The organism is Geothrix fermentans DSM 14018 (genome assembly GCF_000428885.1).
GTDB classification, from domain to species: domain Bacteria; phylum Acidobacteriota; class Holophagae; order Holophagales; family Holophagaceae; genus Geothrix; species Geothrix fermentans.
The window spans coordinates 148,444-202,133 of the sequence record NZ_KE386810.1; the positions used below are offsets into that span (position 1 = coordinate 148,444).

58 protein-coding genes (1 of these 58 running past the window's edge) are annotated in these 53,690 nt (G+C 69.9%); 29 read left to right on the forward strand and 29 right to left on the reverse strand.

What is annotated here, in order from left to right; genetic code table 11:
• Nucleotides 1-181 precede the first annotated feature (181 nt).
• On the forward strand, nt 182-358 hold the full coding sequence (locus G398_RS20860) for a hypothetical protein (protein ID WP_157492392.1): 177 nt from the start codon (nt 182-184) through the stop codon (nt 356-358).
• 13 nt (nt 359-371) lie between these two features.
• Here the strand turns inward: G398_RS20860 and G398_RS0111170 are convergent, their stop codons facing one another.
• From G398_RS0111170 to G398_RS0111205, 8 genes are all read right to left on the reverse strand, one after another.
• Nucleotides 372-770, reverse strand: coding sequence for a YchJ family protein (locus G398_RS0111170; RefSeq protein WP_043484862.1), 399 nt, complete (start codon nt 768-770; stop codon nt 372-374).
• Nucleotides 771-875: 105 nt separating this feature from the next.
• A complete protein-coding gene (gene hutU, locus G398_RS0111175; protein ID WP_026853648.1) occupies nt 876-2,540 on the reverse strand; it encodes a urocanate hydratase in 1,665 nt (554 codons plus the stop codon).
• 52 nt (nt 2,541-2,592) lie between these two features.
• Nucleotides 2,593-3,453, reverse strand: a complete 861-nt coding sequence (locus tag G398_RS0111180; protein WP_026853649.1) for an MBL fold metallo-hydrolase — start codon at nt 3,451-3,453, stop codon at nt 2,593-2,595.
• Nucleotides 3,454-3,475: 22 nt separating this feature from the next.
• Nucleotides 3,476-4,465 carry an aldo/keto reductase gene (locus G398_RS0111185; RefSeq protein WP_026853650.1) on the reverse strand — a complete coding sequence of 330 codons (990 nt, stop codon included), beginning with the start codon at nt 4,463-4,465 and terminating at the stop codon, nt 3,476-3,478.
• Between the two features lie 26 nt (nt 4,466-4,491).
• Nucleotides 4,492-5,130, reverse strand: a complete 639-nt coding sequence (locus G398_RS0111190; protein ID WP_026853651.1) for an NAD(P)-dependent oxidoreductase — start codon at nt 5,128-5,130, stop codon at nt 4,492-4,494.
• Between the two features lie 103 nt (nt 5,131-5,233).
• On the reverse strand, nt 5,234-5,884 hold the full coding sequence (locus G398_RS0111195; protein ID WP_026853652.1) for an NAD(P)H-dependent oxidoreductase: 651 nt from the start codon (nt 5,882-5,884) through the stop codon (nt 5,234-5,236).
• 30 nt (nt 5,885-5,914) lie between these two features.
• The gene (gene trxA / locus G398_RS0111200) at nt 5,915-6,235 is read right to left on the reverse strand and encodes a thioredoxin (RefSeq protein ID WP_026853653.1); all 321 of its coding nucleotides are present in this window, start codon (nt 6,233-6,235) and stop codon (nt 5,915-5,917) included.
• 83 nt (nt 6,236-6,318) lie between these two features.
• On the reverse strand, nt 6,319-6,870 hold the full coding sequence (locus tag G398_RS0111205; RefSeq protein WP_026853654.1) for a flavodoxin family protein: 552 nt from the start codon (nt 6,868-6,870) through the stop codon (nt 6,319-6,321).
• A 104-nt stretch (nt 6,871-6,974) separates the two neighbouring features.
• Here G398_RS0111205 and G398_RS17960 point away from each other — a divergent pair, with 104 nt between their 5' ends.
• Nucleotides 6,975-7,373 (forward strand): winged helix-turn-helix transcriptional regulator, encoded by a 399-nt coding sequence (locus G398_RS17960; RefSeq protein ID WP_043484865.1) that lies wholly within the window; start codon nt 6,975-6,977, stop codon nt 7,371-7,373.
• A gap of 145 nt (nt 7,374-7,518) precedes the next feature.
• Here the strand turns inward: G398_RS17960 and G398_RS0111215 are convergent, their stop codons facing one another.
• The 6 genes from G398_RS0111215 to G398_RS0111240 all read right to left on the reverse strand — a co-directional run bounded on the left by G398_RS0111215 (nt 7,519) and on the right by G398_RS0111240 (nt 14,354).
• Nucleotides 7,519-8,061 (reverse strand): nucleotidyltransferase family protein, encoded by a 543-nt coding sequence (locus tag G398_RS0111215; protein WP_026853655.1) that lies wholly within the window; start codon nt 8,059-8,061, stop codon nt 7,519-7,521.
• Nucleotides 8,058-9,038, reverse strand: a complete 981-nt coding sequence (locus G398_RS0111220) for an XdhC family protein (protein ID WP_026853656.1) — start codon at nt 9,036-9,038, stop codon at nt 8,058-8,060. Before G398_RS0111220 ends, G398_RS0111215 begins: the two co-directional genes overlap by 4 nt.
• Before the next feature lie 20 nt (nt 9,039-9,058).
• Nucleotides 9,059-11,212, reverse strand: coding sequence for a xanthine dehydrogenase family protein molybdopterin-binding subunit (locus G398_RS0111225; RefSeq protein ID WP_026853657.1), 2,154 nt, complete (start codon nt 11,210-11,212; stop codon nt 9,059-9,061).
• A complete protein-coding gene (locus tag G398_RS0111230; protein WP_026853658.1) occupies nt 11,209-11,682 on the reverse strand; it encodes a (2Fe-2S)-binding protein in 474 nt (157 codons plus the stop codon). The genes G398_RS0111225 and G398_RS0111230 overlap by 4 nt, the downstream gene beginning before the upstream one ends.
• A gap of 69 nt (nt 11,683-11,751) precedes the next feature.
• Complete coding sequence (locus G398_RS22005) at nt 11,752-13,896, reverse strand: xanthine dehydrogenase family protein molybdopterin-binding subunit (RefSeq protein WP_043484868.1); 2,145 nt, start codon at nt 13,894-13,896, stop codon at nt 11,752-11,754.
• Nucleotides 13,893-14,354, reverse strand: a complete 462-nt coding sequence (locus tag G398_RS0111240) for a (2Fe-2S)-binding protein (RefSeq protein WP_026853659.1) — start codon at nt 14,352-14,354, stop codon at nt 13,893-13,895. The genes G398_RS22005 and G398_RS0111240 overlap by 4 nt, the downstream gene beginning before the upstream one ends.
• A 134-nt stretch (nt 14,355-14,488) precedes the next feature.
• Between G398_RS0111240 and G398_RS0111245 the strand changes: the two genes are divergently transcribed.
• Nucleotides 14,489-15,067 (forward strand): peptidylprolyl isomerase, encoded by a 579-nt coding sequence (locus tag G398_RS0111245; protein ID WP_026853660.1) that lies wholly within the window; start codon nt 14,489-14,491, stop codon nt 15,065-15,067.
• Here the strand turns inward: G398_RS0111245 and G398_RS0111250 are convergent.
• Nucleotides 15,042-15,752: a protein kinase family protein gene (locus G398_RS0111250; protein ID WP_026853661.1), complete on the reverse strand. Its 711-nt coding sequence runs from the start codon at nt 15,750-15,752 to the stop codon at nt 15,042-15,044. The two genes, G398_RS0111245 and G398_RS0111250, sit on opposite strands and share 26 nt — an antisense overlap.
• Nucleotides 15,753-16,145: 393 nt before the next feature.
• On the opposite strand from G398_RS0111250, the gene G398_RS0111255 reads away from it, so the two are divergent.
• The gene (locus G398_RS0111255; protein WP_169720657.1) at nt 16,146-17,177 is read left to right on the forward strand and encodes a DUF2344 domain-containing protein; all 1,032 of its coding nucleotides are present in this window, start codon (nt 16,146-16,148) and stop codon (nt 17,175-17,177) included.
• Here G398_RS0111255 and ftsW read toward each other — a convergent pair.
• From ftsW to bshC, 7 genes are read right to left on the reverse strand one after another with little or no spacing between them, the layout of a single operon-like run.
• A complete protein-coding gene (gene ftsW / locus G398_RS0111260) occupies nt 17,169-18,287 on the reverse strand; it encodes a putative lipid II flippase FtsW (protein ID WP_026853663.1) in 1,119 nt (372 codons plus the stop codon). The two genes, G398_RS0111255 and ftsW, sit on opposite strands and share 9 nt — an antisense overlap.
• Nucleotides 18,288-18,296: 9 nt before the next feature.
• Complete coding sequence (locus tag G398_RS0111265) at nt 18,297-19,616, reverse strand: phosphohexomutase domain-containing protein (protein WP_026853664.1); 1,320 nt, start codon at nt 19,614-19,616, stop codon at nt 18,297-18,299.
• 45 nt (nt 19,617-19,661) lie between these two features.
• Complete coding sequence (folP, locus tag G398_RS17970) at nt 19,662-20,480, reverse strand: dihydropteroate synthase (protein ID WP_052571856.1); 819 nt, start codon at nt 20,478-20,480, stop codon at nt 19,662-19,664.
• Nucleotides 20,477-22,393 carry an ATP-dependent zinc metalloprotease FtsH gene (ftsH, locus tag G398_RS0111275; RefSeq protein WP_245576303.1) on the reverse strand — a complete coding sequence of 639 codons (1,917 nt, stop codon included), beginning with the start codon at nt 22,391-22,393 and terminating at the stop codon, nt 20,477-20,479. Before ftsH ends, folP begins: the two co-directional genes overlap by 4 nt.
• A 16-nt stretch (nt 22,394-22,409) precedes the next feature.
• Nucleotides 22,410-23,429 (reverse strand): tRNA lysidine(34) synthetase TilS, encoded by a 1,020-nt coding sequence (tilS, locus tag G398_RS19780; RefSeq protein ID WP_052571857.1) that lies wholly within the window; start codon nt 23,427-23,429, stop codon nt 22,410-22,412.
• Entirely contained in the window at nt 23,426-24,145 is a 720-nt protein-coding gene (gene bshB1, locus G398_RS17980) for a bacillithiol biosynthesis deacetylase BshB1 (protein ID WP_043484872.1), read from the reverse strand. Before bshB1 ends, tilS begins: the two co-directional genes overlap by 4 nt.
• Nucleotides 24,142-25,314, reverse strand: coding sequence for a bacillithiol biosynthesis protein BshC (gene bshC, locus G398_RS0111290; protein ID WP_026853666.1), 1,173 nt, complete (start codon nt 25,312-25,314; stop codon nt 24,142-24,144). Before bshC ends, bshB1 begins: the two co-directional genes overlap by 4 nt.
• 77 nt (nt 25,315-25,391) lie before the next feature.
• Between bshC and G398_RS0111295 the strand changes: the two genes are divergently transcribed.
• Nucleotides 25,392-25,865: a hypothetical protein gene (locus tag G398_RS0111295; RefSeq protein WP_026853667.1), complete on the forward strand. Its 474-nt coding sequence runs from the start codon at nt 25,392-25,394 to the stop codon at nt 25,863-25,865.
• Between the two features lie 18 nt (nt 25,866-25,883).
• Nucleotides 25,884-27,191 (forward strand): MgtC/SapB family protein, encoded by a 1,308-nt coding sequence (locus G398_RS0111300; protein WP_026853668.1) that lies wholly within the window; start codon nt 25,884-25,886, stop codon nt 27,189-27,191.
• A gap of 3 nt (nt 27,192-27,194) precedes the next feature.
• Here G398_RS0111300 and G398_RS0111305 read toward each other — a convergent pair whose 3' ends face one another.
• On the reverse strand, nt 27,195-27,383 hold the full coding sequence (locus tag G398_RS0111305; RefSeq protein ID WP_026853669.1) for a hypothetical protein: 189 nt from the start codon (nt 27,381-27,383) through the stop codon (nt 27,195-27,197).
• Nucleotides 27,384-27,529: 146 nt separating this feature from the next.
• Here G398_RS0111305 and G398_RS17985 point away from each other — a divergent pair, with 146 nt between their 5' ends.
• The 8 genes from G398_RS17985 to G398_RS19785 are packed head-to-tail and all read left to right on the forward strand — an operon-like array spanning nt 27,530 to nt 34,502.
• Nucleotides 27,530-28,861: an aldehyde dehydrogenase family protein gene (locus tag G398_RS17985; RefSeq protein WP_052571858.1), complete on the forward strand. Its 1,332-nt coding sequence runs from the start codon at nt 27,530-27,532 to the stop codon at nt 28,859-28,861.
• Between the two features lie 21 nt (nt 28,862-28,882).
• Nucleotides 28,883-29,239: a hypothetical protein gene (locus G398_RS0111315; protein WP_026853670.1), complete on the forward strand. Its 357-nt coding sequence runs from the start codon at nt 28,883-28,885 to the stop codon at nt 29,237-29,239.
• On the forward strand, nt 29,236-30,240 hold the full coding sequence (gene pta / locus G398_RS0111320; protein ID WP_157492395.1) for a phosphate acetyltransferase: 1,005 nt from the start codon (nt 29,236-29,238) through the stop codon (nt 30,238-30,240). The genes G398_RS0111315 and pta overlap by 4 nt, the downstream gene beginning before the upstream one ends.
• Nucleotides 30,237-30,818 carry a phosphoribosylglycinamide formyltransferase gene (gene purN / locus G398_RS0111325; RefSeq protein ID WP_026853672.1) on the forward strand — a complete coding sequence of 194 codons (582 nt, stop codon included), beginning with the start codon at nt 30,237-30,239 and terminating at the stop codon, nt 30,816-30,818. Before pta ends, purN begins: the two co-directional genes overlap by 4 nt.
• A complete protein-coding gene (locus G398_RS17990) occupies nt 30,815-32,209 on the forward strand; it encodes an NAD(P)H-hydrate dehydratase (RefSeq protein WP_052571859.1) in 1,395 nt (464 codons plus the stop codon). The genes purN and G398_RS17990 overlap by 4 nt, the downstream gene beginning before the upstream one ends.
• Entirely contained in the window at nt 32,202-32,636 is a 435-nt protein-coding gene (tsaE, locus tag G398_RS0111335) for a tRNA (adenosine(37)-N6)-threonylcarbamoyltransferase complex ATPase subunit type 1 TsaE (protein WP_026853673.1), read from the forward strand. Before G398_RS17990 ends, tsaE begins: the two co-directional genes overlap by 8 nt.
• A 6-nt stretch (nt 32,637-32,642) precedes the next feature.
• Nucleotides 32,643-33,941, forward strand: a complete 1,299-nt coding sequence (locus G398_RS17995; RefSeq protein WP_052571860.1) for a DNA recombination protein RmuC — start codon at nt 32,643-32,645, stop codon at nt 33,939-33,941.
• 54 nt (nt 33,942-33,995) lie between these two features.
• Complete coding sequence (locus tag G398_RS19785) at nt 33,996-34,502, forward strand: HNH endonuclease (protein WP_052571861.1); 507 nt, start codon at nt 33,996-33,998, stop codon at nt 34,500-34,502.
• Here G398_RS19785 and G398_RS22010 read toward each other — a convergent pair whose 3' ends face one another.
• Entirely contained in the window at nt 34,503-35,783 is a 1,281-nt protein-coding gene (locus G398_RS22010) for a chorismate-binding protein (protein ID WP_052571862.1), read from the reverse strand.
• Between the two features lie 156 nt (nt 35,784-35,939).
• Between G398_RS22010 and G398_RS0111355 the strand changes: the two genes are divergently transcribed.
• From G398_RS0111355 to G398_RS0111365, 3 genes are all read left to right on the forward strand, one after another.
• Complete coding sequence (locus G398_RS0111355) at nt 35,940-37,412, forward strand: leucyl aminopeptidase (protein WP_026853674.1); 1,473 nt, start codon at nt 35,940-35,942, stop codon at nt 37,410-37,412.
• Between the two features lie 146 nt (nt 37,413-37,558).
• Complete coding sequence (locus G398_RS0111360; protein WP_026853675.1) at nt 37,559-37,855, forward strand: HU family DNA-binding protein; 297 nt, start codon at nt 37,559-37,561, stop codon at nt 37,853-37,855.
• A gap of 31 nt (nt 37,856-37,886) precedes the next feature.
• Nucleotides 37,887-38,624, forward strand: a complete 738-nt coding sequence (locus tag G398_RS0111365; RefSeq protein WP_026853676.1) for a CsgG/HfaB family protein — start codon at nt 37,887-37,889, stop codon at nt 38,622-38,624.
• A 52-nt stretch (nt 38,625-38,676) separates the two neighbouring features.
• Here the strand turns inward: G398_RS0111365 and G398_RS0111370 are convergent, their stop codons facing one another.
• From G398_RS0111370 to G398_RS0111380, 3 genes are read right to left on the reverse strand one after another with little or no spacing between them, the layout of a single operon-like run.
• Nucleotides 38,677-39,627: an alpha/beta hydrolase gene (locus tag G398_RS0111370; protein WP_026853677.1), complete on the reverse strand. Its 951-nt coding sequence runs from the start codon at nt 39,625-39,627 to the stop codon at nt 38,677-38,679.
• A complete protein-coding gene (locus G398_RS18010) occupies nt 39,624-39,917 on the reverse strand; it encodes a 2Fe-2S iron-sulfur cluster-binding protein (RefSeq protein WP_052571864.1) in 294 nt (97 codons plus the stop codon). The genes G398_RS0111370 and G398_RS18010 overlap by 4 nt, the downstream gene beginning before the upstream one ends.
• 2 nt (nt 39,918-39,919) lie before the next feature.
• Entirely contained in the window at nt 39,920-40,345 is a 426-nt protein-coding gene (locus tag G398_RS0111380) for a hypothetical protein (RefSeq protein WP_026853678.1), read from the reverse strand.
• A gap of 129 nt (nt 40,346-40,474) precedes the next feature.
• On the opposite strand from G398_RS0111380, the gene G398_RS0111385 reads away from it, so the two are divergent.
• From G398_RS0111385 to G398_RS0111410, 6 genes are all read left to right on the forward strand, one after another.
• Nucleotides 40,475-40,942, forward strand: coding sequence for a peptidylprolyl isomerase (locus G398_RS0111385; RefSeq protein WP_026853679.1), 468 nt, complete (start codon nt 40,475-40,477; stop codon nt 40,940-40,942).
• Nucleotides 40,943-41,010: 68 nt separating this feature from the next.
• A complete protein-coding gene (locus tag G398_RS0111390) occupies nt 41,011-41,574 on the forward strand; it encodes a DNA-3-methyladenine glycosylase I (protein WP_026853680.1) in 564 nt (187 codons plus the stop codon).
• Between the two features lie 59 nt (nt 41,575-41,633).
• Nucleotides 41,634-43,535 carry a methionine--tRNA ligase gene (gene metG / locus G398_RS18015; protein ID WP_043484876.1) on the forward strand — a complete coding sequence of 634 codons (1,902 nt, stop codon included), beginning with the start codon at nt 41,634-41,636 and terminating at the stop codon, nt 43,533-43,535.
• Complete coding sequence (locus G398_RS0111400; protein ID WP_026853681.1) at nt 43,532-43,873, forward strand: hypothetical protein; 342 nt, start codon at nt 43,532-43,534, stop codon at nt 43,871-43,873. The genes metG and G398_RS0111400 overlap by 4 nt, the downstream gene beginning before the upstream one ends.
• A gap of 14 nt (nt 43,874-43,887) precedes the next feature.
• A complete protein-coding gene (locus tag G398_RS18020; protein ID WP_052571865.1) occupies nt 43,888-44,229 on the forward strand; it encodes an arsenate reductase family protein in 342 nt (113 codons plus the stop codon).
• A gap of 10 nt (nt 44,230-44,239) precedes the next feature.
• Entirely contained in the window at nt 44,240-45,016 is a 777-nt protein-coding gene (locus G398_RS0111410) for an exodeoxyribonuclease III (protein ID WP_026853682.1), read from the forward strand.
• Between the two features lie 64 nt (nt 45,017-45,080).
• Here the strand turns inward: G398_RS0111410 and G398_RS0111415 are convergent, their stop codons facing one another.
• Nucleotides 45,081-46,100 carry a carboxypeptidase-like regulatory domain-containing protein gene (locus G398_RS0111415; protein ID WP_026853683.1) on the reverse strand — a complete coding sequence of 340 codons (1,020 nt, stop codon included), beginning with the start codon at nt 46,098-46,100 and terminating at the stop codon, nt 45,081-45,083.
• A 185-nt stretch (nt 46,101-46,285) separates the two neighbouring features.
• Between G398_RS0111415 and G398_RS0111420 the strand changes: the two genes are divergently transcribed.
• The 4 genes from G398_RS0111420 to G398_RS0111435 are packed head-to-tail and all read left to right on the forward strand — an operon-like array spanning nt 46,286 to nt 50,203.
• A complete protein-coding gene (locus G398_RS0111420; RefSeq protein WP_026853684.1) occupies nt 46,286-46,576 on the forward strand; it encodes a DUF1844 domain-containing protein in 291 nt (96 codons plus the stop codon).
• Between the two features lie 35 nt (nt 46,577-46,611).
• Nucleotides 46,612-48,450: a tetratricopeptide repeat protein gene (locus G398_RS0111425; protein ID WP_157492396.1), complete on the forward strand. Its 1,839-nt coding sequence runs from the start codon at nt 46,612-46,614 to the stop codon at nt 48,448-48,450.
• A gap of 1 nt (nt 48,451) precedes the next feature.
• Entirely contained in the window at nt 48,452-49,606 is a 1,155-nt protein-coding gene (locus G398_RS0111430; protein ID WP_026853686.1) for a DUF4388 domain-containing protein, read from the forward strand.
• Nucleotides 49,607-49,615: 9 nt separating this feature from the next.
• On the forward strand, nt 49,616-50,203 hold the full coding sequence (locus tag G398_RS0111435) for a thymidine kinase (protein ID WP_026853687.1): 588 nt from the start codon (nt 49,616-49,618) through the stop codon (nt 50,201-50,203).
• An 11-nt stretch (nt 50,204-50,214) separates the two neighbouring features.
• Here G398_RS0111435 and G398_RS0111440 read toward each other — a convergent pair whose 3' ends face one another.
• Nucleotides 50,215-51,357 carry an aspartyl protease family protein gene (locus G398_RS0111440; protein ID WP_026853688.1) on the reverse strand — a complete coding sequence of 381 codons (1,143 nt, stop codon included), beginning with the start codon at nt 51,355-51,357 and terminating at the stop codon, nt 50,215-50,217.
• Nucleotides 51,358-51,569: 212 nt separating this feature from the next.
• On the opposite strand from G398_RS0111440, the gene G398_RS0111445 reads away from it, so the two are divergent.
• Nucleotides 51,570-52,760 carry an acyl-CoA dehydrogenase family protein gene (locus G398_RS0111445; RefSeq protein WP_043484878.1) on the forward strand — a complete coding sequence of 397 codons (1,191 nt, stop codon included), beginning with the start codon at nt 51,570-51,572 and terminating at the stop codon, nt 52,758-52,760.
• Nucleotides 52,761-52,822: 62 nt separating this feature from the next.
• Nucleotides 52,823-53,690 carry the 5' portion of a patatin-like phospholipase family protein gene (locus tag G398_RS0111450; RefSeq protein WP_026853690.1) on the forward strand. It continues 116 nt past the right edge of the window, so only the first 868 of its 984 coding nucleotides appear in the window; it begins with the start codon at nt 52,823-52,825; the stop codon falls past the right edge of the window.

The following is a 53,690-nucleotide window of genomic DNA, read 5'->3' on the forward strand; positions in this document are numbered from 1 at the left end:
TCCGAGCCCGAAACGGGACCGGCGACTGGCGAAGCCAGGCGCAGTTCGAATCCCGCGGGCATGGGACGGCGCCCATCTTTGACGTCGGAAGCCGGACCGGCGTCCGGCGGAGCCTCGAACTGAAAAAACCAACCATTCGATCCAGGATGCCCTATATTGCTCCCAAGGAGCGGATCCCGAGATGGACCGACGGATCAGCCAGAGCCCAGGATGGTACGACCGTGAAGCCGGGACCGAGCGCCGGGCCCTGCGGGGGCGGGGGGATCGCCGGCGGCACCACCGGGCCATCCGCCTGTTCTTCATCCCCCTGGACATGCTGGTGCACAAGCTGCGCACCCGCACCCTGGTCGTGTTCTGAGGGGCGGGGCCCGCTAGGACTTCACCACGCCGTCGACGTACACCCAGCGGCCGTCCTCCCGGGTGAAGGTGCTGGTCTCGATGTGGAGGGTGCGGCGGCCATTGGCCTGGAGGCTGGCGTGGAAGGTGACGACGCCGGTGTCGTCGTCCTTGCCGCCCTTCTCCCTGCTGACGATCTTGAGGCCCACGCAGCTGACGGACTGGCAGTACTGCCGCAGCTCGTCGCGGTTCTCCTCGGCCCGCTTGGCCTCGGGCCGGGTGCTGATGAGGTAGTCCACCTTGCCGAGGGCGTAGGCCGAGAACCGGGAGCGCATCAGCGCCTCCGCCGTCTCCGGCAGGGCCGTGCCCGTATGGAAGGGGCCGCAGCAGCGGTCATAGGGCTTCTTGGAAGTGCAGGGGCAGGGGCGGGACATGGTTTTCCTCAGGGGGTTGCCACGGATGGACACAGATGAACGCGGATGGGGTGTCGTGGGGCTTTATCTGAGTTCATCGGTGTTCATCTGTGGCAGAACAGGTTTTCAGGCCTTCATCGGGATATGCAGGCCGATGGTCTCGGCATGCTCGCGGGCGGACTCGTAGCCGGCGTCGGCGTGGCGGAAGACGCCCATGGCGGGGTCGTTCCAGAGGACGCGGCTGATGCAGCGGTCCGCGCGCTCGGTGCCGTCGGCCACGATGACCACGCCGCTGTGCTGGCTGTAGCCCATGCCCACACCGCCGCCATGGTGAAAGCTCACCCAGGAGGCGCCGCCGCTGGCGGCCGTGAGGGCGTTGAGCAGCGGCCAGTCGGATACGGCATCAGAGCCGTCCTTCATGCCTTCCGTCTCGCGGTTGGGGCTGGCCACGGAGCCGCTGTCCAGGTGGTCGCGGCCGATGACGATGGGGGCCTTCACCTTGCCGGTCTTCACCAGCTCATTGAACTTCAGGCCGGCCAGGTGGCGCTCGCCAGCGCCGATCCAGCAGATGCGGGCGGGCAGGCCCTGGAAGGCGATCCTCTCCTGGGCGGCCTTGAGCCAGCGGATCATGCCCTCGTTCTGGGGGAACAGCTCCATCATGGCGGCGTCGGTCACCGCGATGTCCTCGGGATCGCCCGACAGCGCCGCCCAGCGGAAGGGGCCGATGCCCTTGCAGAAGAGGGGCCGGATGAAGGCGGGCACAAAGCCGGGGAAGGCGAAGGCGTTCTCGCAGCCGGCGCGCTGGGCCTGGGCGCGGATGTTGTTGCCGTAGTCGAAGGTGACCGAACCGCGGCGCTGGAACTCGATCATGGCCTCCACGTGGGTGCGCATGGAGCCGAGGGCCCGCTGCACGTAGGCCTCGGGCTGGTCCTTCCGCATCGCCGCGGCCTGCTCCAGCGAGAGTCCCGAGGGAATGTAGCCGTTGTACTCGTCGTGGGCGCTGGTCTGGTCGGTGACGAGGTCCGGCTGGAAGCCGCGCTTGAGGATCTCCGGCAGGACCTCCGCGGCGTTGCCCAGCAGGCCGATGCTGCGGGCCTCGTGGGCGTCCACGTACTGCTGCACCAGGGCCAGGGCCGTGTCGAGGTTGTCCGTCCACTCGTCCAGGTAGCGGGTGTCCAGGCGCTTCTGGATGCGGGTCTGGTCCACCTCCACGCACAGGGCCACGCCGCCGTTCATGGTGACGGCCAGGGGCTGGGCGCCGCCCATGCCGCCGAGGCCGGCGGTGAGGGTCCAGGTGCCGGCCAGAGTGCCGTTGAAGTGCTGGCGGGCGGCCTCGGCGAAGGTCTCGTAGGTACCCTGCACGATGCCCTGGCTCCCGATGTAGATCCAGCTCCCGGCCGTCATCTGGCCGTACATCATCAGGCCTTTCTGGTCGAGTTCGCGGAAGTGCTCCCAGGTGGCCCATTTGGGCACCAGGTTGGAGTTGGCGATGAGCACGCGGGGCGCGTCAGGGTGGGTTCTCACCACGCCCACGGGCTTGCCGCTCTGCACCAGCAGCGTCTCGTCGTCCCCGAGGTGCTTCAGTTCCTTCACGAGGGCGTGGAAGCAGTCCCAGTTGCGGGCCGCCTTGCCCAGGCCGCCGTAGACGACGAGGTCCTCGGGCCGCTCGGCCACCTCGGGGTCCAGGTTGTTCATGAGCATGCGCAGGGCCGCCTCCTGCACCCAGCCCTTGCAGTGCAGGTGGGAGCCGCGGGGCGCGGAGAGGACGGGGGCTTCGGATGCGGTGGACATGGGGGGCTCCGACGGAACCCCGTAGTTTCCCACGCCTCCCGACGGACGGCGATCAAGAACGCTTGAGGATGGCCAGGGCCCGTTCCAGCTCCGCCTTCATGGCCGCCGGACTCTCCGCGCGGTGCAGGCTCCCGTGGCCCGGCAGCACCCAGGTGAAATCGAAGGCCAGGAGCTTTTCCAGACTGTCAAGCTGTCGGGCCCAGCTGTGCCAGTTGTAGGTGCGGGAGGCCGAGAGCCGCCCCTGGACCGGGTTCCACCACAGGTGGTCGCCGGTGAAGAGGAACTCCCGGTACAGCAGGCAGACGCTTCCGGCCGTGTGGCCGGGGGTGGGGATGAGCAGGAGGTCCTCGGCCAGGGGAATGGGCTCGTCCCCCTCCACCAAGCGTTCCAGGCCCGTGAAGCCGTCGGCGGCGTGCATGACGCGCTCGCAGCCGAACCGTGCGTGGTAGGCCTCGTGGTCCGCCACGTCGTCCTGGTGGCTGAGGACCAGCGTCGAAACCCCGCCCAGGGTCTCCAGGTTCTTCATGAGGGGCTCCGCGGCCCGGGGGGAGTCCATCAGCACGTTGCCTCCGGGCCGCCGGATCAAGTAGCTCCAGGCGCCGAAGCTCTTGTCGCTGGTGTAGCCGCAGAAAAAGACATCGTCGGTCAGTGGGTGGGGGAAGGCCCCGGCGGCCGCGTGCAGGTCCGTCTTGTCATCGGTGCCGATGGAGCCCACGGGACAGGCCACCAGGGCCATGGAGGCCTGCAGGCGCGCCGGGCCTGCGGCGGGCTGGGCATGCACCTTCGCGTGGTCGCCGCCGTCCATGAAGGTCTCCGGCGCGAACTGGTAGCAGGTGCCGCAGTCGATGCAGGTGCGGTCCACGAAGAAGGGGCCGGGGACGTTGTCGGGCTGGGCGTCGGCGCGTCGGGCCATGGATCCCTCCGCACCTTGGATGCTAGCGGCCCACCAGACGCATCATGGATTCGGGGTACCGGGCACCGGCGGCGGCACCCGGCGGGAAGAGGCCGCTGAGCTCCACCAGCTCCCCGGGGCAGAGCACGTGGTCCAGGGCCCCGAGGTTCTCGTCCAGGCGGTCCCGCCGCTTGGTGCCTGGGATGGGCACGACGTCGCCCCCCTGGCCCAGCACCCAGGCCAGGGCCAGCTGGGAGGCCGTGCAGCCCCGGGCGGCAGCCATGTCCTCGAGCCGCGTGACCAGATCCAGGTTCTTCTGGAAGTTCTCCCCCTGGAAGCGGGGCGAGTTCCGCCGGTAATCGTCGGGTTCGAAGTCCTCGAAGCGCCGGAGCTGGCCCGTGAGGAAGCCGCGGCCCAGGGGGCTGTAGGGCACCAGGCCCACGCCCAGCTCCCGGCAGGCCTGGAGCAGGCCGCCCTCGGGATCGCGGGTCCAGAGCGAGTACTCCGACTGCACGGCGCTGATGGGATGCACCGCGTGGGCCCGGCGCAGGGTGGCCGGGCTCACTTCGGAGAGGCCCAGGAAGCGGATCTTCCCGGCCTTCACGAGGTCGGCCATGGCGCCCACGGTGTCCTCCACGGGCACCTCGGGATCCTGGCGATGCTGGTAGTAGAGGTCGATGACCTCCACGCCCAGGCGCTTCAGGCTGGCGTCGCAGCAGGCGCGGACGTAGTCCGGGCGGCCGCAGACGCCGCGGGCGGCGGGATTGGCCGGATCGCGCACGATGCCGAACTTGGTGGCGAGGACCACCTTGTCACGCACCGGGGCGAGGGCCTTCCCCACCAGCACTTCGTTGGTGTGCGGGCCGTACACGTCAGCCGTGTCGAAGAAGGTCACGCCGCGGTCCACGGCGTGGCGGAGGGTGGCCGTGGATTCGGCGTCATCCCGGTGGCCGTAGAAGTCCGACATGCCCATGCAGCCGAGGCCGAGGGCGGATACGGAAAGTCCCTGGGTGCCGAGGGTACGGGTCAGCATGGTCGCCTCCGGCCCCCAGTATGGCGCTAGTAGGCGACGGTGAAGCGGGCCCGGCGGTGCTTCGGCGTCTCCAGCTCGTCGATCATGGCGACGGCGAAGTCCTCCACGGAGATGGCGCTCTTGCCATTGGCGTCGGACAGCAGCCGATCGCCGCCGAGGCGGAACGTCCCCGTGCGCTCGCCGGGCGAGATGAAGGCGGCCGGGCTGAGCATGGTCCAGTCCAGGGCGGGATCCTTCCGGAGCAGGGCCAGGGCCTCCCGGGCCCCTTCGGCGGTGCCCTTCCACTGGTCCGGGAACTCCGGCGTGTCCAGGAGCTGCACGCCCGGAGCGACCTCGAGACTGCCGGCCCCGCCCACGACCAGGATGCGTGGGACGCCGGCGGACTTGGTGGCGGCGATGATGGAGCGGATGCCCTTCATGTAGTAGCCGTAGACATCCTCCTGGGCGTGGCCGCTGAAGGCGCTGAGGACGGCCTCCTGGCCGGCCAGCTCCGCGGAGAGCTTCGAGGTGTCCATCACGTCGGCCTTCACGGCGGACATCTGGGGGTGGGGGGCCAGGCGCTCGGGGCGGCCCACCAGGGCCTTGACCTGGTGCCCTCTCGACAGGGCCTCCTTCAGGAGGCCTGAACCGATGAAGCCCGACGCGCCGATGATCGCGATGTGCATGTTGCCTCCTTGGTGTGGATGGGAATCACCCCGCCGGTCCAGGCCACGGGCCGCCCCGGGCCCCCATGTATGGGACCGGAGCGCCGCAGGGGCAATGCCTGTCTCAGCGGTGCTCGACCACGTCCTTGGCTTCGAACCGCACCTTGGGGACGGCGGCGTACTTGTCCCCCTCTGCGCGATAGCCCAGGGGGCAGGCGCTGATGGTGGTGTAGCCCGTGCCCTTGAGCCCCAGGATGTCGTCGTACTTGGCGGGCTCGATGCCCTCGAAGGGGCAGGCGTCCACACCGAGCAGGGCCGCGGAGGTCATGAGGTTGCCCAGGGCGATGTAGGTCTGGCGGGCGGCCCAGTCCTGGATGATCGCGTGGCGGGGGCCCTTCACCAGATCGCCCACCATGTAGCCCTTGTAGCCGGCCAGGCTTTCGACGGAGACGCCCTGCACCTCGGCCATGCGGGCCACGAAGCGGTCCACGTCGGCCTCGGTGATGTCCACCTTGGCGGTGAGCACCACCAGGTGGCTGCAGTCCACCACCTGGGACTGGTTCCAGGAGGCCGGGCGCAGCTTCGCCTTGAGGGCGGAGTCGGTGACCACGATGAACTTCCAGGGCTGGAGACCGTAGCTGGACGGGGTGAGGACGAGGGCCTTCTCGATGACGGCCCAGTCCGCGGCGGAGATTTTCTTCGCCGGGTCGAACTTCTTCGTGGCGTAGCGCCAGGTGAGCTGTTCGAGCAGGCTGTCGCCGGAGATGATGCTCATGGGTGCCTCAGATTCAGGATGGGGATGGCGTTAAAGGGACTTCTGGATGCGGGTCCGGATCTGGTCGATGGGCAGGGAGCCCACGATGCGGTCCAGGGCCTGTCCGTCCTTGAAGATGACCAGGGTCGGCATGCTCAGCACGTCGTACTGCTCGGAAAGCGGGGTGTAGTCGTCCACGTTCACCTTGGCGAAGGCGACCTTCCCCTGGAGTTCCTCGGCCAGGGTTTCCGTGATGGGGGCCAGCTCCCGGCAGGGGGCGCACCAGGGAGCCCAGAAATCCACCACGGTGATGCCATGGGCCACCGCCTCGGCGAAGGTCTGGTCGGTCAGGTGCTTGATGCGGTCGGACATGCGCGGGCTCCTGCGGAATCCTCCCAGATTAGCGGATCCGGGAGGATTTCCGGTCATGACAATCGCATGAGAACCCAGCGAACTTAGGCCCCCTTTGCCCAGCGGGTGGCGGCGGAGGCGACGCGCTGGCCCAGCAGCTCGGCGCTCTTGCGATCCGCCGCATTGGGCTCCAGCTCAGGGGCCACCTGGCCGGCCTGGGCCATGATGCCCGTGAAGCTGCCGAGGCGGTTGATGCCTTCCTCGTTGTAGGGCATCTCGCTGTTGCCGATCCAGACCATGCCGTGCTGCATGGCGAAGATCATCAGAGACTGGAGGGTGTTCAGCTTGTCGCCGCTGGGGCTGCCGCTGATGGTGAAGCCGGCCGCCAGCTTGTCCTTCCACTTCCGCTCGATCCAGGGCTTGGAGCTGGCGTCCATGAAGGTCTTGAAGGGGCCGCTGACGTTGCCCATGTAGGTGGGGCTGCCGAAGATGATGGCGTCCGAGGCCTCGAGATCGGCCCAGTGGGCTTCGATCTCCTCCACGGGGATGAGCAGCGTCTTGGCGCCGGGGATGGTGTCCGCGCCGGCTTTCACGCTCTCCGCCAGCACCTTGGTGTGGCCATAGCCGCTGTGGAACACGATGGCGATCTGGGTCATGTGGGCTCCTTTTCGGGCGCTTGCATTCGATTGGCCCGTGACCCAAACTTAGGAAGCCTACGATCGAAAGGAAAGTAGGCACTATTTTGGAAGGTAGGCACCCAATGGTTCGCAAAGCCTGCACCCTCGAACACAACGTCCTCAGCGCCCACTGCCCGACCCGGCAGGCGCTGGACCTGATCGCCGACAAGTGGACCACCCTGCTCATCTACCTGCTCTCGCGGGGCAAGCAGCGCTACGGCGACCTGCACCGGCAGGTGGGCGGCATCAGCCAGAAGATGCTGACCCAGACCCTCCGCAAGCTGGAGCGCGATGGTCTCGTGTCCCGGCACGTCTACCCCGAAGTTCCGCCCCGCACGGAGTACGAGCTGACGAAGCTGGGCCACACGCTCATCGGGCCTATGGGCGCCCTCTGTGAGTGGGCGGGCACGCACCTGTCCGAGCTGGAGCAGGCCCGGAAGCGCTACGACCACCTCCAGAAGAAGCCTCCCCTCAGCGCCTGATGCTGTCCGGGGGGGAGGCTCCGACTCTGCGAGCCGCGCAGCGGAAGCAGGAGCCTCGCGGGAGCGAGGCGCTAGGTGGAGGCCTGCTCGCTTTGCTCGCGATGTCCCCCCGGGCCCCCGCGCTTCGGCCGGGCGGAGCCCGTCCTCAGCGCCTGAGATCCTCGGGCGTGTCCAGGTCAGCGGCGCCCTCCGGGAAGGGCAGGGTGGCCGCGGATTCCCGCAGCAGGAGGGCCTTGGCGCCGCGATCGCCCCGCAGGGCCAAGAGCTCCGGAAACAGGCGGCGGGGCAGCACGGCCGGGATGCCCACGGTTCCGGCATAGGCGCAGGCTGCGGGCCGCGACGGGTCGGTGGCGGCCAGGGCCAGGAGGCGGCGCAGGAGCACCTCGTCCACGGCGAGCTGATCCACCGTGAGGAGCAGGACGGATTGGGCCGCCGGCAGCGCTGCGATGCCAACCCGGATCGAGCTGGCCATGCCCTCCTCGGCTCCGGGGTTGGGCACGGTCCCGACGGCCAGGCCCTCCAGCCCCGGGTCCCAGGCCCCGGTCACGGCCAACACGGGCCTGCAGCCGGCCCCCAGCGCCGCCCGTGCCGCGCGGTGCAGGAGCGTCTCGCCAGCGATGGTCAACAGGGCCTTGGGGCCGCCCATGCGGCGCCCCGCCCCGGCGGCCAGGACCAGCGCAGCCGTCATGGGGGCGATACCGGGGTGCGGGTCGCCCGCAGGGATCCGCCGGCCCGGCCGTGGAGGCGGGCCTGGATCTCCGCCAGCACCGCCAGGGCGATGGTCTCGGGGTCCTCGGCCCCCAGGTCCAGGCCCACGGGGCTGTGCAGGCGCTCCCCGCAGTGGATGCCCTCCGCGGCCAGCTCGCCCACCAGCTTCGCGCTCCGGGCCCGGCTGCCCATGAGGCCGAGATAGCCCGCTTCGGTGGCCGCCAGCAGGCGCAGGGCCTCCAGGTCCTTCATGTAGTTGTGGGTCATGAGTACCACGGCGCTGCGCGGATCCAGCCTCAGCTCGGGGATCCGCTGGGCGGGGTGGCCCGCGAGCACTTGGTCCGCTTCCGGAAACCGCCCGGGCCGGGCGAAGGCGGGACGGTGATCCAGCAGGCCCACGGTCCAGCCCAGCTCCTTGGCCATGCGCACCAGGGGCCGGCTGTCGTCGCTGGCGCCCAGGATCCAGAGCGCGATCGGCGGGGCGAAGGTTTCGATGAAGCCGGATGCGTGCGTGTCGGGCTTGGGCGGAATGCTGCGCATTCCGAGTTGTCCAGGATCCAATGCGAGGTGGAGGGTCAGAAGCGTTCTCGAAGCCTGGGCCTGTTCCACCCAACTCAACCAATCCGGCAGCACGGCGGGATCCAGGCGCTCCACCAGGATGTCCAGCACGCCCTCGCAGCCGCTGCCGCTGCCCCAGACCAGGTCCGCATCGCCGCGGAGGTCGTAGCGGAGCAGGCGGGGCCGGCCCTCGGCCAGCACCTCGCGGGCCCGGGCCATGACCTCGCCCTCCAGGCAGCCTCCGCTGAGGGAGCCGCGCAGCACCTGTTCCCCGTCGGTCAGCAGGCGGGAGCCTGGCCGCCGGTAGCTGGAGCCCTCCACATGTAGCAGGGTGGCCAGGGCCAGCGGCGAACTGCTGGCCCGGACGAGCGCCAGGATGTCCTGGAGTTCTTTGTGCATGAGTGGATTATGCCGTGCGATCAAGCCTTGCGGAGCGCCGGAGGGAGCAGAGGCAGGCTGCGCAGGCGCTTGCCGGTGGCATTGAAATAGGCATTGGCCACGGCGGGCGCCAGGGGCGGCAGGCCCGGCTCGCCCACGCCGCCGGGGGGCAGGTTGCTGGGCACGATGTGGACCTCCACCTTCGGCATGGAGGGGAGCAGGAGGATGGGGTGCTCCGAGAAGCTGGATGCGGTCACGCGGCCGTCCTTGAGCGTGATCTCGTCGTAGAGTGCCGCGCTGAGGCCGAAGGCGATGCCGCCTTCCATCTGGGCCTTCACATTCCGTGGGTTCAGCGCCATGCCGCAGTCCACGGCGCAGACCACGCGGTGGACGCGGATGCCGCCGCCCGCCTTGGCTTCCACTTCGGCCACCTGGGCCACGTAGGTGCCGCAGTCCAGGTAGGCGTGGGCCGCGATGCCCCGGCCCCAACCCTTGGGCAGCTTGCGCTTGCGCCATCCGGCCTTGTCCGCGGCCAGCTCGAGCACGGCCCGGTAGCGCGCCGGATCGAACTCGTGCTGGCCCAGCTTCAGCGGGGCCTTCGGAAGGTGCCGGAGGCGGAAGTCCAGGGGATCTTTGCCCGCGGCGTGGGCCAGTTCGTCCAGGAAGCACTCGGTGACGAAGGGGTTGAAGCTGGCGGGCACTGCGCGCCAGAACCAGACGGGCACGGGCGTGTCGCTCTGGCCCCACTCCACCCGGAGGTTCGGGATGGCGTAGGGCAGGTCCGCGGCCCCCGCCAGCTCCGTGGCCTCAGGAGGCCAGGGGAAGTGGTTCGAGGCGGCGATGGAGGGCCCGGCGTAGCGGTGCAGCCAGGCCACAGGCTGCCCCTTGGCATCCAGGCCCGCCTCGAGCTCGTGGAGGGTGGCGGGCCGGTAGCCGTCGTGCTGGAAGTCGTCAGGTCGGGTCCACTGCGCCTTCACAGGCGCGCCGGCGGCCTTGGAGCATTCCACCGCATCGAGGATGAAGTCCGCCATGGCGCGGCGGCCGAAGCCCCCGCCTGCCAGGGTGACCTGGATCTCGATCTGGCCGGCCTTCAGGCCCGTGGCCTTCTCGACGAAGGGCAGGGCCATGCCCGCGGCCTGGGTGGGGGCCCAGATCATGCAGCGATCGGGTTTCACATCCGCCACGGCCACCATCGGTTCCATGGTGGCGTGGGCCAGGAAGGGCGCGTCGTAGGTGGCCTTGATCCGCTTGGCGGCCTTGGGCAGGGCCTGGGCGGCATCGCCCTCCTGGCGCACCACCTTCCCCGGCGCCTTCAGGCGCTCCTCGTACTGCTTCCGGATGGCGGCGCTGTCCAGCCTGGCGGCGGGCCCCTCGTCCCACTGCACCTTGAGGGCCTCCCGGCCCGCGAAGGCCGCCCAGGTGTCCTCGCCGAAGACGGCCACGCCGCTGGAGATGGCCTGCACCTTCTTCACGCCCGGCACCTTGAGGGCCGCTGTGGCGTCGAAGGACCTCACCTTGCCGCCGAACACCGGGCAGCGCTCGATGCTGGCCACGAGCATGCCGGGCAGGTGGATGTCCGTGGCGAACTGGGCCCTGCCGGAGACGATGTCGGGGCCGTCCAGCCTCGCCACGTCCCGGCCGAGGATGCGGAAGTCCTTGGCCGCCTTCAGGGGCGGCTCCGCCGGGACCGGAAGCTTCGCCGCCCGGTCGGTGAGCTCGCCGTAGTCCAGGCTCCGCTTGGTGAGCGGGTGCTGGACGCGACCCGAGCGCGCGAGGCACTCGGCCTTCGGCGCGCCCCAGGTGTCCGCGGCGGCCTGGAGAAGCATCTCCCGGGCCTGGGCGCCCACCTTGCGGAGCGCGAGCGTGGTGCTGCGGGTGGTCTGGCTTCCGCCGGTGACGCCGAGGTCGCCGAAGCGCGGCGCCGTGGAGGCCTGGAGGACCTTCACGCGGGACCAGTCCGCCTCCAGCTCCTCCGCGATGGCCATGGCCATGCTGGTGCGCACGCCCTGGCCGATCTCCGTGCGGGTGGCCCAGACGGTGACGGTGCCGTCCCTGTCAATCCGCAGCATGCCGCTGGGCTCGAAAGCCTCCGCGGGAGCCGGAGCCTGGGCGGCCCCCTTCAGCCGCACCGGCAGGGCGAAGGACAAGGTCAGGGCGCCCGTGGTCTTGAGGAAGTCGCGTCGGGTGGTGCTCATGGCTTCACCCCCTTTCCCTGGCCCGCGGCAAGGTGGATGGCCTCGCGGATCCGCAGGTAGGTGCCGCAGCGGCACACGTTCTCGCCCATGGCCTGGTCGATCTCCCGGTCCGTGGGCTTGGGGTGCCTGGCCAGCAGGGCCGCGGCGGTCATGATCTGGCCCGTCTGGCAGTAGCCGCACTGGGCGACGTCCGCCTCGATCCAGGCCTTCTGCAGGGGATGGGCCCCGTGGGGGTCCAGGCCCTCGATGGTGGTGACGCGCTGGGTGCCGACGTCGGCCACGGGGGTGATGCAGGACCGCGTGGGCTCGCTTCCCAGATGCACGGTGCAGGCGCCGCAGAGGCCCTGGCCGCACCCGAACTTGGTGCCGGTGAGCTTGAGGCGGTCGCGGAGCACCCACAGCAGGGGCATGTCCGCGGGCGCTTCAACCGTATGGGACTGGCCGTTGACCGAGAGGGTGTACTCCGCCATGGGCACCTCCATCTGGAATGGCGGTCCCCATGCTACGCCTTTTCAAAGGCGAGGGTGTGTTGTGAAAAATTAGATCAATCCGCCTTCGATGGGTACTTTGCGGATCCGCTTCCCCGTGGCGGCGAAGACCGCGTTCAGCACGGCGGGGATGGCCACGGGCACGGGCGGCTCGCCCATGCCGGAAGGAGCCTCGGCACTGGGGATGATGTGGGTCTCGATGAGGGGCATGTCGCCCAGGCGCAGCACGGGGAAGTCGTGGTAGCCGGTCTGGACGGTGCGGCCCTTCTCCCAGGTGATCTGCGAGAACAGCGCGGAGAGGCCGAAAGCGATGCCTCCCTCCACCTGGGCCTCGAGCCCTGCCGGGTTCACGACGAGGCCGCAGTCCACGGCGCAGGTGACCTTGTGGACCTTGAGCCGGCCCTTCACCACGGAGACCTCGGCCACCTCGGCGGCATAGGTGCGGCCGTCGTAGGCGTGGCAGGCCAGGCCCAGGCCGCGGCCCGCGGGCAGCTTGCGGCCCCAGCCGGCCTTGGCGGCGGCCACCTCCAGCACCTTCTTCAGGCGCCGGATGTCCGCCTCGTCGCGGCCGAACTTCACCTTCCCGCGGTCGCCCAGCAGGTCCAGGCGGAAGCGGAGCGGGTCCTTCCCCAGGGCGTGGGCGACTTCGTCGAAGAAACACTCCCGCGCGAAGACGTTGGGCACGATCTGGATGCCGCGCCACCAGCCCAGGGGCGTGGGGGCCTCCACCTCCGCGAAGTCCACGGCGATGGCCGGGATGGCGTAGGGGATGTCGTAGGCGCCGTTGGTTTCCGTGGATGCCTGCGAGGGGGCCTTCTGCCCGCCGGTCCAGGAGCGCCGCACCGCCGGGCCGGCGATGCGGTGGGTCCAGGCCGTCAGGGCGCCCGCGCCGTCGATTCCCGCCCGCAGCCGGTGGAGCGTGGCGGGGTGGTGCAGGTCGTGGCGGATGTCGTCCTCCCGGTCCCAGACCACCTGCACCGCGCCGCCGGCGGCCTTGGCCACCTGGGCGGCCTCGGTGCTGAAGTCCGTGCCGAGCCGGCGTCCGAAGCCGCCGCCGATGAGGGGGACGTTCACCTTCAGCTGCTCGGCCTTCAGGCCGACCGCCGCGGCGGCGCGGTCCTGGGCCCGGTTCGCCGACTGGCTGCCCACCCACATCTCGGTGCCGTCGGCGCCCACCTGGGCGGTGGCGTTCATGGGCTCCACCGTGACGTGGGCCTGGTAGGGGAAGCTGTACTCCGCCTCCAGGACCTTGGCGGCGGCCGCCAGGGCCTTGGCGGGATCGCCTTCCCGGCGAGCGTCGTCGGCGGGGCCCGCGAGGGCCGTCCGGCTCCGGGCCTCCAGGGCCGCGGAGCTGAAGTCCCGGGCGGCGCCCTCGTCCCAGGTGGCGGTGGCCGCCAGGGCGTCGCGCCCCTTGAAGGCGGCCCAGGTGCTGTCGGCCACGACGGCGATCCCCGTGGGCACCTTCAGCACGGCCTTCACGCCGCGCACGGACGTGGCCTTGGCCTCGTCCCAGCTCTTCGGCTGGCCGCCGGGAACGGGGCAGCGCAGCACGGCGGCGAAGCGCTGGCCGGGGCGGCGCACGTCGAGGCCGAAGACGGCCTTGCCGGTGACGATGGCCGGGCCGTCGAAGCGGGGCGTCCGCTTGCCCAGCAGGCGGTACTCGCCGGGCTTCTTCAGCGGGGGATCCTTGGGCACGGGCAGCTTCGCGGCGGCCTCCGCCAGAGCCCCGTAGCCCAGCTTCTTCCCGTCAGGGCCCAGCACGAAGCCCTTCTCCGTGCGGCACTGGGCGATGGACACCCCCCACTGGGCGGCCGCGGCCCCCTTGAGCATCTCCCGGGCGGCGGCTCCGGCCCGCCGGAGGGCATCCCAGGTGGTGCTCACGCTGGTGCTGCCGCCCGTGTTCATGGCTTTGAACTCCGGTCCGGGCTGGGCCGTGGCCACCTCGATCCTCGACCAGTCGAGGTCGAGCTCTTCGGCCAGAGCCAGGGGCAGGGCGGTGCGCACACCCTGGCCCATCTCCACCTTGGGCACCGTGATCTGCGCGGTGCCATCGGGCCGTATGGCCAGGAACGCGTTGGGATGGAAGGTCGCCTTGGCGGCCTCGCCCGGCCGGGGCTTGGCGTCGAGGTGGAGGCCCAGCACGAGCCCCGCGCCCGCGGCGCCCGTGACCTTGAGGAAGTCGCGGCGGCTGGTCATTTCACACCTCCCGCGGCGCGCTTCACGGCTTTCCGGATGCGGGGATAGGTGCCGCAGCGGCAGATGTGGTCGGCGAAGGCCTCGTCGATGTCGTGGTCCGTGGGATGGGCCTTGCGCTTGAGCAGGGCGGCGGCGCTCATGATCATGCCCGGCTGGCAGTAGCCGCACTGGGCCACGTCTTCGGCGATCCAGGCCTTCTGCACGGGATGGGAGCCATCCCTGGACAGGCCCTCCACGGTGAGGACGGCGTGTCCGGCGGCCTCCTTCAGGCTCGTCTGGCAGGACCGCACGGCCTGGCCGTCGACATGCACGGTGCAGGCGCCGCAGACGCCCTGGCCGCACCCGAACTTGGTGCCGGTGAGGCCCAGGGTGTCCCGGAGGACCCAGAGAAGCGGCGTGCCGGCGTCGGCATCGATGGTGCGGCTGCGGCCGTTCACGGTGAGCTGATAGGCTGGCATGGCAGCTCCCTCCGAATATCGTGTGACGAGGGTTCCACCCTACGCTTCCCGCCCCTGCGGCGCAACGCCGCCCTCGTCAGGCACGGGCCGGCGGGGGCACGCTATGCTGGGGTCCCCCCCTTCTGGAGAATCGGATGCGACCCCTGATCGCCGCCTTCCTGTCCTTCGCCGCCATGGCCTTGAGCGCGGGCCCCAAACCCCAGGTGAAGCTCACCACGTCCATGGGTGTGATCGTCATGGAGTTGGAGCCGCAGGCGGCCCCCCGGACCGTGGAGAACTTCCTGAAGTACGTGAAGAAGGGCCATTACAACGGCACCATCTTCCACCGCGTGATCTCCGACTTCATGATCCAGGGCGGCGGGTACGTGGACTACCTGGGGAAGAAGCGCACGGACGCCTCCATTCCCAATGAGGCGGATCGCGCCCTGGCGGCGGGACTGAAGAACAAGCGCGGCACCGTGGCCATGGCCCGGACGCCGGATCCCCACAGCGCCACCGCCGAGTTCTTCATCAACGTGGTGGACAACCCCAAGCTCGACTTCAAGAGCAAGGCCAACGCCACGACCTGGGGCTACTGCGTGTTCGGCCGGGTCATCAAGGGCATGGACGTGGTGGACCGCATCAGGGCCGTGAAGACCAGCAACAAGCGCAGCGACTTCCTGAATCTGCCCGTGAAGCCGGTGCTCATCAAGGAAGCTGTGCAGATCCAATGACGGCGAGGGCCTCCGCAGGCGCCCCCAGCTTGCGCAGGCTGCGCTCGAGGCGCGCGCGGTAGCGGGGCCACAGTTCCGCGCCCGCGGGCGCGAAGCCGGCGCGGTCCCAATCCAGGATCAGGGCCCCGTTGCCGGGCGGCAGCAGGATGTTCGTGGCGTTGAGGTCGGGAGACCAGAGGCCCCACTCGCAAAGCGAGGTGATGGCCTGGCGGATGGCCTCCGCGCGTTCCGCGCTCAAATCCCAGCGGCGCGGCCAGGCTTCGCCCGCGGACAGCCGGGTGAACAGCACACCCTCCACGCCGAGGCCGCTGGGGCGCCACGCGTAGCCCAGGGGCTCCACCGTGGGGAAGCCCGCCTCCCACAGCCCGCGGTGGACGGCGTACTCCGCGGCGAACCGGAGATGCGTGCGGTAGGTGCGGTCGTTGAGGTGGCGCAGCAAGCCGCCACGGCGGTAGGGCCTCATCACGAGATCGCCGATGCGGAGGATGCCGCCCCGGCCGAAGGCCCCTTCCATGGGCACGGCGTCTCCCGCGGGCGCCTGGCCGCCGGGCGTGCACACGCGCCAGCCGCCACCCAGACCTGGCAGCTCGTGGTTCACGCGGCAGCCCAGCGGCCGCAGCGCCTTGCCTGGTTCGTAGGGCCACGAGGCCGGCAGGGGGGGGACGATGTAGGGATCGTGGATCATGAGAATCCAGCTTGGCGGGTCCATGAGCGGAAGGCAAAGGATGAGTCGGTGAACGCTGTGGAACCAGCCCGCCGACACCTGTCAACCGCCTAGCCGGGAGAGGGTCTGCCACCAAAAAACAGCACGGACCCAAGTGGCTTGAGCTGAAAGGAATTCTTCCGGATTGCACCCCCGCTTCCCACAAAGGATGTGGAAATCCCGGTGGCGACTCCCGGTAACGCGGCGAGATTTTTCTCGATTTCTGCACGCGCCCCAGACGGGGTTTCATCTCCGCCATGCACCGGCCTCACCTATCCTTGAACCGTGGACGCGCACCCGCCTTCTTCCTTCATTCCCGCTGAGGCACTGGCCCGGAGGGCCCGCCTCGCCGCGGTTCTGGCCGCCATGGAGCAGGTGGCGCCGAGCAGTGAGCCCGCCGCGCTCCAGGCCTTACGCCGGGCGCTGCAGGGCGAGCCGGCGGACCCCGTCGTGCTCGTCCAGTCGCTGGTCCATGAGGAGCTGGTGGAGGAGGGAACTGCTCTGGTGCGCGCTGAACGCCGGACCGCTGACGGTACATGGGTCGCGCAGCTTACAGCGCTCCTGCTGCCGCTCGCGGCGAAGGCCATGGCGAAGCGCGAGGCGGGATGGCAGCTGGACAGCCGGCGCGCGGCGGTGCGCCTGGGCTATGCCAAGGAGGGGCAGGCCCTGGATTTCGACGAAGGCGATGTGCACGCGATCCTGTTGGAGGCGTTCCGCCTCGAGGGGTTGCGTCCTGCGCTGGACCTCGGCAAGCGCCCGCGGCCGTCGCTGCGTCTCGAGCTGCCGCTGCCGGAGGGCGCCGGAGGCCTGGCGGAGTGGGCGGAGGTGGTGTTCCGGCCGGAGCCGATCGAGCCTCCGGAGGCGCTGCTGGAGCGGTTGAATGGCCGGCTTCCGGAAGGTCTGCGGATCCATCGCTGGGATCCCCATCCCTCCTACGCCTCGCCGGTGGGCGAGCTTGCCGAGGCTTCCCGCTGGCGGTGGGCATGTCCTGCGGAGCTGGCCGATGGCGCCCGGCGCCGTTGTGCCGAGTTCCTCTATGCGGAGTCGTGGCTCTGGGAGAAGGGAGGCCGGGTCGAGGGCCGGAAGCAGGTCAAGCAGCTGGACCTGCGGCCGCTGGTGCTCGACCTGCGCTGGGAGGGCGACATCCTCTTCAGCATGACGCGCGCCAGCAGTTCCGAGGCGGGCAATCCCCTCAAGATCCACGCGGCCGTCCTCGGCCTGGAGCCGGCCGCGCTGCACGGCCTCTTGCGGCTCTCCCTGGACCTGCGGCCGGATCCGCGTCTGGCCCAGGCCGAGCGGTTCGAGCCCAAGCTCAAGAACATGTACGAGGATGCGGTGCTGCTCGGCGGCGGCTCGAACATCACCCTGGTGGACGACGATGACGACGAGCCCCTGCGCCTAGGTTGAGCCGGCCTCCTTGCTGATGGCCAGCAGCAGGCCCAGGCAGATCAGGCTGGCGATGAGGCTGTTGGGGCCGAAGGAGATGAAGGGCAGGGGGATGCCCTTGTTGGGAGCCAACGACAGCACCACGCTCATGTTCATCAGGGCCTGGACCACCAGGAGCAGCACGAAGCCCATGGCGCAGAGCTTGAGGAAGGTGTCGTTCACCCGCCGGGCGATGCGGTAGCCCCGCCAGAGGATCGCGATGAAGAGCGCCAGGATCGCCACGGTCCCGATGAGGCCCGCCTCCTCGGCGATGACGGCGTAGATGAAATCCGTGTGGGCCTCGGGAAGGAAGAAGAGCTTCTGCTTGCCGCCGCCCAGGCCCACGCCCATGAAGCCGCCGTTGCCCACGGCCACGAGGCTCTGGAGGGCCTGGTGGCCCTTGCCGAGGGGGTCGGCCGCCGGATTCAGGAAGCTCGTCACGCGGGCCAGCCGGTAGGGCGACAGCACCACGAACGCGGTGCCCAGGGCTCCCAGCACGGGGATGGCGATGGCGAAGATCCACTTGGGCGCGCCGCCCAGGAACACCACCAACAGGGTCACGAAGACGATGAGGAACGAGGTGCCGAAATCAGGCTCGCGCAGGATGAGGGCCAAGGGGATGGACATGATGCCCGCCAGGCCCAGGAGCTTGGGCAGGGCGTCGCGATGGCTCGACCAGGCCTCGCGGTGGCGCACCATCCATCCGGCGGCGATGAGCACGGCCAGGGGCTTGAACAGCTCCGACGGCTGGATGCTCATGGCCCCCAGGCGGATCCAGCGGTGGGCGCCGTTGATCTTGGGCCCGAAGAAGAGCACCGCCACCAGCAGCAGCACCAGGACGCCGTAGGCGATCTGGAGCGGGCGGGAGTGGTCCTGGAGCGGGGCCAGATCCACCTGGGAGAGCGCCAGCATGAAGGCGATGCCGATGACGCCGCCCAGGAGCTGGCGGGTCAGGAAGGCCGTGGCCGCCGCGTGGTTCTGGGAGGCCTTGATGGCGGAGGCCGAGTAGATCCACACCATGCCCACCGCCACCAGGGCCAGCGCGAAGAGCACCAGCCAGCGGTCGACGGGGCGGCGGACGTCGGGCGCCATGGCGGGGACCTAGGCCAGCGCCAGATCGCGGCGGGCGGCCGTTTCGAGCTCCTGGAGCGCCTGGTCCACCCAGGCGGCCTCCTGGGCTTCCACCATGAGGCGGAGCTTGGGTTCCGTGCCGGACCAGCGGACCACCTGGCGCACGCCCTCGCCCCACCGGGCATCAATGGCGGCCATGGCGGAGAGCAGGTCCGGGCAGGCTTCCAGGTCGCGGCGGTCCTTGGCGACCACGTTCACCAGGCGCTGGGGCCAGGGGCGGAAGGCCCAGGCCCAGCGGCGGTCGGCGGGCCGGTGCAGCAGGGCGCGGAGGATGCCGAGGGCGGCGGCCATGCCGTCCCCGCTGGGGCCCACGCGCTTCTGGATGAGGTGGCCGGAGGCCTCGGCGGCCAGGTCCCAGCCGCGCCGGGCCATCTCCCGCAGCAGGAACTTGTCGCCCACGGGGGTGCGGACGAAGGGGATGTCCGCGTGGGCCAGGGCCTGGGCCAGGCCGCCGTTGGTCATCACGGTGCCCACCACGCCCGGGGGGACGTCGCCGCTGGCCTTGCGGTCCTGGGCGAGGAGCCAGACCATCTGGTCGCCGTCCACCAGATCGCCCTGGCCATCCACGAGCAGGCAGCGGTCCCCATCGCCGTCGAAGGCGATGCCCAGCTGGGCGCCCCGGGCCACCACGGCCGCGGAGAGGGTGTTGAGGTGGGTGGAGCCCACGCCCACGTTGATGGAGGGACCGTCGGCGGGCACGCCGATCCAGTGGATGGACTCCCCGCGGAAGAGCTCCTGGGCGGCTTCCGCCGTGGCGCCATGGGCGCAGTCGATCACCACCCCGAAATGGCGGGGGAGATCGATGCCGCCCAGGTGGGCCAGGTAGGGCTGGAGGTCCAGGCGCCCCGCAGGCGCCGAGACGGTGGTGGGCTCGGGGATGGCGTCGAAGGCGGCCTCGATGGCCTGCTCCTGGTCCTCCTCCAGCTTCTCACCCAGCTCGTTGAAGCCCTTGAGCCCGTTGTCCTCGGGGGGGTTGTGGCTGGCGGAGATCATGAGGCCCCAGGTCTTCTCGCCTTCCGCGCTCAGCTTCGCCACGTTCCAGGCCACGGCGGGCGTGGGGGCCATGCCCAGGATGAGCACCTTCAAGCCCATCCCCAGGCCCAGGATGAAGGCCTCGGACATGGGCCCGGAGCTGGACCGGGGATCCCAGCCGACCACCATCCGCTTCACGCCGGCCCCCCGGGCCACCTGGGCCCAGGCGGCACCCCAGCGGGAGACTTCTTCCAGGGTGAGGGGGGAGCGCAGGGCGACCCCGCGGATGCCATCGGTTCCGAAGTAGCGCAGACTCATGCCGCCAGATTAACCGATGCTCCCGGCCGATGTTCAGGCCGAGGCTCAGGCCAGGGCGTGCGTCCGGAAGACCCGGTATCCCCAGGCCATGGCCTCCGCGTGGGCGGCGGCCGTCAGGGCGTCGCGCTGGAGGGGGGGCAGGCCGGGCTCGGCGGCCTTGAGGGCCAGGAAGCGCTTGCGGGAAATGCCGATGCAGACGCGGTTGGCGGGCCAGGCCAGGGCCTCCGGCAGCCGCGGCAGGGCGTTCCAGAGGGCCAGATCCTCGGCGAAGGTGGTGCCGAAGCCGAAGCCCGGGTCCAGCAGCACGCGGTGATCATCGATGCCGGCTTCCCGCAGGCGATCGCGGACCTCGAGCAGCTCGGCGGCGGCCAGGGACGCATCCTTCGGGGCGGGATCATCGTAGGGGGGCATGAGGAAGCCCTCGCCCTGGAGGCGGCTGCGCATCGCGATAAGGCCGCAGGAGGAGCCGCCGGCCAGCTCCAGCATGGCGGGATCGGACAGGCCGGCCACGTCATTGATGACGCAGATCCCGGCCTCGAGGCCCTTCGCGGCGACGGCGGCATGGCGCGTGTCCAGGCTGAGGGGGATGTGGGGCAACGTCTCCCGCAGCGCCGCCAGCACCGGTTCCAGACGGCCCCATTCCGTGGTGGCATCCACAGCCGCGGATCCGGGGCGGGTGCTTTCGGCGCCGAGGTCCAGCATGCGGGCTCCGGCGGCCACGAGGCACCGGGCCTGGGCCAGGGCCGCCGAGGGATCCAGGTAGCGTCCCCCATCGCTGAAGGAGTCCGGTGTCAGGTTGAGAATGCCGAGGAAAAGGGGACCGCCCTCGAGGAGCGGTCCCCATCGGAACGGTGCGGGCCTCACGCGGGCTTGAGGGCGGGATTCAGGCCGGGATCGGTCTTGGGCCCTTCCACGGTGGCCGGGGCGGACGGCGTGCCGCCGTTCTTGGGCGGGGGCAGGGTGCCGCCCTTCATGAGGATGTCGATGTCCCCGCCGTCGAGGGTCTCGCGCACCAGGAGGGCCTCGGCGATGGCCACCAGCTTGTCGCGGTGGGCCTCGATGGCGGCCTTGGCGCGGCGGTAGTTGCGGAGGACGAACTCCTGCACCTCCACGTCGATGAGGCGTGCGGTGTCCTCGGAGATCTCGCGGTGCTGGGCGAAATCGCGGCCCAGGAAGACCTCGTGCTGACCGCCGCCGAAGTTCAGCGGGCCCAGCTTGTCGCTCATGCCGTATTCCGTGACCATGGATCGGGCCATCTCGGTGGCCTGCTGGATGTCGTTGGCGGCGCCGGTGCTGAGCTGGTTGAAGAAGATCTCCTCGGCGATACGGCCGCCCATGGCGATGGCGATACGGCTCTCCATGTAGTCCCGGGTGGTGTTGTAGCGGTCGGTCACCGGCAGCTGCCAGGTGACGCCCAGGGCGCGGCCGCGGGGGATGATGGTGACCTTGTGGAGCGGGTCGCTGTCGGGCACCACGTGGGCGACCACCGTGTGGCCGGCCTCGTGGTAGGCGGTGATGCGCTTGTCGGCCTCGGTCATGACGAGGCTGCGGCGCTCGGCGCCCATGTAGACCTTGTCCTTGGCGTTCTCGAAGTCGGCCATCTCGACCCACTTCTTGCTGCCCCGGGCGGCGGTGAGGGCGGCCTCGTTGCAGAGGTTGGCCAGGTCCGCGCCGGCGAAGCCGGGGGTGCCGCGGGCGATGACTTCCAGGTCCACGTCGGGGCTGAGGGGGATCTTGTCCGTGGTGTGCACCTTCAGGATCTCGTGGCGGCCCTTCACGTCGGGGCGGTCCACCACCACGCGCCGGTCGAAGCGGCCGGGGCGGAGCAGGGCGGGGTCCAGCACGTCGGGGCGGTTGGTGGCGGCGATGAGGATGACGCCCTCGTTGCCTTCGAAGCCGTCCATCTCGACCAGCAGCTGGTTCAGGGTCTGCTCGCGCTCGTCGTGGCCGCCGCCCAGGCCGGCGCCGCGGTGGCGGCCCACGGCGTCGATCTCATCGATGAACACGATGCAGGGGGCGCTCTTCTTGGCCTGCTCGAAGAGGTCGCGCACGCGGCTGGCGCCCACGCCCACGAACATCTCCACGAAGTCGGAGCCGGAGATGGAGAAGAACTGCACCTTGGCCTCGCCGGCGATGGCGCGGGCCAGGAGGGTCTTGCCGGTCCCCGGAGGGCCCATGAGCAGCACGCCCTTGGGGATCTTGCCACCCAGCTTCACGAACTTGGCGGGATCCTTCAGGAACTCCACGATCTCCTTGAGCTCCTCCTTGGCCTCGTCGCAGCCAGCCACATCCGCGAAAGTGACGCGCTTGGCGCTGCTGGAGAGGCCCTTGGCGCGGGCCTTGCCGAAGCTCAGGGCCTTGTTGCCGCCCATCTGGGCTTGCCGCATGAACACGAACCAGAGCACGACGAACACGAGCAGGGGCGCCCAGAACATCAGCACGTAGGCGAAGTTGTTCTCGCTGGGCTTGGCAGCCTTGAACTCCTCCAGCTGGCCCTCGGTCTTCCAGCTGAGGATGACCTTGCCCAGGTCCTGCATGGGGGGGGCCACCGTGCGGAACTTCTCGATGACCTCGCCGGTCTTGGCGTTCTTCTCCGGCTGCTTGTAGGTGCCCTCGACGTCGAAGCCGGAGAGGGTTACGGACTTGTACTTGCCTCCCACGCCTTCGGTGTAGAAGGTCGAGAAGGGGATCTCGATCTGGCGGCTGTTCTGGGGGATCTGGCGGAAGGCCAGCACCAAGAGGGCGATGATGCCCAGCCAGACCAGCACACTCTTCATCATGGAATTCAAAGGGTCACTCCTTGGGGCCTTCGCCCGGGTGGCCCTCCAGTGTACTAGGCCCCGGAAGGCAGCTGAACCTTAGATGCACGAACCCGCCGTCTGGTTCAGTGTCCAGACGGAAATTCCCCCATGATGAAGGCTTACGGCCCTTTTCGAGGCGCGCGGCGAGCCAGGGAGCGAGCCCCCGCAGCAGGGCCGCTTCCCGCGGCCAGCCCAGGCGCCGGAAGGCTGTTTCCAGGGTCCAGCGCAGCTCCGGCTCCGTCCATGGGCCTCGCTTGAACGTGACGGCGCCATCGGCAATGGACCACCGCGATCCCTCCCAGCCCGCGATCAGCGCATGGGCCAGGCCGGCGGCCTCCTCGGCCTGGAGGTGTGTCTCGAACAGGTGGCGGTCCAGCTCCGGGGCCTCCTTCCGGAGGCTCGCGAGGATCGGCCGCCAGCGGTTCCGGGCCGTGAAGGGCTCGGCGTTGGTGGCATCCTCCCGCCAGGGAAGGTTCCGTGAGGCCAGGTAGGCGCGCAGGTCCGCGCGGCGCGTCTCCGCCAGCGGCGACCAGCGCAGGCCCTGGCGGGGCGCCAGCGGACGCAGGCTGCCCAGCCCTCCGCCCCGGGCCAGGCGGAGGAACACCGTCTCCGTGTGGTCGTCCAGGGTGTGCCCCGTGGCCACCGCGGAGGCGCCGCACTGGTCGGCTTCCTGTCGGAGCCAGTCCCACCGCAGCTCGCGGGCGGCCATCTCCAGCCCCTGGCCGCTGGCCTCGGCATGCGCCCTCACGCCCAGGGAGGCCTCCGCGAGGTCCAGGTCCATGGCCCGGCAGAGGCCGCGCACGAACTCGGCATCCTCCGGCGCTTCGGGCCGCAAGCCGTGGTCCGCGTGGGCCACGCTCAGCTCCAGGCTCAGGCTCTTCCGCAGGGTCCAGAGCAGCGCCAGCAGCGCCACCGAGTCCCCGCCCCCCGAGCAGGCCACCAGCACGCGGCCATGGACGCCATCGCCCCGGCGCTGGATCTGCGCGAGGAGGTCGGACTCGAAGCGGTTCACGCCGGGGATTCCAGCCGGACCACCGTGTCCAGCAGGGCCTTCGGCACCGGCCGGTCACACCAAAGCGCCTCCGCCCACTCGCACATGCGGAGCGAGCCCCAGTGCATGGCCCGGCCGACCACGCCGCGGCGGAAGGCGGGGTGCGCGATCCGGGTGACGGGTTGGGAGGGGTCCTGGTTGAACTGACTGCCGAAGGCGTCGAAGGCCGCCATGCGGCGCTCCCACACGGCGCTCACGTCCACCAGCAGGTCCGGCTGGCCCGGGTTCTCGCCGCCGGCCCAGGCCACGGCCTCGGGCCGCCAGGGCGTTCCCTCGCAGGGATAGTTCTTCAACCCGGCGTAGTAGGCGGCCTCCCGGGCCAGGCGGTGGGCGCGGCGGTGGTCGGGGTGCCGGTCGTCCGGCGCGGGGAGGATCAGCACCCGGGGGCGCAGCCGGCGGATCTCCGCCATGAGGCGCAGGCGGTAGTCCTCCTCCTCCGTGAACCGGCCGTCGGGGAAGTCGAGGACGGTCCGCGGCACGCCGAGGATCCGGGCGGCCTCCTGCGCCTCGGCGCGGCGCGTTTCGGCGGTGCCGCGGGTGCCGAGGTCACCGCTGGTGAGGTCCAGGATGGCGGCCTTCATGCCCCGGTCCGAGGCCAGGGCCAGGAGGCCTCCCACATGGACTTCCACATCATCGGGGTGGGCGCCCAGGGCGAGGATGTCGAGGTCGTGGTTCATGGTCCCTCCACCAGGATCACGGATGCGGCGCCGTCCATGCCGGCCAGGATGCGGTCGAGCAGGGCCTCGTCCCGGAGCCAGCCGAGGCCCGGCAGCACCCGCTCCTGGGGCGCGCCGAAGGGGAAGAGGGCTTGGCGGAGGCGCTCGGGATCCCCCCCCAGGGCACCGGCGGCGGCCTCCCGGTGCAGGCGGCGGTCCAGCTTCGCCAGCCGTTCCCGGGTGCGGGCCTGCTCGCGCACGAAGCGGGCCTGAAGCGCCTCGGGCCAGCCGCGATCCGGCTCTGTCGCCTGGAACCGGGCCGTGGGCAACGGGCCGGGCCACTGGGCCAGCCGGTCCCAGGCGCCCAGTCGCAGGGCGTCCAGCTGTCCGGCGGACACCCGGAACCCGCGCGGCACCACGAAGACGCTGGGCCGCGGGAGGATGTCCGGCGCGGGGAGTCCCACCTTTTCCCAGAGGGGCTCACACAGGCGCCAGTAGGCCCGCTCGGAGGGACCCAGCACCACGGCGGCCACGGGCAGCATCAGCGACTGCATCAGGGGACGGATGGCCGCGCCCGGGCTCAGCCAGCGTCCCGCGGGCAGGGGCGCGCCGGGGTCGAGGCGCTGGCGCAGGCCCGTGCGGGGATCCAGCGAGAACCAGGCGGCCTGCACGCGGGGATCCAGGGGCAGGGGGGACCCCGCAGCCTGCAGCTGGTCGGCCTGCCTCACCAGCAGCGCCTCGAGATCCAGGGCCCGCCAGCGCTCCAGCTCCGCCTGGGCGGGCTCGCGCACCGCGGGATCCGTGGGCGAGAAGGGGCGCAGGCCCCGCGCCCAGAGGGGGGTCCCAAGCGCCAGGGCGTGGCCCCGGAGGGTGGGCTCCTGGGGCTCCGGGAGGGCGCCCCACAGCCCTGCGGCCTGGGACTGGTGCTCCGGCGTCCAAGGCAGCCAGCCTGTGGCCGTTCCGGCCCGGGCCTCGAAGCGGAAGCGATGGCGGACCAGGCGGCCGTCCTCGATTCCCGCCACCGAGGCCACCTCGGCACGGTCGTGGTCCTCGTCGGCCAGCCAGTAGACGGCCTCGGCATCCCGGCGGCGGGCCTCCGCCAGGGCCGCCAGGGCCTTGGCCACGGACAGGGCGGGGCTCCATCCGGCGCCGATCTGCTGGCCGGTGGCGATGACAGGTCTGGGACTCACCGCCTTCCCCCTCTGTCCGCTGCGGGCCTTCCTGGTTGGCGCATCGTACCCATGGGCCCAGCCTAACCGAATCTGCCATGCTCGACGGCATGTGGAGCGTGGCGCCCTGGATCCCCCCTGCCTCTCCGGATCTCGCGGTGCTCGCCATGGAGGCCGCGGACGAGGAGGGGCTCCCCTCCCTGCGCGCCTGGCCCGAGGTCCGGAACAGCGGCATCGGATTCGGAGCGCTCCCGCCCTTTCTCTGCTGGACGGGAGAAGCGGGAGGGCACTGGCACCTGGTGCTCCTCCAGGCCCGGGAAGCCGGTGCCCTGGTGCCCGGGGCCCGCATGGAGCCCCTGCCCGCAGGCTGGCTCGAGGCGCTGGACCTGGGGGCCCTGGCCCGTCCCCTGGCCCGCCATCCGGCCTTTCCGGGCGGCGCCTCGATCCATGTGGTCCACCTGCCGGGCGGAGAGGCCTTCCGGGTTCGCACCTTCGGTTCGGCGGCCCCGGATCTGGTTGCGGAGGTCCTGAAACGCACCAGTCACATCCAGAGCTGGCATCAGGCCGATTAGGTTCTTCGGGAGCGCCCCATGCTGACCCTCGACTTCTCCACCTTGAAGGAAGCCATCATGGCCGTGGCCCTGGGCCTGATGATGGGCCTGGAGCGGGAAAGCAGCGGCCTGGAGCGGACCCGGGAAAGCCAGGAGGCCCTCCAGCGCCGCGAGTCCGATCAGATTGGGATCCTCCATGGCGCCCTGGGCGCCCGGACCTTCGCCCTGCTGACGCTGCTGGGCTGGATCTCCGTGAAGGCCGGGGGTGACGGCCTGGCCCTGCCCATCGCCGTGCAGGCCTTCGCCGCGATCCTGATCGGCCTCTTCTACCACCAGACCAGCTCGCCGGACCGCGGGCTCACCACGGAGGTGGCCGCCCTGGCCGCGCCGCTCCTGGGTATGCTCCTCACCCGGGATGCGCTGCTGGCGGTGGCCGTGGCGGTGATCGTCACCCTCCTGCTGCTCTCGAAGCCCTGGATCCGGGCCTGGATCCCCCGGCTGCACCGCGAGGACCTGACGGCCGCCATGCAGCTCCTCATCGTCTTCGCCATCCTGCTCCCCCTGCTGCCCTCGAGGACCATGGACCCCTGGGCTGTCCTCTCTCCGAAGAAGGTGGGCTGGATGGTGGCCCTCATCGCGGCGGTGGACTTCCTCGGCTACGCCCTGAACCGGGTGCTGGGCTCCCAGCGGGGCGCCGTGGCCACGGGGCTGGTGGGGGGGCTGGTCAGCTCCACCGTGGTCACGGTGTCCATGTCCAGGCAGGCCAAGGAGGATCCCAGCCTCCGGGAACCCGGCCAGGTGGCAGTCATGCTGGCCTGCGCGGTGATGGGCATCCGCGTGGCCATCCTTGCGGGCGTCGTGGGCGGCCCGGGCCTGTTCCGCGCCCTCCTGTTCCCCATGGTGGCCATGGTGGTGACGCTCCTGGGGGCCGCATGGTGGACCTACCGGTCGGGCGAACGGCAGAGCCCCACCCCCGAGGACATGCCCCTGCGGAACCCCTTCCACCTCAAGCGGGCCCTGGGCTGGGGGTTGGCGCTGGCCACGGTCCTGCTCGCCTCGGCGGCCGCCCGCGCCTGGTTCGGGGACCGGGGCCTCCTGGTGACAGCGGGCCTCTCCGGCGTGGCGGACGTGGACCCCATCACCCTCGCCGTGAGCAGCCAGCTGAACAGCACCGGCCTTCCCATGGGCACGGCGGTCCTGGCCATCGTGCTCGCCATCTCCGCTAACACCCTCGCCAAGGCGGCCTTCGCCTGGATCTCCGGGGGGCGGGCCTTCGGCCTGCGCCTGACGGGCATGCTCACGGCCTCGCTGGTGGCGGCCCTGGCGATGGTGGCCCTGAATCTGTAGAAGCTACTTCCCGCGGTTGCTCATGCGGGTGTGGGCCACGCCGCTCTTGCCCTGGGGGCGGGCCGAGGCCTTGACCACGGGCTTGGGGTGGGCGTCGGCCTTCGGCTTTCCGGTGCTGGCCACGGAGGCAACCGGCTTGTCCGCGGCCTGGACCTGCTGGAGGAGATCGGCGGGGACGAGGGGTTTGTTCATGTGGCGCTCCTGATCTCCGATTCTAGCGCAGGCTGCCAAGCCCTCCCGCGGGGTGGATGTGATCGCCCTCAAGCCTCGAAGGCGGGCGCCGCGGTTAATCTGGCCCGAGGCGGGGCGCGGCTCAGGCCTTCCGGGGAGGGCGGATCATGGTGGCGGTGACGGGGAATGGCACGGTGGAGGCGAGTCTCGCCGCCTTCGACGCCTGGCGGGAAGCTTCCCGGATGCGACGCCGAGGCCTCATCGAGGCATGGCTCTGGCAGCTGGGCGCGGCGCGGGAGGATCTGGCCCGGCTGCTCACCCAAGAGACGGGCAAGCCCATCACCCTGGCCCGGGGCGAGGTGGGGCGCGCGGAGGCCACCCTGCGGGCCACCGCCGAGGCCCTGGGCACCTTCGGCGAGGAGGCGGTGCCCTACGACCTGATGGCCGGGGCCGAGGGGTGCCGCGCGGTGCTGCGGCGCTTTCCCGTGGGGCCGGTGCTCGCCATCACCCCCTTCAACTTCCCCGTGAACCTGGCCGTCCACAAGCTCGGGCCGGCCCTGGCCGCCGGATGCAGCGTCATCTGGAAGCCCTGTCCCCAGGCGCCCGGGACCTCGGCGCGCCTCTGGGAGACCTTCGAGGCGGCCCGCCGGCAGGTGGAGGCTCCCGAAGGCCTGCTCCAGCTGGCCGATCCGGATCCCGCCGCCGCCGAGGCCCTGGCCCGGGATCTCCGCATCGCCGCCGTGAGCTTCACGGGCTCCGAAAGGGTGGGGCGCCACCTGGAGCAGGTGCTGGCGGGCAAGCGGCTGCTGCTGGAGCTGGGCGGCAACGGCGCCGTGGTGGTGGATGAGGGCGTGGATGCGGCGGCCGTGGCCCGGGCCGTGGCACCCGCCGCCGTGGCCGGGGCGGGGCAGAGCTGCTCCAAGGCCCAGCGGATCTACGTCCACCAGGCCCTGTGGGACTCCTTTGCTGCCGCGTTCGTGGCCGCTGTGAAAGCGCTGCCCGTGGGCGATCCCATGGATCCGGCGACGGTGGTCGGGCCCCTCATCGATGAGGCCACCGCCCGCCGCATGGACGCAGGCCTGGACCGCGCAGTGGCCGCGGGGGCGGAGGTGCTCCTGCGCGGGTCCCGGCAGGGCGCCCTGCTGCCGCCGGCCATTCTCGCGGGCCTGCCCGAGGACGATCCCTTCCAGTGCGAGGAGGCCTTCTCCCCCATCACGGTGCTGACGCCCGTGGCCAGCTTCGAGGAGGGCCTGGACCGCGCCGCCACCACCCGCTATGGCCTGCGGGCCAGCGCCTATAGCCGGGACCAGCGGCACCTCCGCCTGGCGGAGACGAAGCTCCGGGCCGGAGGGGTGCTGCTCAACCTGCCGCCCACCTTCCGCCTGGATGCCGCCCCCTTCGGCGGCGTGCGGGCCAGCGGCAACGGCTTCGAAGGTCCCCGCTGGGCGATGGAGGGCTTCACCGAAGGCCGCCTCATCGTCGAAGGCCCGGCCCTGTAAGATTCCCCCGGAGCCGAACCCATGTCCCTGTCCATGCCCTTCCGTCCCGGTGACCTCGTGGTGGTGGTGCTGCACTCGCCCCGGGAGCGGGTGTGGGGGCGCATCCTCGGCCTCGAGGCTTCCGGCGTGGCCATCCGCGGCCTGGACCTCGCCCCCTGGAACGAGGTGCTGGGTCTGGTGCGCTCGGGCCAGGCCGACCAGGTGGCCCTCGGGACCCGCTTCCTCCCCATGCACCGTGTCGAGACCCTCTACCTCGACGAACCCAGCTCCGGCGCCCCCAGCCTTGCGGATACGTTCTGCGAGCGCACGGGCCAGGACCCTCACGCCTTCCTGGCGGATCCCCCCTCACCCCCGTCCCGACACCGGAGGAACCCATGAGCCACGCCAACCACGCCCGCTGGATGGCCCGATTCCGCGAGCGCGCGAAGGTCCTGAAGCGCCACATCGTCCTGCCCGAGGGCCGGGACGACCGGACGCTCCAGGCGGCCCAGTTGCTCCTGGACCAGAACCTCTGCCGCCTCACGGTGCTGGGCGACCCCGCCGACATGGCGAAGCGGGGCAAGGCCCTGGGCCTGTCCCTGGCAGGGGCCAAGCTGGTGGATCCCGCGGCCAGCCCCCTCTTCGCGGATCTGGCCGGCGCCTACTTCGAGCGGCGCAAGGCCAAGGGCATCACCGAGGCCCAGGCCCTGGAGGCCATGCACAACCCCCTCTGGTTCGGCGCCATGATGGTGCAGGCGGGGGCCTGCAACGGCATGGTGGCCGGGGCGCTGAACACCACCGCCGAGACCGTGCGGGCCTGCCTCCAGGCCATCGGCGCCGCGCCGGGCATCAAGACCGTCTCCAGCTTCTTCATGATGATCCACCCCGATACGGCCTTCGGGGAGCAGGGCGCCATGATCTTCGCGGACTGCGGCGTGGTGCCGGATCCCACGCCCGAGCAGCTGGCGGACATCGCTTTGGCCTCGGCAGAGAACGCCCGCCGGGTCATGGACGTGGAACCGCGCGTGGCCCTGCTCAGCTTCTCCACCCGCGGCTCCGCCGAGCACGCGAAGGTGGACAAGGTGCGCGCCGCGCTGGCCCTCATCAAGGAGCGGGCCCCGAACCTGGCCGTGGACGGCGAGCTCCAGGCCGATGCGGCCCTGCTGGCCTCCGTGGGCCAGCGGAAGGCGCCGGGCTCCCCCGTGGCGGGCCGGGCCAACGTGCTGGTCTTCCCGGACCTGGATGCCGGCAACATCGCCTACAAGCTCACGGAGCGCCTCGGCGGCGCCGTGGCCCTGGGCCCGCTGCTCCAGGGCCTGGCCCGGCCCGCCAACGACCTGAGCCGCGGCTGCAGCGCCCAGGACATCGCGGATGTGGCGGTGTTGACGGCCCTCCAGTGAAGCGGCTCGCCTTCTTCATCTCCGGCACCGGCGGCAATGCCCTGAACCTGCTGCGGGCCTGCCGCGAGGGGCGCGTGCCGGGCCTCCCGGTGCTGGGGCTCGCCTCCAGCGCCAAGGCCGGGGGCATCCAGCGCCTGGGCGACGAAGGCCTGCCCATGGCCGTGATGGTCCGCAGGGACTTCGAGTCCGACGAGGCCTTTTCCGAGGCCTGCTACCAGGCGGCGGAGGAGGCGGGTGCGGAGGTGATCTGCCTCTGCGGCTGGCTGAAGAAGCTGGCTGTCCCGCGCCGCTGGGAAGGCCGCATCCTCAACATCCACCCTGGCCTGCTGCCGCGGTTCGGCGGCCCGGGCATGTACGGCATGCACGTCCACCGGGCCGTGCTGGAGGCCGGCGAGGCCGAGTCCGGCGCCACGGTCCACCTGGTGGACGCGGAGTACGACCATGGGCGGATCCTCGACCAGCTGCGAGTGCCGGTCCGCCCGGGCGACACCCCCGAGGACCTGCAGAAACGGGTCTACGCGGCGGAGATGGAACTGTACCCGAGGGCCCTGGCGGCATACCTTACACTGCTGGCATGATCCCCCTCCTCACCGCCGACGAGATGCGGGCCGCGGAGCGCCAGGCCATCGAGGGCTGGGGCGTTCCTTCCCTGGTGCTGCAGGAGCACGCGGCCCTCGGGGCCCTGGCGCTGCTTCCCGTCGGGCAGCCGATCCACGTGCTGGCCGGGCCCGGCAACAACGGCGGAGACGCGTTGGCCCTGGCCCGGCTCGCCCGCCTGGAAGGCCGGGAGGTATCGGTGTGGTCGCCCTCGGCCCAGCCCGGATGGCGCGACGACGCCGCCCACCAGGCCCGCCTCTGGAAGGGGCTGGGCGGGGAGATCCGAACCTCCTCGGCCCCGATGGAGGCCATGGCTGTCTGGCGCGGGTGGGTGGTGGACGGGCTCTTCGGCCTGGGCACCACGCGGCCCCTGGAGGGTCCCGCCCTGGCCTGGGTGCGGGCCCTGAACGCCTCGGGCCTGCCGGTGCTGGCCCTGGACCTGCCCTCGGGCCTGGATCCCAGCTCGGCGGAGATCCCCGGCGAGGCCGTGCGCGCGGCCCGCACCGCCTGCTTCGGGTTCCGGAAGGTCTGCCACGGCCTGATGCCCGCCCGGGAGGCCTGCGGCGAGATCACGGTGGTGCCCATCCCGCTGGACCGGGTTCCATCGGCGGCCATCCAGCTCCTGGAGCGCCCGGTGCTTCCCGCCCGGGCCTGGGACGCCCACAAGGGCAGCTTCGGCCACGTGGCCATCCGTGCGGGCAGCCCGGGCATGAGCGGCGCCGCCGTGCTGTCGGCCCTCGGCGCCCTGCGGGTGGGCGCGGGCCTGGTGACTGTGCTCACGGATCCCGAAGTGCGGGCGGAGGTGGCGGCCCAGGTGCCCGAGGCCATGGTGAGGTCCTGGCAGGGGGCGGTGACCGTGGAGGCCGATGTGCTGCTGGCGGGCCCCGGCGGCATCGCCCAGGTGCCGGATTGGGACGGCCCCCTGGTGCTGGACGCCTCGGCCTTGCAGGAGGGGGAGGGGCGGCGTTGGATGGAGCGGCCAGGCACGGCCATCACCCCCCATCCCGGCGAGTTCGCGCGGCTGTTCCGGCTGCCCCGCCCGATGCTGATGGACGAGCGTCTGGCCCAGGCCCGGCAGGTGGCCATGGGCAAGCCGGGAGTCCTGCTCCTCAAGGGGGCCCAGAGCGTGCTGGCCGGCGGCGCCCGCGAAGACCTGTGGATCAATCCCACGGGCCACCCCGGCCTCGCCACCGGCGGCAGCGGCGATCTGCTGGCGGGCATGGTGGCCGGCTTCCGCGCCCAGGGCCTGCCCATGCGCGAGGCCGTGGCCGCCGCGGCCTGGTTCCACGGGGCCGCCGCCGATCTTCTGCCCGGGCCGGGCCTGCTGCCGCGGGACCTGGCGGACCAGCTCCCGGGGCTGCTGCGTGGCTGAACGCTACCTCGCCGATGACACTGCCACCGAGGCTCTGGGCGAGGCCCTGGCCCGGATCACGCCCCCCGGCGGCACCTGGCTGCTCCACGGGGAGCTGGGGGCGGGCAAGACCACCTGGACCCGGGGCTTCCTGCGGGGGTTGGGCGGCGACCCGGACGAGGTGGCCTCGCCCACCTACGCCGTCCTCCACCGCTACGCCCTGCCGGCCGGCCGCCTCTTCCACCTGGACCTCTACCGGCCCGGCCCCGAGGGTGCCTGGGCCCTGGGCCTGGAGGAGGCCATCGGGCCGGAGGACCGGCTGGTGGTGGAGTGGGCGGGGCAGGACGGGCCCTGGCCCTCTGACTGGGTGGCGGAGCTGTCGCTGACCTCGGAGGGCGAGGGGCGGCATGCCGAATGGACACTGCCTGGCGAACCCTCCGGGCGATGATGGGGCATGAGCCTCCCCCTGATCGCCTCTCTCTTCGCTGGTACCGCCGTCATCCTGGCGGTCTGGGCGGCCCTGCGGCGGCCTCCGGTGGACCCCGCCCCCTTCGAGGACCTGCGGCGCCATGCGGAGGAGCTGGCTTCGAGGAACCGCGCCGAGTCCCACCAGGCGCTCGCCGCCCAGATCCGGCCCCTGGCGGCGGAGCTCGGCGAGCTGCGTGCGGCCCAGGCCGAGCGGCTGGCGGAGGGCTTCCGGCAGCTCAGCGCCGCGGTGCAGGAGGCCCTTCGCGCCTCCCGGTCCGAGCAGGGGGCCCAGCTGGGCCTGGTCCAGCAGCAGGTCCAGCAGCGGCTCGACGCCATCCAGGCTTCCAACGAGGCGAAGCTGGAGCAGATGCGCCGCACCGTGGACGAGAAGCTGCATGAGGCCCTGGAGAAGCGCCTGGGCGAGAGCTTCAACCAGGTGGCCCAGCGGCTGGAGCAGGTGCAGCGGGGGCTGGGGGAGATGCAGGGGCTGGCCCAGGACGTGGGCGGCCTGAAGCGGGCCCTGACCAACGTGAAGGTCCGGGGCGTCCTGGGCGAAGCCCAGCTGGGGGCCCTGCTGGAGCAGTTCCTGGCGCCGGGGCAGTACCAGGCCAATGTGCGCGTGCGGCCCCGCTCCCCGGAGGTGGTGGAGTTCGCGGTGAAGCTGCCCGGGCCCGAGGAGGGCGGCCATGTCTGGCTGCCCATCGACGCCAAGTTTCCCCTGGAGGACTACCAGCGGCTCAACGAAGCCTACGAAACCGGGGACCTGATTGCCGTGGAGGCCGCGGGCAGAGCCCTGGAGAACCGGCTGCTCTCCCAGGCCCGCGACATCCGCGACAAGTACATCGCACCGCCCCTGAGCACGGACTTCGGCCTGCTTTTCCTGCCCTTCGAGGGGCTGTACGCCGAGGCCCTGCGGCGTCCGGGCCTGCTGGAGCGGCTCCAGCGCGAGTGCCGGGTCACGATCGTGGGCCCCACCACCCTCACGGCCTTCCTCAACAGCCTCCAGGTGGGCTTCAAGACCCTGGCCATCAGCCGCCAGACCAGCGAAGTCTGGAAGGTGCTGGGGCAGGTGAAGGCGGAGTTCGGCCGGTTCGGCACGGCTCTGGCCGCGGTCCAGAAGAAGTTGGAGGAGGCCAGCGGCAAGCTGGGCGACGTGGCCGCCCGGCGGGAGCAGATGGAAAAGAAACTGGCGGGGGTGGAGTCGGCGCCAGAAGCCGATGCGGTGGGCCTGGCCGCAGAATCGCCGGATCAATCTATGCCTGGTTTATCCAATCTCGAGGAATAATTCACTTCACAAATCCCAGGATTGGCTTAGGATACGGCCCATTCCGGGGGTGTAATGCTGAAGGGCCGGGAGCGTCACGGTGCGGGCGAGGTGATCGCCGTGGACAGGAACTATGTCCCGATGCAGGAAGTGAGCCGGCGGCGGGCCCTCTGCGCCGTCGTGGCGGGTCGGGCCCATGTCCTCAATCCGGCCACCTTCGAGCGGCACCGGAATCTGGATGGGAGTCTCGAACTCATCATTTTCCCGCACGCCCAGGCCTGCAGTGATTCCAAGCTCCTCATCGGCCGCCTGGAGCGGCGCGTGCTCCGCCGGGACCACTACCTCTGCCAGTACGAGGGGTGCCAGAGGAAGGCCACCACCGTGGACCACGTCATCCCCCTGTGCCAGGGCGGATCCACCACCTGGCAGAACCTGGTGGGCTGCTGCCTGCTCTGCAACCAGACCAAGGGCGGCCGCACGCCCGACCAGGCCGGGATGGTCCTCAAACGCCAGCCCAAGGGCCCCCGGGCCCACCTCTTCGAGCGCTTCGAGGAACTGCTGAAGCGGGCCAGCGCCGCCTGATCAATCCGCCAGCGCCCGCGTCTTCAGGAACAGTTCCGCCCATTCCCGGGCCGGGTCGCTGCGCCGGGTGATGCCGCCGCCGGTCCAGTAGGTGAGGGTATCCCCCGCGATCTGGGCGGTGCGGATGGGCAGGGCCAGGTCCAGGTCGCCGCTGGGGGCGATCCAGCCCAGGGCCCCGCAGTAGAAGCCCCGGGGCGCGGCTTCGGTGCGGGCCAGGTGCCCGCAGACCGCATGCTTGGGGGCGCCGGTGACGCTGCCGCCGGGCAGCACCGAGCGCAGCAGGTCCGCCAGGCCCAGCCCCGGCCGGGCCTCGGCTTCCACGGTGCTGACCAGGTGCTGCACGGTGGGGTAGGGCTCCACGGCCATGGGGCGGGAGACCCGCACGCTGCCGGTCCGGGCCACACGGCCCAGGTCGTTGCGCACCAGGTCCAGGATCATGGTGTGCTCGGCCCGCTCCTTGGGATCCGCGGCCAGGGCCTCCGCGGCCAGCCGGTCCCGCTCCCCGTCGCCGGTGAGGGGGATGCTGCCCTTGATGGGCTGGGACCAGATCCGGTCTCCCCGCCGGGCCAGGAGCCGCTCCATGCTCAGGGAGAGGAGGTGGAGCTCGCCCAGGTCCAGCAAGGCGCCGAAGGGGGGACGGGCCCGGGCGAAGGCCCGGCAGGCCAGCTCCACGGGGTCACCCTTGAATGTGCAATCAAAGGGAACACAGAGGTTGGCCACATAGAACCCGCCCTCCAGGATGCGCTCCCGGATCTCCTCCACCGCGGCCCGATGCTGGGCCTCGGTCCAGCGGGGCCGGAGGGTCAGGGGGGCGTGCGCCCGGTCCGCTTCGGGGGAAAGGAGGGCCTCCCAGGTCGGATCGGGTGGCGCCTCCTCCCAGGACCACAGCTCGGCCTGCCCTACCTGGACGTGAAGGGCCCTCTGGAGGCCCCGCCAGTGCTGGCCGAGGGCGCCGGGGGGCAGGGCCTGGCGGGGGAGGGCGGCCTCGTCGCAGGCCAGCTCGAAGGTGGCGGCGCCGACCCAGGGGCCCGGGTGCTCCCGCTGGACCCCCTCCAGAGCCTCCCAGGGGGACCCGGGGCGGGGGAGGCCATCCCGGGTGGTGGTCCAGGCGGCCCCGGACCACCGGGAGGCCAGGACCGGCCCCCCCGGGAGGCCCAGGAGCGCCTCGCCCGTGGTCTCGGTGTGGAGCCAGGCCGCGCCCCGGTCCAGGAGGGCGCCGGCGCAGGCGGGCCAGGGCCCGGGAAGGGGGAGGGGCCGGCGGTGCCGGGGGGCGAGGTCCATGGGGACATCATCCCATCGGATGCTGGAACCTACTCCATTGGCTAGTGTTGAAAAAGTTGCAACTAATAAATTGCCAGGCTGTGACAAATAGCGACGAAAAACAGGCTTTTCTTTTTTTCCATCAGGACCTAGGCTCTTGGGCCAGGAGGAACCTCCATGCCTTCAGTGGATATCAGCTCTCAGACCGGAAAGGACTTCGCCGGAGATGCCTTGATCGTGCCCGTGTTCTCGGGGCGCGAACGCCATCGCCTGCCGCTTGCCATCAGCAAGGTCGCGCGCCAGGTGATGGACGAGGAGGATTTCAAGGCGGACTATCTCGAAGTTGTGCCGCTGCATCATCCCAATGGTGTCAAGGAGAGCCGCTGGATGGTGCTGGTCGGCCTGGGCGATGAAGAGAAGGTGACGCTCAACAAGATCCGCAAGGCCGTGGGAACCGCCGGCCGCTTCTGCCTCAAGAAGAAGTGGAAGAAGATCGGCGTGCTGTCCCCGTCCACCTCCACGCTGGATCACGACGCGGTGCAGGATGCCGTGGCCGAGGGCACGCTGCTCGCGAACTACGATTTCGTGGCCTTCAAGGGCGGCAAGCCGGAGGCGAAGCAGTTCACCTCCATCGAGATCTTCACCAACGGAGACGACACGCGGAAGGCGCGGCGCAAGCTGCCCGCGATCGAGGCCGGCGTGGCCGCCTGCCATCGCGTCCGCGACCTGGCCAACACCCCCGCGGGCGATCTCTATCCGGAAGTGTTCGCGGAAATGGCGGTGAAGCTGGCCAAGCAGCACAAGCTCCACTGCGAGGTGCTGGACGTGCCGGCCCTGGAGAAGGGCGGCTTCCGCTCCGTGCTGGCCGTGGGCCAGGGCAGTGTCCGTCCCCCCCGGGTGGTGAAGCTCGAGTACAAGCCCAAGGAGAAGCCCAAGCGGCACGTGGTGCTCGTGGGCAAGGGCGTCTGCTTCGACTCCGGCGGCCTCTCCCTCAAGGACGCCTCCAACATGGAGACCATGAAGGACGACATGACCGGGGCGGCCATCGTCCTGGCCACGCTGGCCGCCTGTGCCCAGCTGGAGGTCCCGGTCCAGGTGACGGGCCTCATGGGCCTGGTGGAGAACATGCCCTCCGGCTCCAGCTACAAGCCGGGTGACGTCCTCCGCAGCCGCAGCGGCAAGACCATCGAAGTGCTGAACACGGACGCCGAGGGCCGGCTGGTGCTGGCGGACCTGCTCCACCATGCCGCCGAGCTGGGCGCGGACCACATCGTGGACCTGGCCACCCTCACGGGGGCGGCCCTCGTCGCCATGGGCGACGGCGTGTCGGCGGTCATGGGCACGGACCAGAAGCTGGTGGACCGGCTCCTGGATGCCGGGAGCGCCGCGGGCGAGCACCTCTGGCAGCTGCCCCTGGTGGAGGAATACGCCGAGCAGCTCAAGAGTCCGCTGGCCGACCTGAAGAACATCACCGGCACCCGCTGGGGCGGCACCATCACCGCCGGCCTCTTCCTGCGGGAGTTCGTGGGCGCCGCTTCCTGGGCCCACGTGGACCTGGCGGGCGGCTGGTCGGCCAAGGAGCGGGACTACCGCACCCACGGCGCCAGCGGGGAGGGCCCCCGGTTCCTCCTGGAATGGCTCATGGACTGACCTGCCGGGGAGACTTGGCCAAAGGGGGGCATCGCCCCCCTTTTTTTCAAATGGGTGAAGATATCCCTCTTGACCTCGGGGCTCGGATGGGGATTTATTGAGGACTGCCTTCAATCCACTGAGTTCCCAACCCCCTCGGAGTTCCCATGGAAGCGATGGAGACCCTCACCAAAGCTGACCTCTCCCGGCACCTGATGGAGCGGCTCGAACTGGGAAAGAAGGATGCGGATCTCCTGGTGAACACCTTCCTGGAGAGCATCATCGAGTCCCTCAAGACGGGCGAGGGCGTGGAGCTTCGCGGGTTCGGGAGCTTCCGCCTGCGGGACCGCCGGGCCCGGCAGGGCCGGAATCCCCGCAGCGGCGAGAGCATCCAGGTGCCCCCGAAGCGGGTGGTCTATTTCAAGCTGGGCAAGGAACTTCGCAGCAAGCTGATCGACGAATAGCCGTTCAACCACCACCCCCCACGGAGTCCCCATGCGTTTCCGCAAGCTGCTCCTGGCCCTGATGGCCACCCTCGCTGTCGCGACCCCAGCCCTCGCCCAGAAGAAGCTCTCCAAGGAGGAGAAGGCGAAGCTTCCGCGCATCGCGATCCTCGAGTTCAAGGCCGCGCCGGACGCCTGGCACGGCTGGCGCTTCGGCGGCTGGGGCAACCAGATGGGCACCATCTCCAACCAGCTCCGCGACCTCTTCACCACGGAGATCATGGAGAAGGGCCGGGGCAAGATCCGGGTCATCGAGCGCGAGCGGCTCTCGGAGATCCGCGAGGAGCTGAATTTCCAACAGAGCGGGGAGGTGGATACCGCCACCGTCCAGAAGATCGGCAAGCTGCTGGGCGTGAAGTATGTGATGACCGGCAAGGTCACCCGCTTCGCCTACAAGGAGGGTGGCTTCGGCACCGGCTGGGGCGTGGGCGCCCTGGTGGGCAAGCTCACGGGCGACAGCACGGCCGGCGCCGTGGCCGGCAGCGTGAATGTGAAGAAGGCCTCGTTCACGGGCCGCCTGGACATCCGCCTCATCGAGGTGGAGACCGGCGAGATCCTGGGCGCCTGGAAGGATGAGGACAAGGTTTCCGACACCAGCGTGAAGGTGGCGGGCACGGGCGCCGAGGTCCAGTACGACGAGGAGCTGGTGAACAAGGTCTTCGAGCCCATCGTCCAGCGCATCACGCCCAAGCTGCTGCGCGCCACGGTGGCGGCCCACGACGAAGATTAGATCTTGGCGGCGCGATCCGCGGAGAAGGGGGCCCCGGCGGCCCCCTTCCTCGTTATTGGAACCAGGTGGTGGTGGCTTCGCGGATGGCTCCGGCGTATCCGGCCCCCAGCACGTCCGAGCAGTGCAGGTGCCAGGTCGGGACCTCGATGACCCGCCCCGAAGCGAAGTGCGCCGCCATGGCCCGCTGCACGGCCGGTGGCGCCAGGCGGTCCTGGGTGGCCAGGAAGCAGAGGCTGGGCGTGGCGAAGCGGGTTCCCTCCGCGCGCCGCAGCAGGTCCGTCTCCGCCGGATCGTAGCCGCCCATCCGGCCTGCGGCCCGGCTGGCGATGGCCCCGATGGGCGGGGCGAGGACGTGCCACCAGCGGTCCTCGGGGCCTCGCACCAGGCGCTCGGCGAAGCTCCGGCTGCTGGCGGGCGCCCCCTCCCAGATGAGGCCCGCGAGGGGGCCCCGGCCCTCCCGCTCCAGGTCCGCCAGGGCCAGCAGGCCCACGGAAGCGCCCAGGCTCCGGCCCATGAGCAGGATCCTCCGGCGGGGGATGCCCGTGGCCTCCAGGTGGTGGACGATGCGGACCACATCCCGGGATTCCTCAACCCCGAAGGTCACGGCGGGAGCGGGGGCGCCTCCTCGGAGGGCGTCATCCCGCCGGCGGTAGGTGAAGATGGCGGCATCGAGCCCCGGGAACCACTTCAGGGCCGGGCTGGTGCCCCAGCGGTCGTCGCCGAAGCCGTGGAGGAGCAGCACCACGCCCGGGGATGGCGCGGATCGGCGGAGCCGCCACAGCTGGAGACCGCCTACCTCCTCGCTGGACCAGGTTCCGCCGGGGTCCCCGTCCCCCCCTGCGGCGAGGTCGCGGTAGGTGGCCTCCACCCTCGCCAGGGGCACCGGATGGTAGAAGGGTGGGTCCACCAGCTCCCGGGCCACCCGCCAGGATTTCCACGCCACGAATCCCCCCAGGGCCAGGAGGGGCAGGGCGCCCAGGGTGGCCCAGCCGCGGGGCCTCACCAGTAGCCCGTGGTGATCAGGACCGGGAGGGCCGGATCCATCACCCGGCACTGGCAACTGAGCCGCAGGTCCGGCCCGGCCCCATGGCGGGCCAGGGTGCGGGCCTCATGCGCGAGGATGGGGCTCAGGTTCGAGCCCCCTTCCAGCACGGTCACCATGCATCGGGCGCAGGCACCCCGGCCCGAGCAGGCGGAGGCCACGGGGAGGCCCTCTGCCACGCAGCGGGCCATGAGGCTTCCCCTGCCACCGATGGCGAGGTCCGCCCGGTGGGTGCGGGCCACCAGTGCCATCGCTACTTGGCGAGCGCCGCGGTCACCCCGGGCAGGCCCTCGGCGGTGGGCAGGGGATCGGGCTTGCCATAGAGGACCGAATCCATCTTCTGCACCAGCGTGATCTGGTAGATCCCCTTGTCAGCGCCCATGTCGAGCTCGCCCAGGTCGGGGCTGAAGGTTTCATGCTGGCTGGTGAGGAAGAATCGGTGCTTGCCGGTGCTGAGCCCCTTCACCACCAGGCTGGTGGCTCCCTTCGGCAGCTGCTGGACCGGGATGCGGGTGCCGTCGAGGTTCAGTTCCACCGGGCCCCGCACCTTCCGGGTGAAGCGGAATACGGCCGTTCCCGCGGGGATGGGCTTGCTGGGCGCCAGGGGCACCTTGCGGCAGCCCAGGAACGAGACGGATCCCAGCAGCACCAGGGCGGGAACGAGGGGGTGGAGCTTCATGAAACCTCCGTGACCTTGATGATATGCGATCAACCTCCGCCAGGTCTCACCGGGCGGATCCCGGGAAGTTCATGCTGACTCCAGGGGAACGGCCTTCTATTCTGGGGGATTGAACCTGTGAGGTGAACCATGACCCGCGTGCTGTTCCAGACCGACAAGGGCGACATCAACCTGGAGCTCTTCCCCAAGGAGGCCCCCGGCACCGTGGCCAACTTCGTGAAGCTCATCGAGGCCGGCTTCTACGACGGCCTGGCCTTCCATCGCGTCATCCCCGACTTCGTCATCCAGGGCGGCTGCCCCAACACCCGTCCCGGCGCCTCGGGCATGCCCGGCACCGGCGGCCCCGGCTGGAAGATCAAGTGCGAGACCGCCGGCAACCCCCACCAGCACAAGCTGGGCGCCCTCTCCATGGCCCATGCCGGCAAGGACACGGGCGGCAGCCAGTTCTTCGTAGTGAATGGCGACCGCCGCAACGTCGCCCACCTGGACGGCGTGCACACGGTCTTCGGCCAGTGCGCCTCCGACGCGGACATCAAGGTGGTCCAGGCCATCCGTGCCAACGACCGCATCGTGAAGGCGACGGTGGTGGAGGCCTAGGCCTTCTTGGTTCACGCGAAAAACAGGGCGGCCCTGCCGCCCTGTTTTTCGTAGAGAAAGGAAGGGATATGGGCGAGAAGATCCGCTGTGGCTGGTGCGGGACGGATCCGCTCTATGTCACATATCACGACGAGGAGTGGGGCGTGCCCCAGCACGACGACCGGCGGCTCTTCGAGAAGCTGGTGCTGGAGGGGGCCCAGGCGGGGCTGAGCTGGATCACCGTGCTGCGGAAGCGGGAGGCCTACCGGCGGCTGTTCCACGGGTTCCATCCGGAAAAGGTCGCGGCGCTGACAGATGCCGACCTGGCCCGGATCCTGGCGGATCCGGGGATCGTCAGGAATCGGCTGAAGGTCTTCTCGGCCCGCCAGAACGCCCGGGCCTTCCTGGCTGTGCAGGAGGAGTTCGGCAGCTTCGACGCCTTCCTCTGGTCCTTCGTGGGCGGGAGCCCGAAGGTGAACCATCCCCGGACCCTCGCGGAGGTGCCCGCGACCAGCCCCGAGGCCGAGGCGCTGAGCAGGGCTCTCAAGAAGCGGGGCTTCACCTTCGTGGGACCCACGATCATGTACGCCTACCTGCAGTCCATGGGCCTGGTGGACGACCATTTGGTAGATTGCTGGCGCAAGCATCTTTAGCTCTTTTCGCGAACGCGAAAAGAGCCGTGGAACGATAAACTGGAGGTTCCGGAGTCATCGTGTCCAAGCCCTTCTACATCACCACGCCCATCTACTACGTGAACGACCGGCCCCACATCGGCCACACCTACACCACAGTGCTGGCGGACGTGATCGCCCGGTTCCACCGCATGCGGGGCGAGCAGGTGTACTTCCTCACCGGCACGGACGAGCATGGCCAGAAGGTGGAGAAGGCCGCCGCCGCCCGGGGAATCACGCCCAAGCAGCTGGCGGACGAGGTGGTGGCCAACTACACCGACCTGTGGAAGCGGATGGGCATGACCCACTTCCGCTTCATCCGCACCACGGACGCGGATCATCGCGAGCAGGTGCAGCGCCTCTTCAAGCGGCTGCTGGACAAGGGCGACATCTACAAGGCCACCTACAAGGGGCTCTATTCCGTCAGCGACGAGGCCTACGTCACGGAGACCCAGGCCAAGGAGTTGCAGGCGCAGGGCCTCGCCCACCAGCTGGTGGAGCTGGAGGAGGAGACCTACTTCTTCCGCCTCAGCGCCTACCAGGACCGCCTGCTGAAGTACTACGAGGAGCATCCGGAGTTCGTGCAGCCGGACTTCCGCTTCAACGAGGTGAAGCGCTTTGTGGAGGGCGGCCTGCAGGACCTCTCCATCAGCCGCACCAGCATCAGCTGGGGCATCCCCGTGCCCGGGGACGAGAAGCATGTCATCTACGTGTGGTTCGACGCCCTGCTGAACTACCTCACGGGCTGCCCCGGGACCAGCTGGCCCCCGGACCTCCAGCTCGTGGGCAAGGACATCCTCCGCTTCCACGCGGTCTACTGGCCCGCCTTCCTCATGGCCGCGGGCATGTTCCAGCCCACCACCATCCTGGCCCACGGCTGGTGGCTCATGGGCGAGGACAAGATGTCCAAGAGCAAGGGCAACGTGGTGCGACCCGACACCCTGCTGCGCTTCGGCAACGACGCCCTGCGCTTCTACTTCATGCGCGACATGCAGGTAGGCCACGACCGCGGCTTCAGCTACGAGGGCTTCATCGACCGCCTGAACGCAGACCTGGCCAACGGCCTGGGCAACCTGGCGTCGCGCACCCTCAGCATGATCCAGCGCTACCGGGGGGGCGTGGTGCCCATGCCCACCGCGATGGACGACCTGGACCGGGAGATGGCGCAGCAGCTTCTCGCGGTCTTCCCCGAATACCTGGAGCTGGCGCGGGCGAACAACTTCCACGGCGCCCTGGATGCCCTCTGGACCTACCTCCGGAACCTGGACGGCTACATCGTGAAGGCCGAACCTTGGAAGCTGGCCAAGGATCCCGCCAACGACCCCAAGCTGGATGCCGTTCTGGCGAACCTGTATCGGGCCCTGAGGGCCACGGCCCTGCTGGTGGCGCCCGTCATGCCCGAGATGGCCCAGACCCTCTGGGAATCCCTGGGCCACACGGATCTGGTGGGTCGGCACACCTTCCATGGCTTCGCCCTGGATGGTCCGGCCATCGGCCCCATCGGCGAACCCAGACCCCTGTTCCAGCGCATCGACAAGGAGAAGGAAATGAGCGAACTCGAGGCCTCGGCGGCCCCTGCGGAAACCAAGCCCACCCTGGACGTGCCGGAGATCCGCGAGACGGTGGACGCCGACACCTTCTTCAAGGTGGACCTCCGGGTGGGGAAGGTCCTGGAGGCGGAGCGGGTGCCCAAGAGCGACAAGCTCATCAAGATGAAGGTGGACATCGGCCTGGAGCAGCGCACCATCGTGGGCGGCATCGGCAAGGCCTACGAGCCCGCCGACCTGCTGAACCGGCTGGTGGTGGTGGTGGCGAACCTGGCGCCCCGCAAGCTCATGGGCATCGAGAGCCACGGCATGCTGCTGGCCGCCAGCGACAGCGCCAGCAAGCCCTACCTGGTGGCCCCCCCCGCTGATGCCCTGCCCGGATTCCTGGTGAAGTGAAGCGCCCCGTCTTCAGCTTCGAGGCGGAGCTCCTCACAGATGCGCCCTTCGATCTGGTGGCCGGGCGGTTGCAGGCCACCGGGCCCGAAGGCTTCCGCAGCCTGCGGGCCCTCCGGGACTGGCAGGCCCCGGTGGTCGAGGGACCGCGCGTGGTGCTCCGCTGGTCGCGGGTCCTGGCGGGCAGCGAGGAGTCGGGCGAGCTGGTCCTCTCCCCGGATCCCAAGGGCGCCCACCTCCGCCTGGAAGGCCGGCTCAAGGGCTGGACCGGCTTCGTGATGCTGGGCTGGCTGCGCTGGCGCACGGACCGCCTGCTGGACCGCTTCGTGGGGGAACTATGAAGGCTGGAAATCCCATGAAGCCGGTCCTCTGGATGAAGTCGAGCTGCACCACCTGCCGGAACGCCAGGGCCAAGCTGGCGGAGCTGGGCCTCGAGGCCGAGATCCGCGACTACTTCAAGAAACCGCTGGAGGCGGCGGAGCTGGAGCGGCTCCTGCCCGATGACCCCGCGCCCATGCTGGGGACGAAGAGCCCAAAGTACAAGGAACTCGGGCTGAAGGACCGCAAGCTGTCCAAGGCCGAGGCCATCCAGTTGATGGTCCAGGACAACAACCTGCTCAAGCGGCCCATCCTCGTGCATCCGGGGGGCGTGATCATTGGCTTCGATTCAAGCGCCTATGAGAAGCTGGTGTCCTGAGGGAGGATCCATGCGCTTCTACAGCTGGAACGTGAACGGCTTCCGCTCGGTCCTGAAGAAGGGCTTCATGGATTGGCTGGAGACCGCGGAGCCGGACGTGCTTTCGCTCCAGGAGATCCGCTGCGAGTGGGAGGAGGCGGACCTGGGCGTGCGCCGCCAGATCGAGAGCGCCTACGACGTCTGCTGGTTCCCCGCCACCAGCAAGAAGGGCTATGCCGGATCGGCCACCTTCTCGAAGAAGGACCTGGGCTTCGCCCACACCAAGGGCCTGGGCATCGACGGCTACGACGCCGAGGGCCGGATGATCGTGTCCCGGAAGGACAAGCTCGTCTTCATCGGCGGCTACTTCCCCAACGCCTCCCAGGGCTTGGTGCGCCTGCCCTTCAAACGCCAGTTCGCGAAGGACCTCGCGGCCATCGTGGCCAAGCACCACAAGGCCGGGGACCAGGTGATCCTCACGGGCGACATGAACGTGGCCCCGGAGGAGATCGACCTGGCCCGCCCCAAGGACAACGTCAAGAATCCCGGCTTCACGCCCGAGGAGCGCGAGGACTTCAAGCTCTACCTGGGCGCGGGCCTGGCGGACGTGCTGAGGGAGCGGAACCCGGATGTGCCGGGCCTCTACACCTGGTGGACCGCCCGGGGCGGCGCCCGGGAGCGGAACGTGGGCTGGAGGATCGACCTCTTCCTCGCCAGCCGCACGCTGCTGGACCGCGTGAAGGACACCCGCATCCACGCCGACGTGCTGGGCTCCGACCACTGCCCCATCAGCCTGGACCTTCTTTAGGTTTTTCCTTACTCCAAAAAGCGGGGGCCCCGGTCCGGGGCCCCCGCTTTTTGGAGCATGAAGACTACTTGATGCGCTTCAGGGACGGATCCTTCAGCATCTCGCGGGCCGTCGCGGCATTCTTGCCGTTGGGGGCGAGCTCGATGTACTTCTCCAGGTGCTGCTTGGTGCCCTTCAGGTTGTTCTCCCCGAACTCGACCATGGCCAGGAGGTAGTGGGCCTCGGCGTACTTGGCATCCACCTCCAGGGCCTTCAGCAGGTGGGCCTTGGCCTCCTTGGTCTTGCCGGCGTTGAAGGCCTCCACGCCCTTGTTGTAGATCACGTCCGGGTTGGGCCCCTGGAGGGTCTCCAGCATGGTGGTGTACTTCTGCTCGGCGGCCTTGTCGGCCTTGGCCTTGCTGGTCTCGATGAGGGCGGCAACCACCCGCTCATCTTTGGGATTCCGCTCCAGGGCCTTGAGGAGGTAGGGCTCGGCTTCCTCCTTCTTGGCGCCGGCCTGGGCCATGCAGATGCCCAGCACGCGCTCGATCTTCAGGAGCTCCGGCGCCAGCTCGGCCTTGGCCTGCTCATCCTTGAGCTTGGTCTGGGCGTCGGTCAGGGTCTTGTAGGACTTCTCCACGAAGGGGAGGGCCTCTTCGTACTTGCCCTCGTTGTAGAGAGGGATGGCGGCGTTGAAGGCGTCGCGGCCCTCCGCATCCAGCGCGGCGCCCGGATCCTCGGGCACAGTCTGGGTACCGGAGGCCTGCGGCGCCGTGCGGGCCTCGGCGGGGGTCAGCAGCGTGACGTTCTTGACCAGCACATCGGCGAGGGGGATCCGGATGGATTCCTTGTAGTCCACATAGCCTTCGGCCTTGATGGTGAGCTCGTAGTCCTTGGGATCCAGGCCCACCTGCAGGAAATTTCCCTTCGCGTCGGCCGTGAGTTCCTTGAGCCAGGCGCGGTCCAGGCGCTTCAGGATGATCTTGGCCCCGGCCAGGGGCTTGCCGTCCTTGCTCTGAACCTTGCCGCTGATGCGCCCGGTGGTCTCGGCATACAGGGACAGGCAGGCCGCCGGGATGAGGAGCGCTGAGATGAGGCGTCGCATGGGGTTTCCTCCAAACCCATCCATCGTTCCACAGGGCTGCTCCGGCGCCGAGTGCTTTTCGTCAAAATAGCGTTCTTCCGGTCTCCTGGTTCATCCCGCCGGCGGCCTTTCGAGCCGGATGCGGGAAAATCCGGCCTGTGGTAGGCTTCCGGGCAGACAAGTCCTGTAAGTGTTCGAGGTAGCCCATGAATCCAGCGGTGCCGGAAGCCTCTCTGACCGCCCTGATGCATCTCCTGGCGGAACAGGCACTTATGGCTCTCGGCGTGCCCCACCCGATGATGAAGGAGGCACCGCCGGCGAATCCGGCCGTGGCGCGGTTCTATGTGGACCTGCTTGGCGTCCTGAAGGAAAAGACCGGAGCCTCGAGGACCGACGGAGAGACCCGTGAGCTCGAGGACATCCTGTACGGCCTCCGCATGCGGCTGATGGATCTCAAGCCCGCCACGGACGCCCCTGCGGGGGGCCCCAAGTCATGAGCCCCGGCCGGATGGCGATGCGACCGATCCATGCCTTGCGCGCGATCGTCCTGGCTGGGTTCGCCGGGCTTGCCGCCCTTCAGGCGGCGCCCCCGGCGGAGGCCCCCAGGCCCGCGCCAGCCCCCGTGGCCACGGAAGCGGCGGTGGCGCTGAGCCACCGTGCCAACCACCTGTTCGAAGCCCTCGCGAAGGGCGACCCGGAGGCGGTGCGGGCCGCGCAGCTCGAGGTGGAGTCGGTGCGGCGGACCTACTCGGTCCTGGATGTCACTCCGCTCGTGGAGGCCGCGGCCCTCTGGGCCCGGCAACAGGGCCTGGCGGGCCGTCCCGCCCTGGGGCTGGAGGCCATCCAGGCGGTGGAGCGATGGGCGCCGGATCATCCCAGCCTGCTCGGAACCCGCATCGCCCTGATGCGGCAGGAGGGGCCCCGCGGATGGTTCTGGAGCTTCCCCGAGCTGATGAAGCTCACGCGTCTGCGCCTGGAGGCGCCGGCCCACCGCTGGCTCTGGCTCACGCAGCACCTGGGCATGCTGCGGCTGGCCGCCACCCTGCTGCTCTGGGGCTGGGCCCTCACCATGGGGCTGCGCTACCGGAACGTGCTGCGCCATCTCTGGGAGGAACCGCTCCAGCACAAGGGCATCAGCCCGGCCCTGGCCGCGCTGGCCGGGGCCGTGGTGCTCACCGGCCCGGTGCTCCTGGGGTTGGATCCCCTGGCCGCGGCCCTGGTCTGGCTCTTCCTGCTGGCTCCGTTCCTGACACCTTCCGAGGTGAAGGTCACGGTCTTCATCATGCTGTTCCAACTCGTCCATCCCGCCCTGGCGCTCATGGAGCCCCTCGCCGGCCGCGAACCGCCGCCCAGCATCGAAGTGCTCCAGCTCCAGCCCCGGGTCCAGCCCGTCCCCGCCTCCGCGCTGCGCCTCCTGCCTCCCACGGACCAGGCCTTCCTCCAGGGGTGGGACCAGCTCCAGAATCAGCGCTGGAAGGAGGCCGAAGAGACCTTCCAGAACCTGGTGGGCCGCCATCCGGACCAGCCTGAGGTGCTGAATAACCTGGGCGTCGCCCGGTACCACTCCGGTGATGCCGCAGGCGCCGACAAGGCCTTCGCCAGCGCCCTGGAAGCCGGTTCCCGGATGGAGATCCTCCTCAACCAGAGCATCCTCGCCTTCAGCCGGCTCGACACGGCCCTGGGCGCTTCCAAGCAGGAGGAGGCCAGAGCTGCCGAACCCGCGGACTACGCCCGTCTCATCGCGCTGAATGATGCCCGGAAGGATGTGCGCGGCTACCCCATGCCCCTCCCCGACAGCGCCGCGCGGGCCGAAGCCCTGGCGGAGGCCGCCGGTGGGCCGAACGCGGAGCGCCTGCCCCTCTCGGATCCGGCCTTCCTGGTGGCCCTCCTGCTGCCCCTCATCGGGATCTCGGCCTTCCTCCTGAGGATCCGCAGGAGCCTGCGGATGGCGCATCCGGGCCAGTGCGTCCGCTGCGGCGAGCCCTACCACACCACCGACAGCCCGGATCCCGCGGTGTGCTCGAAGTGCCACCACCTCTTCGTCCTCAGGGACGGCCTTCACACCGAGAGCCGCCGCCGGAAGCTGGACGAGGTGGCCGAGCACCAGCGCAACACGCGCTGGATCCACAAGACGCTCATCGTGCTCCTGCCGGGGTTCGACCTGGCCTTCCTGGGCGAGACCCGCGAGGCCCTGATGGAGTTCCTGCCCCTCTGCCTCGCCGTGGGCATGGTCCTCGCCACCGGCCGTTCCGTGCGGTATCCGGGCGAGATCATCCCTGATCCCGTCTCCACCTGGCTGGCCCTCGGGGCGGTCCTGGTGGGCCTGCTCTACCTCCGCTCCTGGCTGAAGCTGTTCCTGAGGAGGGCCTGAGATGGCGCTGGAAGGATCCCTCCGGGACTTCGACCTCTTCTCCCTGTTCAACATGATCAAGATCCAGGGGAAGAACGGGACCCTGGTGCTCTCCCAGGGTCAGGAGTTCGTGAAGGTCTTCTTCGAGAACGGCGAGATCGTCGGCTGCGACTCCAACCAGGTCCGCATGGAGGACCGCCTCGGCACCATGTTGGTGCGCCTGGGCCGCCTCACCGGCGAGGAGCTGCTGAGCATGGTCCAGGTCCAGCGGCAGACCCTCAAGCGCATGGGCACCCTCCTGCTGGAAGGCGGCAAGGTCACCCCCACGGACCTCCAGGACGCCCTCTTCAACCAGGCCACCGCCATCCTCCACCGCACGTTCCGCTGGGTGGAGGGGGACTACCGCTTCGACTCCTTCCTGCCCACGGATCTGGACCGGGAACACTTCGTCCCCATTCCGGTGGACACGGTGCTGATGGAGGCCGCGCGCATCCAGGATGAGTGGCCCGAGGTGGAACGTCGGCTGCCAGGTCTCGACACGCCCCTGTCCAGGTCTCCCAGGGCCCAGGCCCTGCACCTGGACATCGACCGCGAGGTCTCGTCCGTGCTGGATGGCAAGGGCCACGTGCAGGGATCCTCGGGGCTCACCCACGAGCAGGAGATGGTCCTCTCCTACTTCGATCATCCCCAGAGCGCCAGGGACATCACCCAGATCAGCCGCTACGAGGAACTGGACACCTGCAAGGCCATCGCCGATCTCCTGGAGGCCGGGCTCCTGGAACCCAACACCAGCGGCGGTTCGGTCAAGGTGGTCCGGCCCTGGGTGGAAGGGCATCCCGGCCTGGCTCCGGAGGCCTGGGAGCCGAGCCCGCTCCTGTGGCCCCTGGTGGTGCTCGGGTTCGCGATCCCCCTGGCCCTGTACGTGCCCCATCAGCGCGGATCCGTGAACCTGGGCCTGGCCAGCCTCCAGCCCGTGGATGTCCGGGTGGCCTCGGAGGAGCGGACCCGGCTCCGGCAGGAATGGGCGCTCCGCATGGCCTTCCCCAAGGACGGCGGGCTGGCGCTGGCCAAGCGGCTGAGAAACCCCCTGGACGGGAAGAACCCCGTCCCGGACCTGGCCAGTCTCCCCGATCCCATGGCCGCGGCCCCCGTGCCCGCGCCGCAGGACAAGCGATAAGGATTTCCGATGTTCGTGCACCAGCGCCAGGGCTGCCTGGAGGTGATCTGCGGCCCCATGTTCTCCGGCAAGTCCGAGGAGTTGATCCGGCGCATCAAGCGGGCCATCATCGCCCGGCAGCGGGTCCAGGTCTTCAAGCCGGCCCTGGACGACCGCTACGATGTCTCCGCCATCGCCAGCCACAGCCAGCGGAAGCACGACGCCATCCCCGTGAAGGACAGCGTGGAACTGGCGCGCCACCTGGATCCGGAAGCCGAAGTGGTGGCCCTGGACGAGGTGCAGTTCATGGACGAGGGCCTCATCCCCATCATCGAGGACCTGGCCGACCGGGGCGTGCGTGTCATCGCCGGCGGCCTGGACCAGGACTCCAACGGCGAACCCTTCGGCATCATGCCCATCCTCCTGGCCAAGGCCGAGTACGTCACCAAGCTCCAGGCCATCTGCATGGTGTGCGGCGCCCTGGCGGGACGCACCCAGCGCATGGTCCAGACCGGAGGCCAGGTGCTGGTGGGCGCCGCCGAGGCCTACGAGGCCCGCTGCCGCCACTGCCACGAGACGCCCCACGCGACGGGGAAGCGGTTGCTGGAAGGGGAGTGACTCGAAGCGCCTCAGGGCGCATGGAAAGTCAGCGGCACTTCTTTCCCAGACCGCAGAACGATCCAACCGTGCCTTGACCCCGAGGCCACGAGATCCTGCACTGCGCGGCGGGTCAAGGCCCGGCCTTTGAGGTTGCCGGCTTGGAGCAGGACATCGCCCACCCGGCACCCGGCCTTTTCCATGGGGCTACCGGGCTTGACGAGGGCGACCACCAGCTGCGGGACTGTGCCGCTGCGATCCCAGAGCAGCGGCAGCCTGCGGTTCGGTTCTCGGCGGAGCGGGAGGTTCCCGGCCTTGTCGAGCGTGAGCGTCACATGGCGGGTTACGAAATCGAAACAGACCTTGGATGCCAGCCACACATCCAGCCCGATTCTTCCGAGCTTCGTCCCCTCCTGGAAATCCACGGGTGCATGACGCCAGGTGAAGCCTCCAGCCTCGATGATCGAAATTGCCTGGATCTCGCCCGCGATGGCCACGCCCGAAACCCCCTGGGAGACCGTCTTCCCGCCTGTCCGCGTTGGACGGAGGGCAGCTGGGAGATCCAGGCCTCCGGTGCTTCCGGTATCCACCTCGGCCTCGACGGTCTGGCCCCCCATCCGGATTGGCAGGCTAGGCAAGGAGCCGGGAGAGGTCGAAAGAGGAAGTGTCGCACCCGGGCTGAAGTGGTAGCCCCACCAGATGAGCCGGTGTTCGTTAGGCTCGAGCAGAAAGCGGGTTCCGCGCAGGAATGTCATGCCCAGGATCCCGTCGACAGGCTGGTCCTGAAAGCGCCCCATCTGTGCCTGCAGGTCCATCCGGGCCGCATAGATCCCATCCCTGGTCAGGTCCCCGACCTCCACGCGCTTCAACAGCACTGATTCGGTCGGAAGGGCCTGATCAGCGATATCCCTGGCTGTGGATTCCGTATGAGGATCGTCCCAGAAAAACTCCGAGGGGACGGACTTGTCCACGACGCACCAGTCGGCGCCGGTATCGAGGATGAACCGGAAGGCACGGGAAGTGCCCGGCGTCTTCAGGGAATGGAGCGTGACGGAGACGATCGGCAGCCCGTTTTCATCCAGGACGATGGAGACCGGGCGCACGAATTTCCGCGGCTCGGCCATCAGGCTGGTGGGCAGGGTGGAGAGCAGGAATAGAAGAAGGAGCCTGGACATGGATACCAGTGGATCATGAATGGGTGATCCTGGATGGTCGGTTCCTTTTTTCCACTTCGTCAAGCCGGTCGATGACATGACAGGAATTGCGGTGGTGACAGAGATCCTGGCCCCTCTTCACCAGACCCCGCGGCGCTAGACTGGCCCCGGCGCGCTGCTGCAGCGCCGTTCCACCCCACCGCCCGAGGCTTCAGGGCATCCAGGAGGTTTCCATGGCCGGCGCCTACGCCACGTTCACTCACATCACCGACTACATGGGCTTCGAGGGGCTCCTCACCGAGGAAGAACGGATGATCCGCGAGACCGCGCGGAAGTTCGTCAACGCCGAGGTGCTGCCCATCATCGAGAAGCACGCCCAGGAGCAGACCTTCCCCAAGCACCTCATCCCCAAGATGGGCGAGCTGGGCTTCTTCGGCCCGGCGCTGCCCGAGGAATACGGCTGCATGGGGGTTTCCAACGTCGCCTACGGCATCCTCATGTACGAGCTGGAGCGCGGCGATTCCGGCCTACGGTCCTTCGCCTCCGTGCAGGGCAGCCTCGTCATGTGGCCCATCTACACCTACGGCAGCGAGGAGCAGAAGCGGTACTGGCTGCCCAAGCTCGCCACCGGCGAGAAGATCGGCTGTTTCGGCCTCACGGAGCCGGACTTCGGCTCCAACCCCGGCGGCATGCTCACGAAGGCCGTGCGCGAGCCCGGCGGCAAGTGGCGCCTCAACGGCACCAAGATGTGGATCACCAACGGCACCGTGGCCGACGTGGCCGTGGTGTGGGCCCAGACCGAGGACGGCATCCGCGGCTTCCTGGTGGAGAAGGGCACCCCCGGCTTCAGCGCCCCCGAGATGAAGGGGAAGTGGAGCCTGCGCGCCTCCACCACCTCCGAGCTGGTGCTGGAGGACGTCATCGTGGACGAGAAGGCCAGCCTGCTGCCCAACGTGAAGGGCCTGAAGGGCCCCCTGGGCTGCCTCACCCAGGCCCGCTACGGCATCGCCTGGGGCGCCCTGGGCGCTGCGGACGCCTGCTACCAGTGCGCTCTGGACTACGCGAAGACCCGCATCCAGTTCGACCGTCCCATCGCCAGCTACCAGCTCCAGCAGGAGAAGCTGGCCTGGATGGTCACGGAGATCACCAAGGGGCAGCTGCTGGTGCACCAGCTGGGCCGCCTGAAGGACGCCAAGACCTTCACGCCCGCCCAGGTCTCCATGGCCAAGATGAATAACGTGAACATCGCCCTGGAGGTCTGCCGCAAGGCCCGCACCATCCTGGGCGCCAACGGCATCCTCGACGAGTACCCCGTCATGCGGCACATGGCCAACCTCGAGAGCGTCTACACCTACGAGGGCACGCACGATATGCACACCCTCATCATCGGCCAGGAAGTGACAGGGATTCCGGCCTACCGCTGAGGTCTGTTCCATCCTCTGAAAAACGGGCCGCACGGCCCGTTTTTCAGAGCATAGAATGCCGAATGCCCAAACCCTTCCGCATCCTATCGATCGACGGCGGCGGCATCCGCGGCCTCATTCCGGCCCTGGTGCTGGCGGAGCTGGAGCGCCGGACCGGACGGGCCATCTCGGACTGCTTCGACCTCATCGCGGGCACCAGCACCGGAGGCATCCTGGCCCTGGGACTGGCGCTCCCGGGTGATGGCGGCCGCCCCAGGTACGCCGCCCGGGATCTGGCGGACCTCTACCTCAAGGAGGGGGGCCGGATCTTCGACGAGAGCCTCTGGCGGCGGCTCACCAATCCCATGGGGCTGCGGGCCGCGAAATACCCGTCGGATGGCCTCGAGGGCGTGCTCGCGCAGTACTTCGGGGAGTCGCGGCTGAAGGATGCCCTCGTGGAGGTGCTGGTGACGGCCTACGACCTGGAGAAGCGGGACGCCTTCTTCTACCGCCGCCGCCGGGCGCTGGCAGACCCGCGCTACGACGTGCCCATGCGGATCGCCGCCCGGGCCACCAGCGCCGCGCCCACCTACTTCGAGCCCCTCCTGGTGCCCTGGCCCGGCGACCGCGACGTGCTGGTGGATGGCGGCGTCTTCGCCAACAATCCGGCCCTGTGCGCCTACGCGGAGGCGCGGCAGACCCTGGCTCAGGCCGGGAAGGCCGGGGAGGACATCCTGCTGGTCTCCCTCGGCACGGGCATCCACGCCACGCCCTACCGCTACGAGGACGCGAGGGGCTGGGGCGTGGCGGGGTGGGCCCGGCCCATCCTGGACGTCATCTTCGATGGGGTGGCGGACACCGTGGACTACCAGCTGCGCCAGCTCCTGCCCCCCGGCGCGGACGGGGGGCCCCGCTACCTCCGCTTCCAGACCGACCTCGACGCGGGCCTCA

What these genes read in the sequence shown, in the direction of transcription:
- G398_RS0111195 (WP_026853652.1), bottom strand. Translation starts at nt 5,884, where the DNA reads ATGAGCATCATCTCCGGCGACAGCCTGCTCGAACAGCTCACCTGGCGC.
- G398_RS0111180 (WP_026853649.1), bottom strand. Translation starts at nt 3,453, where the DNA reads ATGGCCCGACGCGCCGACGCCCAGCCCGACAACGTCCCCGGCCCCTTC.
- G398_RS18010 (WP_052571864.1), bottom strand. Translation starts at nt 39,917, where the DNA reads ATGGCACTGGTGGCCCGCACCCACCGGGCGGACCTCGCCATCGGTGGC.
- G398_RS0111230 (WP_026853658.1), bottom strand. Translation starts at nt 11,682, where the DNA reads ATGGCGGAGTACACCCTCTCGGTCAACGGCCAGTCCCATACGGTTGAA.
- G398_RS17995 (WP_052571860.1), top strand. Translation starts at nt 32,643, where the DNA reads ATGAGCCTCCCCCTGATCGCCTCTCTCTTCGCTGGTACCGCCGTCATC.
- trxA (WP_026853653.1), bottom strand. Translation starts at nt 6,235, where the DNA reads ATGTCCGACCGCATCAAGCACCTGACCGACCAGACCTTCGCCGAGGCG.
- G398_RS0111380 (WP_026853678.1), bottom strand. Translation starts at nt 40,345, where the DNA reads ATGAAGCTCCACCCCCTCGTTCCCGCCCTGGTGCTGCTGGGATCCGTC.
- G398_RS0111205 (WP_026853654.1), bottom strand. Translation starts at nt 6,870, where the DNA reads ATGACCCAGATCGCCATCGTGTTCCACAGCGGCTATGGCCACACCAAG.
- G398_RS0111295 (WP_026853667.1), top strand. Translation starts at nt 25,392, where the DNA reads ATGCTCGACGGCATGTGGAGCGTGGCGCCCTGGATCCCCCCTGCCTCT.
- G398_RS0111415 (WP_026853683.1), bottom strand. Translation starts at nt 46,100, where the DNA reads ATGCGACGCCTCATCTCAGCGCTCCTCATCCCGGCGGCCTGCCTGTCC.
- G398_RS0111390 (WP_026853680.1), top strand. Translation starts at nt 41,011, where the DNA reads ATGGGCGAGAAGATCCGCTGTGGCTGGTGCGGGACGGATCCGCTCTAT.
- G398_RS0111305 (WP_026853669.1), bottom strand. Translation starts at nt 27,383, where the DNA reads ATGAACAAACCCCTCGTCCCCGCCGATCTCCTCCAGCAGGTCCAGGCC.
- G398_RS0111410 (WP_026853682.1), top strand. Translation starts at nt 44,240, where the DNA reads ATGCGCTTCTACAGCTGGAACGTGAACGGCTTCCGCTCGGTCCTGAAG.
- G398_RS22005 (WP_043484868.1), bottom strand. Translation starts at nt 13,896, where the DNA reads ATGACCAGCCGCCGCGACTTCCTCAAGGTCACGGGCGCCGCGGGCGCG.
- G398_RS0111420 (WP_026853684.1), top strand. Translation starts at nt 46,286, where the DNA reads ATGAATCCAGCGGTGCCGGAAGCCTCTCTGACCGCCCTGATGCATCTC.
- G398_RS0111225 (WP_026853657.1), bottom strand. Translation starts at nt 11,212, where the DNA reads ATGAGCACCACCCGACGCGACTTCCTCAAGACCACGGGCGCCCTGACC.
- G398_RS20860 (WP_157492392.1), top strand. Translation starts at nt 182, where the DNA reads ATGGACCGACGGATCAGCCAGAGCCCAGGATGGTACGACCGTGAAGCC.
- G398_RS0111360 (WP_026853675.1), top strand. Translation starts at nt 37,559, where the DNA reads ATGGAAGCGATGGAGACCCTCACCAAAGCTGACCTCTCCCGGCACCTG.
- G398_RS0111215 (WP_026853655.1), bottom strand. Translation starts at nt 8,061, where the DNA reads ATGACGGCTGCGCTGGTCCTGGCCGCCGGGGCGGGGCGCCGCATGGGC.
- G398_RS0111265 (WP_026853664.1), bottom strand. Translation starts at nt 19,616, where the DNA reads ATGAGTCTGCGCTACTTCGGAACCGATGGCATCCGCGGGGTCGCCCTG.
- pta (WP_157492395.1), top strand. Translation starts at nt 29,236, where the DNA reads ATGAGCCACGCCAACCACGCCCGCTGGATGGCCCGATTCCGCGAGCGC.
- G398_RS0111445 (WP_043484878.1), top strand. Translation starts at nt 51,570, where the DNA reads ATGGCCGGCGCCTACGCCACGTTCACTCACATCACCGACTACATGGGC.
- G398_RS17985 (WP_052571858.1), top strand. Translation starts at nt 27,530, where the DNA reads ATGGTGGCGGTGACGGGGAATGGCACGGTGGAGGCGAGTCTCGCCGCC.
- G398_RS17960 (WP_043484865.1), top strand. Translation starts at nt 6,975, where the DNA reads ATGGTTCGCAAAGCCTGCACCCTCGAACACAACGTCCTCAGCGCCCAC.
- G398_RS0111245 (WP_026853660.1), top strand. Translation starts at nt 14,489, where the DNA reads ATGCGACCCCTGATCGCCGCCTTCCTGTCCTTCGCCGCCATGGCCTTG.
- G398_RS0111355 (WP_026853674.1), top strand. Translation starts at nt 35,940, where the DNA reads ATGCCTTCAGTGGATATCAGCTCTCAGACCGGAAAGGACTTCGCCGGA.
- G398_RS22010 (WP_052571862.1), bottom strand. Translation starts at nt 35,783, where the DNA reads ATGGACCTCGCCCCCCGGCACCGCCGGCCCCTCCCCCTTCCCGGGCCC.
- G398_RS18020 (WP_052571865.1), top strand. Translation starts at nt 43,888, where the DNA reads ATGAAGCCGGTCCTCTGGATGAAGTCGAGCTGCACCACCTGCCGGAAC.
- ftsW (WP_026853663.1), bottom strand. Translation starts at nt 18,287, where the DNA reads ATGGCGCCCGACGTCCGCCGCCCCGTCGACCGCTGGCTGGTGCTCTTC.
- G398_RS0111170 (WP_043484862.1), bottom strand. Translation starts at nt 770, where the DNA reads ATGTCCCGCCCCTGCCCCTGCACTTCCAAGAAGCCCTATGACCGCTGC.
- G398_RS0111300 (WP_026853668.1), top strand. Translation starts at nt 25,884, where the DNA reads ATGCTGACCCTCGACTTCTCCACCTTGAAGGAAGCCATCATGGCCGTG.
- G398_RS0111315 (WP_026853670.1), top strand. Translation starts at nt 28,883, where the DNA reads ATGTCCCTGTCCATGCCCTTCCGTCCCGGTGACCTCGTGGTGGTGGTG.
- G398_RS0111440 (WP_026853688.1), bottom strand. Translation starts at nt 51,357, where the DNA reads ATGTCCAGGCTCCTTCTTCTATTCCTGCTCTCCACCCTGCCCACCAGC.
- G398_RS17990 (WP_052571859.1), top strand. Translation starts at nt 30,815, where the DNA reads ATGATCCCCCTCCTCACCGCCGACGAGATGCGGGCCGCGGAGCGCCAG.
- ftsH (WP_245576303.1), bottom strand. Translation starts at nt 22,393, where the DNA reads ATGAAGAGTGTGCTGGTCTGGCTGGGCATCATCGCCCTCTTGGTGCTG.
- G398_RS0111190 (WP_026853651.1), bottom strand. Translation starts at nt 5,130, where the DNA reads ATGCACATCGCGATCATCGGCGCGTCGGGCTTCATCGGTTCAGGCCTC.
- G398_RS0111385 (WP_026853679.1), top strand. Translation starts at nt 40,475, where the DNA reads ATGACCCGCGTGCTGTTCCAGACCGACAAGGGCGACATCAACCTGGAG.
- G398_RS0111220 (WP_026853656.1), bottom strand. Translation starts at nt 9,038, where the DNA reads ATGCACAAAGAACTCCAGGACATCCTGGCGCTCGTCCGGGCCAGCAGT.
- G398_RS0111240 (WP_026853659.1), bottom strand. Translation starts at nt 14,354, where the DNA reads ATGCCAGCCTATCAGCTCACCGTGAACGGCCGCAGCCGCACCATCGAT.
- G398_RS19785 (WP_052571861.1), top strand. Translation starts at nt 33,996, where the DNA reads ATGCTGAAGGGCCGGGAGCGTCACGGTGCGGGCGAGGTGATCGCCGTG.
- hutU (WP_026853648.1), bottom strand. Translation starts at nt 2,540, where the DNA reads ATGTCCACCGCATCCGAAGCCCCCGTCCTCTCCGCGCCCCGCGGCTCC.
- G398_RS0111185 (WP_026853650.1), bottom strand. Translation starts at nt 4,465, where the DNA reads ATGCTGACCCGTACCCTCGGCACCCAGGGACTTTCCGTATCCGCCCTC.
- G398_RS0111365 (WP_026853676.1), top strand. Translation starts at nt 37,887, where the DNA reads ATGCGTTTCCGCAAGCTGCTCCTGGCCCTGATGGCCACCCTCGCTGTC.
- bshB1 (WP_043484872.1), bottom strand. Translation starts at nt 24,145, where the DNA reads ATGAACCACGACCTCGACATCCTCGCCCTGGGCGCCCACCCCGATGAT.
- G398_RS0111250 (WP_026853661.1), bottom strand. Translation starts at nt 15,752, where the DNA reads ATGATCCACGATCCCTACATCGTCCCCCCCCTGCCGGCCTCGTGGCCC.
- G398_RS0111435 (WP_026853687.1), top strand. Translation starts at nt 49,616, where the DNA reads ATGTTCGTGCACCAGCGCCAGGGCTGCCTGGAGGTGATCTGCGGCCCC.
- G398_RS0111430 (WP_026853686.1), top strand. Translation starts at nt 48,452, where the DNA reads ATGGCGCTGGAAGGATCCCTCCGGGACTTCGACCTCTTCTCCCTGTTC.